Here is a 57671-nt window from a genome sequence, read left to right on the forward strand (position 1 = left end):
GCGCTCGTCTTCGCAGCCGGGGCGGACCGGCTGGAGGCCGACTGTCCGTTCGGCGTCGTCCGGCAGTTGTTCGAGGACGTCGACGGATCCCGGCCCGTGCCCGGCCTGGATGGCCTGAACGAGCTGTACGACAGGGCCATGGAGCTGGCGGCGGACCGGCCGGTGGTCATCGCGGTGGACGATCTCCGGTGGATCGACGACGCCTCGGCACGGTGGCTCGCGTATCTGCTGCGCAGGACCCGCCGTCGGCGTGTTCTCGTCATGGCGACCACGAGCCTGCCGACGGACGTCATCGACGCCGACCTCGTAAGCCGTTTCGACCACGTGATCGCCCTCGACGGGCTGCGCACCGAGGCTGTCGTCGACCTCGCGGGAGACATTCTGGGTACGCCGGTCGAGAAGGAGTTCGGCGCCTCGTGCCATCAGGCCACCGATGGCAGCCCGTTGCTGCTGCACGCGGTGCTGTGCGCCATGCGGGAATCGAAACGGCCGGTGAGCCCCGCGGTCCTGAGTGAGGTGCTGGCGAGCCCTCCGCCGGTCGTCATGACCTGGCTGCGACGAACCCTGGCGACCTGCGGTTCCGGCGCCGGCGAACTGGTCGAGGTGATCGCGGCGTTCGGCGAACCGGTCGAACTGGACCTGGCCGTCGCCACGGCCGAACTCGCTACCGCCCGCGTGGCACCGCTGGTCGACGCGCTGGTGGCAGCGCGGCTGCTGTACTGGTGCCGCGACCGGGTATCCCTGCGGCCGCCTGTGGTCCAGGCGGCCGTGCTGGTCGGCCTCGCGCCCGGCGCCGGCCGGGTACTGCGCGCCAGGGCCGCGCGGCTACTGCATTCCAGGGGAGCGCCGGCGGCCGACATCGCCGCACAGCTGCTCCGGTCCGGTCCGCTCGGTGAGCCGTGGGCAGCCGACGTGCTGTGCGCAGCGGCCGCGCAGGCCACGGCAGAGGGCGACTCCGACCGCGCCCTGGACCACCTGCGGTCGGCACTGCGCGAACCGATGAGCTCCCGGAGACGGTCGGAGCTGATGGTGCACATGGGGTCGGCCCAGCCACCGGCCGACGTCGGCTCGGCCGTCGGCTACCTGCGCCGGGCCCTGGACGTCACCTCGGACCACTCGGTCCAGGCCGGTGCTGCGCGGCGGCTGGCCGGACTGCTGTGCCTGAGCGAGCGTTACGGGGAGGGCATGCGGGTACTGCGGAACGTGGCCGGGTCGGCACGGGACCGCTCCCCCGAGGTCGCGTTGAGCCTGGAGGTCGAGGAGGCTCTGCTGGGCCTGTGTCATCTGCCCTCGCCGGATGCGGCGCCGGCCCGGCTCGCCGGCCGCATGGACCTCACCGAGGAGCCGGAGAACGACGCGCTGGGCATCCTGTGGTCGGTCCGCGCGATGATGTCCGGCCTGCAGCGGCAGCAGGCGGTGAAGCTGGCGTCGCGGGCACTGGATCGCGGTCTCCCACAAGTGAACGAGGCGTCCCTCCACCACCCGATGAGCGTGCTGACCCTGGCGGTGGCCGGTGAACTCGAACTCGCCGTTCACCACGCCGGCCAGGCGGTCGACCAAGCGCACCGCTCCCGCTCTGCGCTGGGTGGCGCCCGGGCACTCGCCGTGCGCAGCGAGGTGAACTACCGGCTGGGACGGCTGGAGGACTGCCAGAACGACGCGCGGGCCTGCCGGGACACACTCCTCCAGTTCGGCTCACGCCGGGCGGACGGCATGGCCATGGCCGCGACCGCACGGCTGGCGGACGCCCTGGTGGACAGCGGTGACCCGGACGCGGCCGAGCACGTGATCGCGGATGTGCTGGCGGGACAGACCGTGCCTGCGAACCTGCTGGGCACCTGGCTGCTCACCAGTCGGGGCCGCCTGCGCCTGGCCAAGGGAGAGATCCGGCAGGGCGTGGACGACCTGCTCGAGACGGGCCGGCGGCTGGACTCCTGGCAGGTGACCAATCCGGCCGTCATTCCCTGGCGTTCGCTGGCCGGGCTCGGATACGCGGCGATGGGGAAGAGCTCGGCAGCCCGCGAACTCATCGAGGAGGAACTGGCCCTGGCGCACCAGTGGGGAAGCTCGCGAGCGGTCGGCATGGCGTTGCGGGCGGCAGGCAGGGCGGCGAAGGGAAGCGCAGGCGTCGCTCTGTTGCGCGAAGCGGTCGCCGCGCTGAGCCGCTCCCACGCGTCGCTGGAGCATGCGCGGGCCCTTGCCGACCTCGGCACGGCGCTGCGTACGACCAACCAGCTCGCCGATGCCCGCCACCACCTGCGTCAGGCGGCGACCTCCGCACAGCAGTGCGGCGCCATCGCGCTGGTTCGCCTCGCTCGCGCCGAGCTCATCGCGGCTGGTGCCCGGCCCCGCCGCCAGGCTCACTGCGGGCTCGAGTCCCTCACCCCGACCGAGCGCCGGGTGGCTCACCTGGCGGCGCGGGGGTTGAGCAACCGGGAGATCTCCGAGCGCCTCTTCGTCGTACGACGCACCGTGGAGCTGCACTTGAGCAGCATCTACCGCAAGCTCGGGGTCCGCGGCCGGGTGGACCTGCCTGCGAGGATGCCGGGCGATCGGACGTAGCCCGGCCGTGGGGCGCGGGGCGCGGGGCGCGGTGACCATCCGACGATTCGCTCGTTCTGCTGCACGTGCGTTCACAGGACGCGATAGCCACCACGCACACGTCCGTCAGCGTCGAGCCCGTGGGGCTCGAGCAGGCCGAGGCCGCGCTCGTCGAGCACTACCCTCGGCTGGTCCGGATCGCCTATCCGTGCTGCCCCCCGGGGCTCGGCCGCAACCGCAGGGTGCTCACCGCGCACGCGCTCGCGCAGCGCGCCCTGCCGCGCGGCCGATCGGCACGGCGATCCGGATCGGCGAACGGTGCAGGCTCCATTCCGACCTGCCGAGCAGCCCGGACCATCACGGCATGCCGCTCAGTGGTGGGGAACCGGGGGGAGTCACCAAGTGCGGCCCGCCTCGAGGAGGAGGTCGCGGACCCGGGTGACGTCGGGGTTGTCGGGCCTGCCGGGGCGCTGGACGAGGTAGCCGGTGTTGATGGGCGGGTCGTCTGGTTCGTGCAGGGGCACGAGGGCGCCGGAGGCGAGTTCGCCCTGGCACAGGAAGCGGGGCAGGACGGTGAAGCCGGCTCCCGCGGCGACCGTGGCGAGTACGCCGCGCAGGTCGGGGACGGTGACGGCAGCGGGGCAGGACAGCCGCGTGCCGAAAACGTGGCGCCAGTAGCGGCGGGCGATGGGCAGGTCCTCGGCGTAGGTGACCAGGGGGACGGCGTGCAGCGCGGCCGGGCCGTCGGCGGCCAGCCGTTCCTTCAGGCGGCCGGCCAAGGCGGGCGCGGCGACCAGGACGAACTCCTCGTCCATCAGCGGCACGGCGGCCAGCGCCCTCCCGCGCGGCCGGACGGTGGCGATCACCAGGTCATAGCGTCCGGCGCGCAACTCCTCCAGGAGCGGGTCGGTCAGGCCCATGGTCACGCGCAGCCGTACTCCGTCGGCGGCCAGCGGGGCGAGGGTCGGCAGGACGCGGGTGCACAGCAGTTCGGCAGGCCCTGCCAGATGGACGGGGGCGGCCGCCTTGTCTGGTGCGGTGTCGTGCCCGGCGACGGCGGCGAGCGTGTCGAGGGGCACGGCCACGCGGGCCGCGAGGTCGTGGGCGACGGGTGTCGGGGCGACGCCGCGCGGCAGGCGCTGGAACAGCTCGCGGCCCGTCTGCCGTTCCAGGGCACGGATCTGGGTGGTCACCGTGGGCTGGGACAGGCCCAGCAGTCCGGCGGCGGCGGTGAAGGAACCGGAGCGGTACACAGCCAGGAAGGTGCGTAGCAGGTTCAGGTCCGGTTGGGATGCCGCAGCGGACTGCCGCACCCCGATCGGACCATCGGGATCCTTATGTCTCACGAAGGAATCCTATCCGCTCCCTATGGCACAGCGGGCTGTGGCGGCATCCGGAGCCTTACGCCCGGAACGCGGCCGGGCGCTTGGGGGACGCCTCGGCCAGGGCGTCCGTCACCGCGTCGACGCCGCCGCGCAAGCCGTAGACGGGGGTGCCGGGCTGCTGTCGCCAGGAGTCGTCGATGCCGCCGGCGTCCACGGTGTCGAAGCCGAGCTCGTCGATGAGGTCGCGGACGATCTTCTTGGCGGCCTCGTCGTCGCCGGCGACCGGCAGCGCCATCCGCTCGGGGTCGCCCTTCGGGTGCGGCTTGTCGAGGATGTCCTGGGCGTAGGTGCCGTTGAACGCCTTGATAACCGGCTGGCCGAGGTGCTGCTGCGTCCAACGGCTCTCGGTGAGCCCTTCGTCCTCGATGGCGGCGATCCGGCCGTCGCGCTCCTTGGGGTAGTAGTTGCCGGTGTCGATCACGGCGAAGCCGTCGGCGGCCCCGTCGAACAGGCCGGGCGGAAGGTCGGGGATGTTCTTGAGCGGGATGGTGACCACAACGACCTCGGCGCCGCGGGCCGCTTCGGTCACGGCTACCGGGGTGGCGCCGGTCTCCTCGGCCAGCGCGGTCAGGGTGTGCGGGCCGCGGGAGTTGGCGACGGACACGTCGTGCCCGAGGGCGGTCAGCCGCCGGGTGAGGTTGCCGCCGATGTTGCCGGCGCCGATGATGCCGATCTTCATGGGGAGTCTCCTTGGGTCGGGGTGGGTGCGGAGGGTGGGGTGCTGTTCCTGGCCGTGTCACACGGCGTCGCTGAGGGCCTCGAACTCGCCGTCGGTCAGGGTGAGGGTCGCGGCCTGGAGGTTCTCCTCGAGGTGGGCGACGCGGGAGGTGCCGGGGATGGGCAGCATGACCGGGGAGCGGCGCAGCAGCCAGGCAAGGGCGAGCTGGGAGGGGCTGGCGCCGTGCTGCTGGGCGGCGGCGTCGAGCGGGCCGCCGGGGCGGGCGAGTTCGCCGGTGGCCATGGGGAACCACGGGATGAAGGCGATGTTCTCGGCCTCGGCGTACTCCAGGACGTCCTCGGCGCTGCGGTTGGCGAGGTTGTACAGGTTCTGCACGGAGACGATCTCGGCGATGCCGCGGGCTTCCTTGAGCTGGTCGACGGTCACCTCGGAGACGCCGATGTGGCGGATCTTGCCCTCCTGCTGGAGGAGGACGAGCTCGCCGAGCTGGTCGGCGAGGGGCACCTGCGGGTCGATGCGGTGCAGCTGGTAGAGGTCGATCCGCTCGAGGCCGAGGTGGCGCAGGCTCAGTTCCAGCTGCTGGCGCAGGTACTCGGGGCGGCCCACCGGGCGCCAGTCGTCGGGGCCGGGCCGGGTCAGGCCGCCCTTGGTGGCGATGACGATGTCGTCGTTGTAGGGGTGGAGGGCCTTGCGGATGAGGCGTTCGCTGACGAAGGGGCCGTAGGAGTCGGCGGTGTCGATGAAGGTGACGCCGAGTTCGACGGCGCGGCGCAGGACGCGTACGGCCTGGTGGGCGTCCTTGGGCTCGCCCCAGACGCCGGGGCCGGTCAGCTGCATGGCACCGTAGCCGAGGCGGTTCACGGGCAGGTCGCCACCGAGGGCGAAGGTGCCGGAGGCCTGGGCGGGGCGCGGGGAGCTGGTGCTCATGGGAGCGTCCTTTCATGTGAGCTGGATGGGCTGAACCGGGGGCAGGGATGGGCCTGTTCAGCGAGAGGGATGTGCTGACCGTCAGGGTCAGTTGCCGGTGGTGTTCAGCGGAGCAGGTTGTGGCGGTGCCGACCGAGCCGGGAGGCTGTTGGCGGTGACCAGCAGGATGCCGATGAGGACGGGGCGCTTGCCGCGCATGTCCCCGAGCCGCCCCAACAGCGGGGTGGAGACGGCTGCGGACAGCAGGGTGGCGGTGGTCAGCCAGCCGGCGGTGGAGGCGGTCAGGGACAACTCGTCGCGGATAACGGCCAGGATGGGCACGACCAGGTCTGCATCATGGCCACGACAGTGACCGCAGAGCGAACAGACAGGGAACGGGAGAACGAACGCCCCGGGCCGCGCGGTCAGCGGGTCGCGACCGGGGCGCCCAGCAGGCCGGACAGGAGCGCGTCGCTCGCGGGCCCCAGCAGCAGGCTGCCGCTGCCCTCCGACTCCAGCCCGATCACCAGGGCGATCGCGATATCGGCTGCCTCGCCGGGCTCGATACCGCCCACGGTGCCGGCCTCGGTGAACAGGCCGATCAGCAGGCGCCGCAGGTCCGCGGTGAAGGCGGTGCAGATCCCGCCGAACACCCGGGCCTTTTCGTCCAGGAGTTCGGCGGCGTGCGGGGAGTCCCCGGCGAGCTGGAGGACCAGGTCGAGCTTGGCGGCCAGGACGCCCCGGATGCGGTCGGCGTACGGGGCGTCCTCGGCGGCCGCCGCCTGGGCGCGCTCCAGTGCCCGGGTGTGCAGGCGGTGGGCGAGCTGCCGGAAGGCGTCGTCCTTGCTGCGGACGTACTGGTAGACCGCTGACCGGGACACGCCCATGGTGGTGGCGATGTCGTCCATGGTGGTGCGCCGCACGCCGTACCGGGTCAGACAGTCGTAGGTGGCGTCCAGGACCTCACCCAGCCGGTCGGTGCCCATGGCTCAGGCCAGCTTCTTGAGCAGTTCCGCGGCGAGCGGGGCGGAGGAGGCCGGGTTCTGGCCGGTGACCAGGTTGCGGTCGACGACCACGTTCGGGACCCACGGCTCGCCCGCCTGCACCTGCAGGCCCGCATCCGTCAGGCGGGTCTCCAGCAGCCACTTCGCCTTGTCGGCGAAGCCGGCCTGCGTTTCCTCGGAGTTGGTGAACGCGGCCACCTGGTAGCCCGCGAAGGCGTTGGAGCCGTCGGTCTTCACGGCCGCGAGCAGGGCGGCCGGGGCGTGGCAGACCACACCCAGCGGCTTACCCGCCTCGAGGGTGTCGATCAGCAGCTTGCCGGAGGTGGCGTCGACGGCGAGGTCCTCCATGGGGCCGTGACCGCCGGGGTAGACAACGGCGGCGTAGGCGTCGAGGTTCACGTCCTCGAGCTTGATCGGGTTCTGCAGCTCGGTTATCGCGGCGAGCGCGCTCGCGATCTTGTCGGCGTTCTCCTGGCCGCCGTTGACCTCGGCGGCGAGGCTGGCCTTGTCCACGGTGGGGACGACGCTGCCCGGGGTGGCTACGACGATCTCGTGGCCGGCGGCCCTGAACGCCTTGTACGGGGCGACGGCCTCCTCGGCCCAGAAGCCGGTCGGGTGCTTGGTGCCATCAGCCAGCGTCCAGTAGTCGACGCCGGTCATCACGAAGAGGATCTTCGACATGGTGTTTCTCCGAGGGTAGGGGCCCGGCTGACCGGGGCCCGGTGGGGTGGGTGCGTATCGTGCGCTCTGACGTGCTGCGTCCGCTGACACTCTGCGATCGCTGACGCTTTGAGTGCAGATCGTCAGAGCGGCGATGTCCTCGACATTAGGCTGTAGTCCGATAGGTATCCAATGGGGAAAACAATGCCTGGCATTGGAACTCCAATGGCTCTTCGGGAATAGGGATCAGTCGGTGTACCCGACCCTCTCGTACGCTCCGCAGCCATCGCAGCCATCTGTCCACGTGTCCCGGGCCACCGTCCTCGACCAGCGCACGATCTTGGCAGGGCGGATCGGGTTGAGCCCTTTCCTGCCGGCATAGGGCTCCCTGACTGAGACGCATGGAGTTGCTGAGGACAGGACGGGCCGCCGTGCCCTGCTGACGTCGACCACCGGTCAGCGGCGTTTCACTGAGCCGCGGATGAAGGCGGCCTGGCCCGCATGCTGCAAACCGTCCGCGATGACACTCACCAGCCGCACCCCCAGGGTCACCGGTGGGTCCCAGGACTCGTCCACGATCCTGTTCAGCGCATGGGCGCTCAGCCCGGTGACGAAGCCCATGGTCTGCTCATGGACGGCGTCGAAGTAGCCCAACAGCGACTCGGACGACTCGACCTGCACCGCGGCGGCCTGCTTGCTGGAGTGACCGAAGCCGGTCGCCTCGGGAGGAAAGGGGAGACCGAAACGGCTGACCCAGTCCTGAGAGAGCCACACCTGTTCCTGGCCCGAGGCGTCGGCCACGTGATCGTCCTGAATCCGCGAGAGGTGCCACACGAGCCAGGCGATGGAGTTGGCCCGGGGATCGAGACGGGCATGGAGATCCTTCACCGTGAGCCCCTCGGCCGCCTCGTGCACCACCTCGTGGATGCGTCCGAAAGCGTCCGCGAGCACATCTGATGCCTTCATACTCCGAGTAAACGCGCGGGGTTCCGACAATTGTGAGCCGACACGGTTCCGGGGAGCGCGGTCACCCAAGCGCGCCGTCGGCGCGGAGCTCCGCGTGGGCGCTTCGACGATCCGCAGGATCCTCGAACGCCGGAAGATGCCCCCAGCACCCGTGGTTCTGACTCGACCGTCAGGCGCCCCGCGATGCCGTACACCGCTGTCGCCAAGTGCTATGAGCCCAAGGGAACCGGTAGTTGTTACGGTGCGCTGGGCTGGAGTCAGCATCGCGCTGCCGCGCACCGGACGTCGTCCAGCACCACTTCGCTGGTCACCGACGCGCTCAGGGAGAGCTTGTGCTTGATCCTGTGGGCGCTGAGTTGCGGTTCCACATGGTCCGCACCCAGCTACGTGAGGCTCGACGGGACGATCCCGTAACGGCGCATCTTGCGGTATATGGTGGCGCGGGAGATCCCGAGATCCTGTGCGGTGCGCTGGACATTGGAGTTGCGGTCCATCAGCCCACGCAGAATGGCATCGCGTTCCAGCGCTTCGATGGTGGTCAAGACCCTGTGCGAGGACACCCGGCATTCCGGCGGGAGATCCTCCACTCGGAGGATCCGGCCGGATGGTCGCCGTGCGAAGCCACGGATCACCGGCTCGAGTTGCCGGACATTCTCCGGCCAAGAACATCGCTGAAGCATGGCAAGCGCCTCCGAGGAACAACTGCTCTCTCCGCTCGGCCGATATTTGAGCAGGAAGAACCGGACCAGGTGCTCGATGTCTCCATAGCGATGACGGAGGGGCGGCACCTCCACCGAGGCGCCGCACAGACGGTCGAGCTGGTCGTCGGCACCGACCATGGACGGCTGGCTTGTCATGACCAGTTGCCCGGTGGCGGTCCGATCAAGCCGCGCCAGGAGGCTCCTCAGGTGCCTGCGCACGTGGTCGCCCAGCAGGTGGACATCGCACAGGACGACCACGTTCGACGGTTCGGCCAGCAGGTCGTTGATGTGGCTCAGCCAGTGCTCCGTGGCGTGCGGCGACTCCGACAGCGGCGCTTCGATCATCGCGAGCGGGCCACCGGCACCGTGGGCTCGGTGGATGGCTTCGATCAGCGTGCTCTTGCCGACACCGGCTTCGCCAACGAGATGAAGCCAGGACCCGGCGATGAACGCCGCTTCGCTTTCGGCGACCGCGCGCAGCCATGGCTGGGACGAGCCCACCAACCCCAGGCTCGATCGTGCACCTCCAACGGAATCGACCGGTCCGGGCTGGGGACGTCCGATCACCCGGACTCGGAAGATGGCGCCCGCGTCGCTGTCCTCGCGTCGGCTACGGCTGACCCGGAGTTTGGCGACGCGGCCAGAGGGGAGGGCGATGCTGCGAGTCCCTTCGAACCGCGGGTCGTCGGCGACCTCACGTGCGTGGTCGAGCAGCGCGTAGTGATCCGGCCCGGCCACGGCGGCACGCAGCTGCTCGTTCATCATGACCACATCACGATTGAGGGCCAGCACGGGTCCCGGGCGCACCGAGGAGCACGCGTCCATGTAGTCCTGGAACAGGGCCCGCTCTCGCCGCGAACTGATCGCGGCGAGCTCGCTTTCGATCTGGCCCGTAACAGAGCGGGCCAAGGCCATGAGCATTCCGGCAGAGCCCTGACGGCTCGTGGTCAGGTTGAAGGCGCCCAGTAGCGTGCGCCGGGTGGGATGCAGGATCGGCACGGCCGCGCAGTGGAAGTCCCGCAGCGCCTCGACGTAGTGCTCGCTTCCGGAGATCATGACCGGGCGGCCGCTGGCCAGCGCGGTCCCGATGCCGTTGGTGCCCACGTAGCGCTCGGAGAACACGTGACCCGGGGCCAGGTGCACTCGGTTGAGCCGCGTCGTCAGACCCTCGTGGGAGACCATTCGGGACAGCACCACGCCGTTCCGGTTTGTGATCATCATGGACACCGGGTCGTCGGCAAGCTGCTCGTGCAGCCTCTTCAGGATCGGTAGCGCCGCCCGGGTGAGCGGACTGTCCAGGTTGGGGTTCTGCAGGTACGGAGCGTCGAGGCGGCTCGACTTCACCTCGTGCTCGATCGAACGTTGCCACGAGGCGACCACGAGCGGGCGGGCGCTTGGATCCTTGGTGACATCCAGATACAGCTCTCTGGCTGCCGTCAGAGAGCTGCCAGGTTGACGTCGGGGCATTTAACACTCCCGTATGGCGCTCGTCACAATCTCTCGGTGGAGTGATTGGAGCAGCTCGATGGCGCCGCGCCTACGGCGTGTATCACATTGATACATCCGCGGACGGCTTCTGAGACATCGACCTGCGAGCGGCGGGCTGTGTAATCGGCGCACTATCCACCCGCCGACTCGCAGGGGAGCCGCGATGAAAGCCGTGCAAGTCACCGAATACGACGGGCCGCCAGTGCTCGTGGATGTGCCGGACCCGCAGATCACCGGTCCGCTGGATGTGATCGTGAAGGTCGGAGGAGCGGGAGTCTGCCGCACCGATCTGCACATCCTTGAAGGACAGTGGAGCGACAAGAGCGGGGTCGTCCTGCCCTACACCATCGGTCACGAGAACGCCGGTTGGGTGGAGGCAGTGGGGCAGGCCGTCACGCACGTCGAGGTCGGCGACCCGGTCATCCTGCACCCCCTGGTGACCTGCGGTCTGTGCCGCGCCTGCAGGGCCGGCGACGACGTGCACTGCATGAACTCGTCCTTCCCCGGGATCGACACCGACGGGGGCTACGCCGAGTACCTGAGGACGACCGCCCGCTCGGTCGTGACACTGGACCCGTCTCTTGAGCCGGCCTCGGTGGCGGCCCTGGCCGATGCCGGGCTCACCGCGTACCACGCCGTCGCCAAGGCGGCCCGGGTCCTGCGCCCCGGTGACCGGGCAGTGGTGATCGGCGCCGGTGGACTCGGGCACATCGGCATTCAGGTGCTCCGGGCCCTTTCACCGGTCGAGATGATCGTCATCGACCGGAGCCCGGGTGCCCTCGCCCTCGCCAAGGAGCTGGGGGCTGAACACACGCTTCTCGCGGACGGGAGTGAAGCCGAACGCGTCCTGGAGCTGACCGGAGGGCACGGGGCGGAAGCGGTTTTGGACTTCGTCGGCGAGGGCGGTGCCGTCGAGGTGGGCGTGGCCTGCCTGCGCCGTAACGGCGACTACTACGTCATCGGCTACGGCGGTCACCTCGACGTTCCGACGATCGACGTCATCTCCACCGAGATCAACTTCATCGGCAACCTCGTGGGGTCCTACAACGACCTCTCCGAGCTGATGGTCCTGGCAGCCCAGGGCAAGGTCAGCCTGCACACCCAGCGGTACCCCCTGGCGTCCTTCCGGGAAGCCCTCGACGACTTGACCGCCGGTGCCGTACGCGGCCGAGCGATCTTGATCCCCTGACGGCGAAGGAGCCGCGTCCATGCGCAAGAGATCGAAGGGCCTGGTCGCCACCGCGGCCGTCGCGGCCCTCACGGCCACCGGATGCACCGGTCAGAACCAGGTCGAGAACAAGCCCGACAAGCCCGCACTGTTCAAGCCCGGGTCGGAGATCGGCTACAGCAAGTACGGCAAGGACTACCCGAAGGCGAAGGTGAAGGACGTCCCGGGACCCTGCAGCTACGAGTCGATCAGCCGCAAGGACTACTCCGGTCAGACACTGAAGATCATCAGCCACGCCGTCCCGGTCATCGGCGAGCCGACCCAGCTGCATGCAAAACAGTTCGAGGACATCACCGGGGCGAAGGTGGAGGTGATCAACGTCCCCTTCGGGGAGCTGCACCAGAAGATCCTCACCCCCTTGCAGGCAAACCAGCCGGCGTACGACGTGATGTTCTACCCCTCCTTGTGGATCGGCGACATGGCCCCTTATCTGGCGCCGGTGCCGCGGAAGTATCTGGACACCCCCGGCATGAAGGACGTCACGCAGGCCTACATGGACGTGGCGACCTGGGACGGGAAGGTGGTGCAGTACCCCGTTGACGGTGACCGGCATTACCTCAAGGTCCGGACGGATGTCCTGAAGGACCCGAAGCGGCAGGCGGCGTACAAGGAGGCCACGGGTAAGGACCTGCGGGTCCCCAAGACGTGGACCGAATACCAGGAGGTCGCCGAGTTCTTCAGCGACAAGGATGTCGACGGCGACGGCAAGCGCAACTTCGGCAGCGCCGAGGTGACCAAGCGTGACGACCTGACGTTCTCCGCGTTCATCAGCCGTGCGGCGCCGTATGTGAAGCACCCGGACGTCAAAGGTGGCTTCTTCTTCGACGTCGAGACCATGAAGCCGCTGATCAACACGCCCGGCTTCGTACGCGCCCTGGGAGACATGGTGAAGGCCAAGTCGACCTGGGCGCCCGGGGGCGCCAACTTCGGCCTGGGTGACGAGATCTTCTCGTTCGGAGGCGGCCAGACGCTGATGTCCTATTCGTGGGACGACGCGTTCATCCAGGCCCAGCAGCCGGACAACAAGATCCGCAACAAGGTCGAGGCGGCGCCGCTGCCGGGGTCCAAGGAGGTCTACAACCGCAAGACGGAGACGTGGGACAAGACTCCGAACCAGGCTCCCTACTTCACCTGGGGATGGACCTCGGCAGTGGCCAAGGCCGCGCCCAACCAGGAGATGGCCTTCGACTACCTGTGCTTCTTCAGCAACGAGGCCAACGCCGCCCTGGACCTGACCATCGGCCGTTTCGGTGTCAACCCGTACCGCGACTCCCACTTCGATGCGGGCTTCTGGGAGAAGCAGGGCTGGGACAAGGACGTCGCGAAGTCGTATGTGCAGACCCTCTCCGGCATGGAGAAGAGCACCAACCGCGTCTTCGACCTGCGCGTACCCGGCGTCAACGCGTACATGTCCGCACTGGCCAACGGGGTCGCGGCTGCTCTGGCAGGGCAGAAGGCTCCGCAGCGGGCGCTCGACGACGTGGCCGAGGAATGGGCCAAGACCACTGAGCAGATCGGCAAGGACAAGGTCCGACGCGCCTATCGCAACGTGGTGGCACTCGAGGACTACGACTACTCCTGACTCGATCGCAGGACGCCCCCCGGGGGGAGCCGGCCCAGCCGGTGGCCCCCTGGGAGGCGCTCCCCCACTTCCGCAAGGAGAACCATGGACGTCCTGCGTCGGCACAAGAGCATGTTCCTGCTCCCCGGACTGCTCACGCTCGCGCTGATCATCATCTTCCCGCTCCTGTTCACCATTCGTGTCAGCTTCTCCGGCTGGAACGTCAGCAACCCATCGATGGACTTCGTGGGAGGGGCCAACTACGCCACGATGCTGCGCGACAGCCGTTTCTGGGCCTCGATCACGCGCCTGATCCTGCTGGCGGGCGGCACGGTCCTGATCCAGTACATCGTCGGGTTCGGGATGGCCCTGCTGGTCTGGCGTGAGGTACGCGGCCGACGTCTTTGGCGGGTGCTGTTCCTCGTCCCCATGATGACCACTCCCGTGGTGATGGCCGCCATCTGGCAGACGATCTTCCACGAGTCACTGGGGCCGGTGAACGATCTGCTCGGGAGGCTGGGCCTCACCGAGATTGCTTGGCTCACCGAGTCCGGGCCGGCACTGGCCGCGCTGATGACCGTCGAGGTCTGGCAGTGGACTCCGTTCATGTTCCTCCTGCTGTTGGCCGGCCTGCTGAGCCTCCCCAAGGAACCGTTCATGGCCGCCGCGATCGACGGCGCCGACACGTGGCGCACCTTCTGGAAAGTGACCTTCCCGCTCATGGCGCCGGTGTCGGTCGCGGCCATCATCATCCGGCTGATCGAGGCGTCCAAGCTCTCCGACAGCGTCTACGTGCTCACCTCCGGAGGGCCGGGCTCCTCCACGGAGACTCCGGGTTACTACCTCTACATCCAGGGGCTCAGGGATCAGCAGACCGGGTACAGCGGCGCGATGTCCCTGACCTACCTGGTCCTGATGATCGTCACGCTCACGGCCGTTGCCGCCTTGCTCACCAAGGGCCTCAAGCTGAAGGGGGACTCATGAGATCGCTCCTTTACCCCGCATTCAAGTACACCGTCATCGGACTCTGGGCATGCTTCGTCGCGGGACCGTTCTTCTGGGCCATGACGACCAGCTTCAAGGACGCCAACGGGGTCCAGGGGGGCGCCACCTACATCCCCTGGATGCAGTACGAACCCACCGCCACCGGCTGGCACAACATCTTCGGTGGTGCCGGTGGTATCGATGTGATCCATCCCTTCATCAACAGCACCATCATCACCATCGCGGCTTCTGCCATCAGCCTCGCCCTCGGCTCCCTGGCTGCCTACGCGTTGTCCCGCTACCGGTTCAAGCTCGGCTTCATCAAGAACAGCGACATCGTCTTCTTCTTCGTGTCACAGCGGATCATGCCGCCCGTCGTCCTGGTGATCCCCTTCTTCTACCTCCTGCAGCAGGTCAACCTCCTGGACAGCATCCTGGGCCTGGTCATCGTGACGGTCGCCCTGCTGCTGCCGATCGCGGTCTGGGTGATGGTGGACTTCTTCAACGGCATCCCGCGTGAGATCGACGAGATGGCCATGCTCGACGGATGCCCCCCGTTCCAGACCTTCGTCCGTGCGATCCTGCCGAACTCCCTGCCAGGGCTGACCGTGGCGGCCATGTTCTGCGCGGTGTTCGGCTGGAACGACTTCTTCTTCGCCTTCAGGCTGACCTTCACCGAGGTCCAGACCCTGCCCCAGGCGGTCGTCGCCCTCAACTCATCGATCCCGCCCTGGTGGACGCTGTCCGCCGCCGCGCTCTTCGGCGTGGCTCCGCTGATCCTGCTCGCGCTCTGGGTGGAGCGCTATCTGTCCAAAGGAAACCTGTCGGGAGCGGTCCGATGAACCTGAGCGCCAATGATCTGTGCCTGTCCGTCGACGGCGTCGACCATCTCAAGAACGTGACCGCGACCTTTCTACCGGGGCGGCTCCACACCGTCATCGGTCGGACGATGGCCGGAAAGACGACGCTGCTGCGGGTGCTGGCCGGTCTGCTGAGGGTGGACTCCGGCTCCCTGACCAGGGAGGGCGCCGACTTCCTGAAGACGCCGGTCTGGCGACGCGATACCGCCATGGTCTACCAGCAGTTCATCAACTACCCGCATCTCACCGTATTCGACAACGTCGCCTTCCCGCTCCGGCGGGCCGGACTGTCACGGGATGAGGTACGGCGACGGGTCCGGCAGAGTCTGGCGAGTGTCGGCCTGGCCGACTTCGAGCGGCGCAAACCATCTCAGCTCTCCGGCGGCCAGCAGCAGCGGGTCGCAGTGGCTCGGGCCCTTGCACGCAGCGCCGGCATTCTCCTGCTCGACGAGCCGCTGGCAAACCTGGACTACAAGTTGCGTGAACAGCTGCGCGACGAGTTCAAAACGCTCTTCTCGGACCAGGGCGACACGGTAGTGATCTACACGACCACCGAACCCACGGAGGCGATGATGCTCGGTGATGTGGTGCTGGTCATGCATGAGGGACAGATCCTCCAGACCGGCACTCCGCAGGAGGTCTTCGAGCGCCCGGCGACGACCACGGTGGCGTCCATCATCAACGACCCGCCCATGAACATCTTCGCGGGCCGGATTGAGGGCAGCCAGGTCACGGTGGCCGGCTTCCAGGCCACGCACGTGTCCGCGCATCTCGCCGACCTGCCCGATGGTGCCTACCAGTTCGGCCTGCGGGCAACGGACGTCAGCCTGGCCTCCGCCGGTGTCGAGGGCGAGGTCACCTTCGTTGAGATCTCCGGGTCCGAGACCTTCGTTCACGTGGCCGTCGGCGAGACACCGTTCGTCGTACAGATCGAGGGCATCCATGACGTCGATCTCGGTGATCCGGTAAAGCTGCGGCTCCGTCCCGAGCGGTTGTTCGCCTTCGACGAGCAGGGGGCGCTCGTGCGGACGCCTGCCTGCAATCTCGATCTCGCTTCAGTGGAAGGGCGTTGACATGGCGCAGCTGGACATCGTCGACGTCGGGCACAGCTACGCGCCGGGTGTCGAAGAGAAGCGGTGGGCTCTCAAGCCGCTGAGGCTGACCTTCGAGGCAGCCAGGACCTACGCCCTGGTCGGACCGTCGGGTTGCGGAAAGACCACACTCCTGAACATCCTGTCCGGGCTGGTCAGACCCTCACAGGGCCAGGTGCTGTTCGACGGCGTCGACGTCACGGCTCTGCCCACGAAGGCTCGCAACATAGCCCAGGTGTTCCAGTTTCCCGTCATCTACAACTCGATGACGGTGTACGAGAACCTCGCCTTCCCGCTGCAGTGCCGCCGGTGGGACAAGGCGAGGATCGACGCCAAGGTCCACCAGGTCGCCGAGGCACTGGACCTGGATGATCGGCTCCGTCAGCCCGCCCGGCGGCTCACCGCCGACGACAAGCAGCTGATCTCGCTCGGCCGTGGTCTTGTCCGCGATGACGTGGCGGCCCTGCTGATGGACGAGCCGTTGACCGTCATCGATCCACAGCTGAAGCACTCGCTGCGGCGCAAGATCCGTGAGATCACCGAGCAGTTCCGTCCCACCGTGATCTACGTTACCCACGACCAGTACGAAGCGATGAGCTTTGCCCAGGAAGTGCTGGTCATGAAGGAAGGCCGGGCCATGCAGCAGGGCACTCCGGAGCAGCTCTTCGAGGCGCCCTCATCGGCGTACGTCGGCTACTTCATCGGATCACCGGCAATGAATTTCCTGACCGTGGACCGGGTCAACGGGGACTTCGCTCTGGGCGGTCGGTCCCTGGCCGTGGCGTGGGACATCCCGGAAGGCACCAGCCAGGTCCAGGTGGGAGTCCGGCCCGAGTACGTCAGAGTCGTCACGGAACCTGGGCCCAATACGTTTCCTGCCAGGCTTCGGGGCGTCCGGGACCACGGCCCGCAGCGCGTGCTCGAGATCGAGGTGGCCAACCAGCTCATCAAGGCGAAGGTTCCGCGGGAGGACGGAGTTCCGGCGATCGAGGAGTTCCTGGTGCATCTGCCGCACGCCAAGGCCCTCCCGTATACGGACGGTCACTTGGTACTCCAGCCATAGATCGTGTTCTTGCCGACGGCGGGTCACTCGCACTCGGAGAAGGAGAATGCCCGGCCCTTCGACGGCTCCACGCCAGTGTGTATACACCGCGTTACCGCAGCGGGCCGCTCGCGGGCCGCTCGGCCTGCTGCAAGCGCAGTTACCCGCCGGGCTGGAGATATTCTCCAACTCGGCGGGCTCTGGGCACCGTCGGGACGACAGGATGAGAACCTGCGACCCCTTGACCCCCAGCCGCGCGCCAATTCTCCTGGTTTGCGACAGCCAGAAGGGCCTCGGAGGGTACCCGGGAAAGTTGCTGAGGCCTGCTCAGCCGGTGTCAGTCGCCTGCTGAGGATGCGGTGGCCACCCCCGAACGATGACGTCGGCCTGGCCGACCACCAGCGGCACATCGGCTTGACGGCGACGGCACGGCAGCAGCGCGCCCCGCGTGAAAGAGGCTTCCGCAGATGTCGTGATTGCGCCGCCTTACAACCGCCAGGCAACTACTGCGTGCATTCAGGCAATCGCTCTGGGTAGTCACCTGGTTGCTTCACTGTCTCCACCGAGGAGGAAATGACCCATGCGTCGCTTCATCACCGCCGTTGTCAGCCTCGTTTCGGCCATCGCGCTCACCGCGGGGCTCACCTCGACCGCCTCCGCCTCGCCCACCAGCGCTCCAACCGCACGGCCCGTCGGCGCCGGGCAAGGCATCGATGAGTGCCCGCAGAAGTTCTACTGCCTCTACGACCACCGCGGCTTCAACATCCGCCACGCCGACGGCCAGATCTGGATCTTCAAGTCCCCCGTCACCGACCTCGGGACGCAGGGCGCCGCCGACAGGGCCAGCTCCGTCGTCAACAACCTGGACGAACCCATCTACCTCTACCGGCACTTCCCGACATGGAGCGACCCGGGGACCTGCCTCGAAGTGCCTCCGCACAGGCACGTCTACGACCTCGGCCTGTACACCCTCGACAACGAGGTCTCCTCCGTGGCCCTGAGGGAATTCCCCTGCTACTGACCTAGCCGCGATGGTGAGCTCCACTGCGTACAGGTGCTACCGAGCACGTGATTCCACGGTCGCGATGACACCTGTGGCAGTGGGGAACACCAGAGGTCGCTGCGCGGGTTTGGGCGGTGGCCTGCCCGGTCTGGGGTCGAGCATGATCAGGGGGCCGTACGCTGGTTGGCAACTCGGGCAGGCTTTGGACCTGCCCGCAATGTGCACGAGTGACCCCCTGGTCTTGCTCGACGCGGGACCGGACCGGGGAGTGTGGGTAAAGCCGTGGAGCCGTCCGTCCCCACCCCCGGCCTGGTTCTTTCGCCCCCATGTGAGCGCGGGCGGGCGACGATGTGCGGCCCCGGTGGCGAAGACATGGAGGGGCGCGCGGCGGCGTCCGACCGTACCGGCTGGAACACGTCCGGTTACCGTGGGGGCCGTCCTGCGCGGCAGCCCCCACCGCCCGCTCATACGGGTGGCGCGTCGGCACCCGCCAGAATGCGCGGTTCTACGGCATCGAACTGCTGTCGCTCCCGTTGCCGGGTGCGGCGGTCGCTGAGTTGGGTGCCGAGCCAGCCGAGGAGGAAACCGGCAGGGATGGAGACCAGCCCGGTGGTGTGCAGCGGGAACCAGCTGAAGTCCTGGCCGGGGATGAGGGCGTTGGGGCCGCCGGATGTCACCGTGGAGAACGTCAGGAGCACCAGGACGCAGGCACTGCCGCCGATGAGCGTGGTGAGCAGGCCGGTACGGGTGTAGCGGCGCCAGAAGAGGCTGTAGACGAGTGCCGGAGAAATGACCGAGGCGCCGATGCAGAACGACAGGGTGATCAGCGCCTGAAGCGCCCAGTCCTGGACGACGATCGCGAGAGCCACGGCGGGCAGCCCAACGCCGAGTCCGGCCAGCCGGGCGGTGACCATTTCACGGCCCCGGGAGACCGTGCCGTCGCGCAGCCCCTGGGCGAACAAGTCGTGGGCAAGCGACGAGGCACAGGCCAGGGTCATCCCCGCCACGGACGAGAGCAGGGTGAGGAAGACCGCGGTGGCGACGGCGCTGAAGACGAGAGTGGAGAAGGTTCCCGAGTCTTCGACGACTGCCTGGCCGATCTGCAGGATTGCGAGGCTGCCCTGCGGGCTCCCGGCAGCGATATTACGGCTGCCGATGAGGGCCGTGGCGCCGATGCCGATGACGGCGATGAGCAGCACGACGTAGATCACCACGGCTGACGCCCAGGACATGGCGCGGCGTATGTCCGGTGCGCTCTTCGCGGTGTACATGCGCATGGTGACGTGAGGGAGGACGGCTGCTCCGATGACCACGGTGAGCATGCCGCTGATGGTGTCCAGGCGTCCTGTGATGTCGGTGCCGAACTGCAGGCCCGAGCTGAGGAAGGCCACTCCGGCTCCGCTGCCCCGCTTGGCGCGGTCGAGCAGCTCGACGGGGCTCCAGCCGACCCGGTCCATGACCAGGACCGCGACGATGGTGACCGCGCCGGCGAGGAAGACGATCTTGATGATCTGGATGAGGGCGGTGCCCTTCATGCCGCCGATGGTCGCGTAGGCGATCATCAGCAGGCCGAGCACGATGATGCACCCGGTGCGTACGCCTTCGCCGGAGAAGCCCAGGATGAGGGCGACGAGATGACCGGCTCCGGCGAGCTGGACGACAATCATCGGTACGAGGGCGAGCAGGGTAATGACGCTGGTGACGATGCGTACCTGCCGACTGGGGAAGCGCCGGGCGAGGGCGTCGCCCATGGTGAACTTGCCCGCGTTGCGGAGAGGTTCGGCCAGCAGGAACATCAGCAGGAGCAGGGACAGCGCGGTGCTGAGGGCGAGGGTGAGGCCGTCGTAGCCGGTGAGTGCGACGATGCCGATGGTGTTCAGGATGGTGGCGCCTGAGATGTAGTCACCGGCGATGGCGAGTCCGTTGCGAACGGGAGAGAGGCTGCGATAGCCGGTGTAGAAGTCGCCGAGGTCGTCACTTTCTGCGCTGGTCATCATGCACATCAGCAGACTGACGCTGACGACCGCGCTGAAGATGACCAGGGACAGGGTCTGGGCGGAGGAGTCGAAGGTGTTCACCAGCCGCGTCCCTCAACAGTGTCGTCCTGCTGCGCGGCGGCCGCCCGTACGCCGTGGGCGAGCGGGTCGACGTTGCGCTGGGCGAGTCGTTCGTAGGCGATGACCGCCAGTAAGGCGACGGGCAGTTGCAGCAGGCCCATGAGGAGACCGAGGTTGAGTCCCAGGAACAGCTCGGTGTCCATGACGTCCGGAGCGAACCCGGACAGGAGGAGGAAGAGGACTAAGTAGCCGAGCGCGGTCAGCGTCATGCTGCGGCGCAGCAGCCGGTAGGCGGAGCGCAGTCGGCGCAGGTCGCCGGTGGCGCTGCGGGTCTGCGGGGACTGCGGGGCCTGCGGCCGGGGCGGCAGGAACGAGTGGGGTTGGGATGGTGCGTTGGATGGCATGAGGTGCTCTTCTGGTGCTGGAGGGTCTGTGCGTCGTGGGGGCAGGTGCACGTTACTCACAAGTAGCAAGTGGAGGGAAGGGTCACCACGGAATGGTCACCACCGGAATCACCGCTGAACGCCCTTTGCCAGGGTCACAGACGTCACGGATCGTCTGGTCGCCTCTCCCGCCGGCCGGATCCTGGCGGAACAGGGCTCCGGGCCGCTGGTGCTGCTGGTGCTGCTGGTGCACGGATTCCCGGAGTCCCGCCCCCCTCGACGTCTCCTCCGCCCAGGAATTGACGCGGTAGTCACCACCGTGCGCGAGCGATTCGGCCGTCTCGACACTCTCGTCAACGTGGCCGGCATCCTGGACTGGCCGGGCATCGAGGACACACAGGAAAGCGCCTGGGACCGCGTCATCGACGTGAACCAGCAGGGAACTTGGCTCGGGACGAAGGCCGCCATGCCCCTGCTTCGCGCGAGCGGCAACGCATCAGCGATCGACACCTCCGGTTAACGCGCTCGTCACTGACCTCGCCGTACTCGGCCCCGCACAGGGCATCAGCCTCGGCGGACATCAGGGCATCGGCGAACGTCTTGACCCGGAGCAAACCACCGGATCAGGTAGAACCCGTACACCACTTCTCAGGACGCAACCGCCGCCTGACGCCCGACGCCGACCGCCGTCACCACATAACCGGACCCCGACGGCTGTCAGGAATGGCAGCCAGTTGCCGTGGCCAAGACGGGTGGAGGTCCGGTCGCAGCACCGCGGTCTATCTCAAGAACTCCCCGTTCTGGAGTCCGATAGCGGTGTCCGTTGGCCGCCCATTACCGAGGCGGCTGGGGCAGCTCATCCGTTTACAAGATGGGCATCCACCACTCCGCGCCCGGCGTGCACCGGCGCTCACTTCTTCAGCAGACCCACCTCCCGCAGCCCGTAGTGGCGGATGCCGTCGGTACGCAGCCCTTCCGCGCCACCGCGGAACACCCAGAAACCGCCGCTCTGGTAGGTCGGGCCGGTGAACGAAGCGCCGGTCAGCAGGTCGGCGCAGCCATCCCGATCTCCGTCGAGGAGTTGCAGAGTGCCGCCGAACTCGGTCCTGGCGGCCGCACCCGGGAGGTTCTTGTCGTTGTGCGAGATGCGCTGTACGGAGCGCATCCGGGCGCCGTCTTTCGTCGCCTTGATCTCCGACACCAAGATCTTGTCCGTGGTGCCGTACTTGCCGGTCCCGAGGGTGGACACGGCCTCGGCCCTTCCGTCACCGGTGATGTCGCCGGTGACCATGGAGGCGCCGAGGCGGTCGAGGTGCAGGGTCCGGATGCCGGGACGGAATCCGTTCGGGCCGCCGCGTAGCATGGGCCGGCCACCGCCCTTCGGGCTCGGCCCGGGGAGCAGGGTGTCCGGGTAGCCGTCCGCGTCGTAATCCGTGCCGGTCACGATGCCCGCGCTGTACTTCCCCGGAGGCGATTCGGCCTCCACCATGCCGTCCTGCGCGGTACCGCGGAACCAGCGCAAGGGGTGGTAGGCACCCCCCTCGTTGTCGTCCTCGGGGTCGTCCGTCTCGGTGGCGAGCAGCAGGTCGGTACGGCCGTCAGCGTCGATGTCCGCGGGCTGCAGCGAGGAGTAGTAGCTGAGATCGGGGGCGGCGCCCCGCACGGTGACGGTGCGGGTCGAGGCGGGGCGGCCGTCGGAGCCGAACGGGCCATAGAGGATTCGCCCGACCGAACCCCGTACCTTCTCTGGGATCGGGGCGAGCACATCGGCCTTGGCGTCGCCGTTGAAGTCGCCGATCGCGGTCGGCGCGGACTCGGTGTGCGCGGAGCCCGCCGGGTAGGGAACGGCAATCGGCTCGCCGCTCAGCCCGCTCGGGCCGCCCCGGAAGAGAACCATCGATCCGGTGTACTTGTCGACGTACTCGTTCCTCGGGATCCGCTGCTCGGCAAGCACGTCGGTATAGCCGTCGGCATCCAGGTCAGCGGTGTGGGTATAGGCGAACCCTTCCTTCCACTTGCTGCCCGAGCCCGGCGGGACCACACCGTCGGCCAGCGGGCGGCCGGTGGGACGCAGCCCGCCCGTGCCACCCATGAAGACCGCGAGCGGACCGATCCCACCTCGGCTCAGTACGGCGGGCGGGGTGCCCTCTTGGGTGCCCGGCTCACCGCGCACCACATCCACCGCATCGGGGTAGCCGTCGCTGTCGAAGTCCGGCGGGCGGTCCCAACTCTTCAAGAAATTCTGGGAGTCGGCGGCGCCCGAGGGGCATCCGGCGCGGACATTTTCGGGATTGCCGTCGGTACCGCCGGTACCGCCGCAGGAAACGTTGAGCACTAGCACAGAGCCCACGACGGCCACTCTGATCGATCTCATACGGGCCGATTATGCGCCACGTCCCGATCATCCGACGGGCCGTCTCCCCAACCGGTGGGCCCGTGGAAGTTGCCGCCGCCGCGGAGACCGTGCGCACCGCCCGGCCGATGGCCTCGGGGAACCGCCTGCAGCCCGGCAAGCAACCCTCGCCCGCTCCAGGGGGCGCTTGCTGTCGTGACGGCGCGTCTCCGTCTCGCCATAGCAGAAGTCCGAGCTGGACAAGGGTTGGAGAAGGATCTGAAAAGCGGCTGACGGGCCTTCCGTTCTGTTCTTCCGCTTCCTCCTCAACTTCCTCAACTCAACCTCCTCAACTTCCTCATGTTCCTCTTCAGTAGCCCTACCTCTGTGTATAGGGCCTCGTGCATAGTGAGTCCGCCTTACCCAACAGGCCCTCGGCCACAGATAAGGAGCTGAACAACCACCCATGGCGTGCCAGCAGTGTGGCGGCCTCGAGAGAACGTTGTCCGGGAGGCCCTGCGCATGCCGCATGGTCACACCGGAGTCGTCCGCCGGGAAGACCCAGACCCCAGAGCCGTGGATCATCAAGGAGACCCTGTACGGCCGGTGGACCACTCTCTCTCGCGCTCGGCAGGCAGGCATTGCGGCGGGCGCAGTGCTTGCACTGTCCGGCCTGGGAGTGCTTCTTGCCTCATCTCTCTTCTCCGGCTCGGACACTCGGTCGGACGAGGCGGCGGACATAGAGCCCCGTGATGCGCCGAAGCCGAGCCTGATCCTGCCGACGGGCGTCCCTGCCGAGCCCACCCCGACCCCCACCAGTTCCTCGCCTTCCTCCAGTCACTCGTCCAAGCCTTCCCGCCGAACGCACGCTCCTGACCCCAAGCCGACGAAGAAGCCTTCCGCACCGGCCGAACCCGTCACGTACACGGCCTGGGCCGGCCACGGCTGCCACTCCTCGGAGCATGGCAACTACGGCGAGGTGAACCACTATGAGAACGGCATCGAGGGCTGGTACATCGTCGACTCCGGCGGCTACGACGGCGGCTCGTGCAGTGGCACCTTCGGCGCGGTGCCGATGTCGGGCAGCAGGTCGGAAGATGGCGGCAACGTTGTGCTGTGGTGGTGGTCGGTGGGCCGCGACTCCGACAAGTGCGCGCTCTCGGTGTATGTGCCCAGCAGTGACAACAGCCGTGATGTGGCGGGCAACCCCACGATGTACCAGGTGTTCTCCCACCCGGACGACTGGGACGCCGTGTACTCGGCCTTCCAGATCGACCAGACCGCCAACCGCGGGCGGCTGGTGGACGTGGGCACGTACCGGGTGCAGGACGGTTACATCGGGGTGAAGATGCTCGACCGCGGCGAGGACTGGGAAGACGAAGGACCGACGTACGCCCACCACGCGGCGTCCCAGATGAAGGTCACCTGCCGGGGGACGTGACCCATCGGTCACTGCACCTGGGCTCTGAGCAGCTCCAGGATCTGCTGCCCGTACAACGGGACTCACCCCCCCGACAGGCTCCCGACCTGCCACATTCCGAGAGCATGACGCTCGTACGCCGATGCACCCGCCGCACGGTCTCCACCCGGCGCCAGCCCAGCAGGGGCAACCAGGCCGGTCTTTGCCTGGGTGCCTCGCACCCATCCGCCCCACCGAGGTCGACCAAAGGGGGTACGGCACACCCAGGTGAACGGCGGCCTGGCTGCCGCTGCCGATGCGCCGGAAACTGATGCCAGGACGCCCACCGGAGGTGCGCCTTATCCCGGCCCTTGTAAGGACGCAGCCATACATCACGACCACACCCCGCGCCGGTCCGTCCTCGACCAGCTGCGCCGCACCGCGGTCAACCCGGACGGCCACATCCTGTTCACCGGCGCCACCGTGGTCACCATGGACCCGGCTCTCGGCGTCCTGTCCTCGGGCGATGTGCTCGTCCAGGGTGCCACCATCGCCGCCGTCGGCCATGACCTGTGCGCCCAGGGGGCCGCTGAGGGCGCCGTCGTCGTCGACGCCGTCGGCACCATCCTCACCCCCGGCTTCGTGGCCACCCACCGTCACGCGTGGGAGTCCCAGCTGCGCCGCATCATGCCGGACGTGGACGACCTCGGTGCCTACGTCACCACGACCCTCCTCGGCTACGCTCCGGCCTACCGGCCCGAGGACATGTACATCGGGACGAAGCTGGCGGCGCTCACCGCTATCGACTCCGGCATCACCACCAGGTAGTGCCGCTGGCGCCGATCGCGCGCCAGGGTTCGATGGCCGGGTGTTGGACGTCGATCCGGCCGCGCTGCGCGCCGAGGTGACCGCCTCCCGCGACCACCTCCTCGCCCAGGCCGCCCCCGGAACGACCGCCTGATTTCATTTCCCTCACCGGACACCGGGCCGGGGCGGGAAGCCGGGGCGGGTCTACTTCTCCGTCGGTGCGAGGTTCTGTCGGGCCACGTCCTCGTCCGCCGGCGTGGGCTCTCCCGCCGACGAGCGCAGCAGTGTGAACGCCTCGGCGGTCGGGCTGGCCGGTTCCGCCTGGTAGACGACGAGCTGCTGGTGGGGGGCGCCGTTGACGGTGAAGGCGGAGAACTGGATCTCCAGGTCCCCCACCTGCGGATGCCTGAGGTTCTTGCCCTCCTGGGCCTTGCTCTTCACCTCGTGCCTGGCCCACAGCTCAGCGAACTCGCCGCTCTGCTCTGACAGGGTCTCCACGACCTCAACGATCCGGGGGGACTCGGGGTCATATCCGTACGCCGCGCGGAGTTCCGCGACGCAGGAGTGTGCGGCCCGGTCCCAGTCCTGGTAGAAATCGCGGCCCGCCGGGTCGACGAACACCGTGCGGGCGAGATTGTCGAATCGCTCGAAGCCGCTGTGCAGCGCGATGGCGAGGGCATTGCACGCCAGAACATCCAGGGCGGGGCCAAGGGCGAAGGCCGGGGTCTGGGACCAGCCGTCCATGAGGCGCAGAAGCTGGGGACTGACGTCCGCCTGGCCCTGGCGGCGCCGCCATGAACCGCTGAGGGGGAGTCTGCGCAGGTGGTCGGCGGCTTCGTCGCCCAGTTGCAGCGCCTGGGCAAGGGCGTCGAGGACCTGTGACGAGGGGCTGGCCTCCCGGCCCTGCTCAAGCCGCATGTAGTAGTCCGAACTCACGCCGGCCCGCAAGGCCACCTCCTCCCGTCGCAGCCCTCGCACACGGCGGCGACCGCCCGCGGGCAGCCCCACATCCTCCGGGCTGAGGGCTTCGCGTCGCGCTCTGAGGAACTGGCCCAATGGCGATGCGTCGCTCATGGCACCAGGCTAGGCGATCGGGACCGCGGCCAGGCGCCGCGATCAGCGAATAACGGCATCGTCGGTGCGCCTACTCCGGCCGCACCCTGATCCGGATGCTGATCTTCTCGGAGACGGTCACAGCGCGTCGAGCCGGCTTCGATTTTGGAGCTCCTGCTGGGCGGTGCTGCACCTCGCGTAGCCGACCCTGGTGGGCTTCGTCATGCAGTCCATGCTCTGACGAGGGTGGAGTGACGCGGGCCGCGTCGTCGAGCGCCTGGTGGGCCGCGATGCTCTGCGCGCCGCCGACACCGGCGCCTCCGCGATCTCCGTGTCCAACCACGGCGGCAACAACCTCGATTCCACCCACTCCCGCACCCCACGATCGGGCCGATAGGCGCCATCGGGAGGCCGCCGCCTTTGACGGGGCGGCGGCGGACGTGCCGCGTGGCGGCCGGGCCCCCTCCGGCCATGAGGAGAGGTGCGGCGCACCCAGGACCGCCGCACCTGGACGAACGGCGGCCTGGTTACCTCGCGCCAGTGAGCCGACCGTGGACGCAGGACGAGCCGTCCCGACGCGTCGCCGCTTCCGCTTCCGGTTCAAGGAGTCTCATTCATGGCCACATCAACCGCTCGGAAAATCGTTCTCATCACCGGCGCCAGCAGCGGCATCGGGGAGGCAACCGCCCGGCTGCTCGCCGGGCGAGGTCACCATGTCGTGTTGGGCGCCCGCCGCACCGAGCGGCTCAAGGAGCTCACCGAGGACCTCCATGCGGCCGGCCACAGTGCCGAGTACCACCCTCTGGATGTGACCGACGCCGAACAGGTACGGGCCTTCGCCGACGCCGCCTACAGCAAGCATGGCCGTATCGATGTGCTGATCAACAACGCCGGCGTGATGCCGCTGTCGAAGCTGGAGGCCCTCAAGCTCGATGAGTGGAACCGCATGATCGACGTGAACATCCGCGGTGTCCTGCACGGCATCGCCGCGGCCCTGCCGATCATGCAGACTCAGCACCACGGCCAGATCATCAATGTCGCTTCGATCGGCGCCCACGTCGTGTCCCCCACGGCCGCGGTCTACTGCGCCACCAAGTTCGCCGCCTGGGCCATCTCCGAAGGACTGCGCCAGGAGGTCGGCGGCGACATCCGGGTCACGACCATCTCTCCCGGAGTCACCGAGTCCGAACTCGCCGAGTCCATCTCGGACCCCGTGGGCCGCGAAGAGATGCGCACCTACCGTCGCGTGGCCATCCCGGCCTCGTCGGTCTCCGCGGCCATCGCGTTCGCCATCGACCAGCCCGCCGACGTCGACGTCAGCGAGATCATCGTCCGGCCCACCGCCGGCGCGGCCTGAGGCCGCGTACCGGCACCGGCCCCGGCCCGCCGTTCACGGCGAGGGTCGGGGCCGGCCGGTGCCCCCTGCGGCTTGTCCACCGAGGTGATCGGGATCGGGCAGGCCGCTTTCTCATCAGCGCGCCGGCCCGTCGGTGCCGTCGGTAGCCGCGCCGACGGCCGCGCCACCGACGTAGGCTTCAACGAAACGCACCGCGGTGTGGGACCAGGAGAACGGCTCGCCGGTGGTGAGGAGTTCCAGGCCCACGACCGAAAGGACCAGGGCCGTGCCGTCGTTGAGGAAGAGCCGTCACTAGGACGAGGCCGGTCGCCTGCAGTGCGATCGGCCGGAAGTTGTTCCTGATCTCGCGCAGCGAGGTGGTCAGCGACTCCCAGTACAGCAGCGCCAGCACGGCGGTCCGGGCGCCGTCGTCGGCGAGTGGTTTGCCCGACCAGGACGCAAGAAGCCTCAGGGCGGTCTCGGAGGGCGATCCGGGCTCGGCGGTGTAGACGAACAGGGTCTGGTCGGTCCCGCCGGGCAGGGCGAGGGCCTGGTAGGTGACGGTGAGGTCACCGACGACCGGGTGGTGGTAGCCCTTGGTCCCCTCGGTGCGCTCGTGCACCCGACGCTCGGCCCAGCACACGCGGAAGTGTTTGCTGTGGGCCGCGAGTTCCACGACCAGTTCGCTCAGCCGCACGTCGTCGGGGTGGCGCCCCGCGTCCATCCGCAGCATCGCGGCGGTGTCCGCACCTACAACGTCTTCCCGCGAGCGAGCCGCGGCAAGGTGCTTCGGTCCGTCGTCGTCACGAATGTAAGTCCCGCTGGACGGAAGGCCACTCAACGGCGGTCTCCTGCACGACGGGTGACCGCTACCTCGTGGGAGTCGTCGCGTGCCCGACGGCCCATCTCGTCCCAGAATCGACGCATGCGAGATACGTGCACTCCCCGCTGCCACCACGCTTCCCTCCGGAACCGCAGGTACAGCCATGCTCGAGGCTGCCATGGCTTGAGCAGATCGCGCTGGCGAAGGCAGAAGACCTCGCTGAACTCCATCCGCAGGTGCTGCGCTTTCGCCGGGTAGGGGCACATTCTCAGGTGGCAGTCGTTGGTGGTGCAGTGGGCTCCTGGCTGCGCGCGGTGTTCCACCGCGCGCGCGGGGTTCAGGCGCGTACGGTCCCTGCTGAGGCAGGAGGGCAGCTGGGACCACTCGTGCGGGTCGCGCTGCTCCAGGAGCCGGATCAAGTCTTTCGGCCGGTGATCCCGCTCTTCGAGTACCTGCAGCAGCGTCACGTCGGCCAACAGCTGCTGGGCGGTGGGGTCCAGGGTGCTCCACCCGGTCGCTGGTGGGATCCACAGGTCGTGGGCCCGCTGCTCGCCCGGGGTACTGACCTCGGTTCCGACGGTACACGAGGTGCTCTCCGCATCGATCCACAGGAAACGCTCCGGACGGCGGGTCTGCAGAGCACGCACTGCGAGCCTGCCGGCTGCCTCCACCAGCGGGTGCTCCCCGTGGCCGTCGCTTCGTGCGAGCCATTCGCAGACCTGGCCGCTGGGATCCGCGCCCGGTCCGCGGATCGGCCGGTCTTGCCGCACGTCGTCGGGCAGGGCCCACAGGGTCAAGGCTTGCAGGAGCGTGAGTCGGGTGTACCAATGGGTGCTGCGCCGTAGCAGTTCCTGCGCCTGCTTGATCAGGAACTCGCGCGACTCCTGATTGGTTCGGGGCCCCGGACGGCGGTTGGCCGCGTACTTGAAGCCTTGGGCCAGGGCCAGGCCAAGACCGATCCGGGTGCCAGAGCTGGCCGTCGAGCCCGCGGCCACCGTGCCATCGTCGGACCGGGCTCGGGCCGGGGCGGCCGCCTCCTCGTCCTCGTGCGGACAGCCGACGCCGGTCACCTCCCGTGTCAGTCGCTCCAACTCGGCGCGCGGAGTGCCGAGATGGCTGGTCATCGGGGAGGTATCCACCAGGCGGGGCAGGATCCAGACGCCCATGGTCCTCTGATGCCACTTCTCCCACTCGTCCTTGGCCTCTCGCTGGGCCATCCACCGTTCGTCACGTTGCTGCCAACGTGTCGCCACCCGTTGCCTGGCTCGGCGCTCCCGGTCGCTGAGACTGCCTTCTCGCCGTGGGGGCCACTGTGGCTGCCCGTCGCAGGTCGGCTTGGGCGGGCGTCGCGCACTCGCCGCATCGTACGAGTTGTCGAGCTGCTCGTAGATGGCACAGAACGCCTTGTCGCTGCCGTTTCCGATCTCGGCCACGATCTCAGCACGGACCAAGGGGTCACGATCGTGGCTTCCGACTTTGAACAGGTGTCGGTAGGACGCTTCGTGGCGCGCCACGCGGCGCGCGGCCGAGCCCCACTGCCTCACCAGGGTGAGTTTCGCCTCACGGAGGGCGGCCGGGTTCTCGCCTCGTTCGAAACGCCCCCATTCATTGCTAATGGCCTGCACGAGGTCGGCGTGTGCGGGGAGGGTGACGATGCTGTCGATGTCCACGGCCGTTGCATAGATGTCGAGTGCCCTGATACGGCTTCTGCCGCGGTTGTCCCGGCGCCCGGCTGCAGTCGCTGCCGCTCTGCGCCGCTCCTGTAGCTTCTCGGTCTCGTCCGCTTCTTCCAGCAGGCCCTCGGCGGCCCGCCACAGCAATGCGCGCAGGGTCGCTGCCGGGCACAGTGCCCGCTCTCCGTCATCTGGGCAAGTGCACCGGCCCTGGTGGGAGCGCGAGAACAGCATGAAGGCGATGAGGAGTTCTCGGCCTCCTCTGTTTATTGCCTGTGCGATGTGTGCTGTTGTCCTACGTGGCACTGGAAGGTTCTCCTGGACCGTTCCCGTCTTTTCCCGGAGCTGCCCCGCGGATGGGTGTGCAGTCCCCTTGCTGCCGACGGCTGAGGACGCCCGCTGCCACAGTCCCCGTTCAACCTGCAGCACCGAGGGCTCGGTGCCGAACATGCATGGGAAGAATCGGGACCCGAGGTAGGCTTGCATAACGCTGTGCTGGAAGTGGACGGTGCCACCCCACTCATGCACCAGCCCCATGCGCGTTCCCCAGGTAGCGGCGAGCTTTACGTCCATGCGGAGGCCGTTCGGCCTGGCGTCGTCGGCCATCCGGTGCTCGGTCGGCGTGGCACCGTCGCACGGAGGGGGAAGATAAGGCGTCAGGCGTTCGTCCAGTTCCTCGGCCACCCGCTCGTTCCATTCAGCAGCGTCTTCGTCATCGAGCTCCTGGCCTCGGACCGTATCGAATAGCCGCAGGCCCTCACTGGTATCACCGACCTCACCGTCGTCGTGTGGGCCAAGAAACGGGTCGAGCTCCCACAGCGGCACCTCTGACCGGTCCGACGCGAGCCCGATGCACGCTAGCGCGGAGATGTAGTCCACGACCGCCGCTCTGGCGTCCTTGCCGAGGGGCAACTCGGGGCGCACCTCTGCGTCGACCAGTGCGTCGAGCCACCTCTCCAAGAGATCGGCCCGCAACGCCCAGGTGTCTTTGAGCATCGGGTCCGAAGTCCCGTTCTCTGTCCACAACGACTCCAGTAGATCCTTCTGCTGCAGGTCCCTGGCAATCTGCAGGTACAGGGGGGAATCGACGACTTTCGCGACCTCCACGACCCGGTCCAGCAGCATCGGGTTCGAACGCCAGCTACCTCCGCTCCCGATATACCTCAACGCCGCTTCATGGCTCAGCGGTTCGAGTTCGGTGACGGCAGCCTGCATTCCGCCCAGCGGGTCGTGCGGTCTGGAAGCAATGACCAGCGGCAGCCTCTCCTCGCCGGCCCGGCGGATCGCTTCCCGGATGCGGTTGTCGCGCTGGTCCCGTACGTCCCCCTGATTGAGCGCTTCCTCAAGGCCGTCCGCGAGGACCACGATCCGGTCCGCGCGCTGCCGGAGCCACCGCCAGAGCCTGTCCGTCTCGGAACCGGACCGGACTCTGGGCTGTACGATCTCCTCGAAGCGGGCACGGGCCAGCTCGCAGAAGTCCAGCTTCGTGTCGGCGTCGCGCAGCCGGATGGGAATAGGCACGGCTCCCTTGGCGGCGAGTTGCTCAGTGAGGCGGACCAGCAAAGCTGTCTTACCCGACCCGACCTTGCCGACAACGACGTGCGGGCGCCGGGCCCGCCGGTCGCGCAGATTGTTCATGATCGCATTGCAGAGCTGGTCCCGCCCGACCACCTCGTCCATGAGGCTGCCAGCCGTCTGCACCAGGCGCTTGGGCTCCGTCCGCGCCCCGCGCGTGCAGTAGCGGCGCACCCGCCACAGCCGCCAGGCCAGGAACAGCACGGTCGAGGCGGCCAGTGCGAGCACCGGGAGCACCACGCCGGTAACCGCCCCGCACGAGGCACCGACTTTCTGGCACATGCCATCGGGTGCCTTCCACAACCACGACGGCGGATCCCTGGGCGGGGCCATGGCAGAGAGGATCACGACCCACAGCCCGCGGCCAGCCCACCACACCAGAACCAGTGCCAGCGCGAGAGTCACCGCGATGCCAACGGTCGTCCTGAAAGGGTTGCGCCAGCGTCCCGCCCGGGTTAGGCCCCGGTGCAGCAGCCACCGGTTGCGCACGCCCCAGAAGACGGCAACAACGGGGCGGCGACAGCGCGTCCACAACTCCCGGAGCGCGCCTCCCTCCGCGGGGCCTGTGACGATCTTGACCTTGGGCTGGAAGAGTTCGCGGGCCATAGGGACCAGCTCCGTATGGCACCCGCACCGGGCTTCCCGAGGTCAGGGCGCCGAGTGAGCAACCGATGGACATCCGGTCAACTCGCCGGCCACTCTGCCGACCGAGCTCCGGGTACTCCAGGGTCGCTACGTTCAAGAAGCGATGTGACTTCATCTCCACAGCTACCAGCCCCAGCCGGATATCGCCACTCGGCGGTGCCAGGGGCGGCCCGACCGGTCCGGCGGCGTCCGGTCGCTTTGATACGCAACGAAGACGTCTGATGCCCTCTCACCGAACGCACGTCGACATGTACCAGCTTCCCGGTGCCCCGCGCGTCTGGGCGCACTCGGCCCCGGCGGGTACATCCAGAGCATGAGGGAACGTCACCCGTTATCTCTCTGATGTCCGCTGGCAGTTGATCGAGCCGGTGCTGGCCGCCTGGCGGGCCCAGCGGCGGCGCGCCCTGGACTAAGCCGCCCGCCCGAGCACGACGGAACATGCTCACAGATCGAATAGGCCCTCTCCTGGGCCTGGGTCCGATTTCAGTGGCCCGCGGGCACATGCCGGGCACAGGCAGGATTCCCTCCGTAGTCAGGTCGGCTGCTGTGATCAGCGGGCCCGTACACACATCGTGGAGGAGTCTGGCCTGCGCTGTTTCCTCGCGGACGAGCATGCCGAGGATGTTGAGCAGGTCAAGGAGTTCGGTGGTCCACTCCGGGATCCAGCGGCGGGATACCCCTGGGCCTTGGCCGGGCCGACCAGGGCTGGTACCACTGCGTTGATCAGCTACTCCCTCCAGGCCCTACACGTGCGACTGCCTGCCCCTGAGCAGGCCGGTCAACTCCCGCGGCGATCGTCACCCCACCGCCACACCCGACCAGAAATTGCCCGCCCCCGCCGAACAGCGTGGGAACTCGGTCGTCGTCCGGAACGACTACCGGTTCGTGGGCCGTTCGCCGACCGTGTTTCGGTTCAGAGGGTCACCTACGGCAGCCGTGAACCGTGGGCATCGCCGAGCTGCTCCGGGACAGTCGCGACGACCACGCGCACACGACCGTGTGCCCACGGCAGATACGCGCTGGGCACGCACGCCACATCACTGCCCAGGCACAGCCGACCCAGGCAGACACAGGAGGCACACCGTTGGAACGCAGACACTTTCTTCGCCGGACGACAGCGGCGGGCGCAGCAACTTTCGCGGCCGGGACACTGACGGCCACAGCCATGAGCACCGGGGCAGCGGCTGCCGCGCCGCGACGGACGGGACCGCTGCGCGTTGACATCGTGATGTTCGACGGAGTCGAGGAGTTGGACTGCATCGCTCCTTACGAGGTCTTCTCAGCTTCTGCCATGCACAGCCCGGACGTGCTCAAGGTCCGGTACGTCACCACAGGACGGCCCAGACTGATACGCGCCGCGTACGGCACGGGGATTCAGGTGAAACACCGCTGGGCTCCGGAGGAAGCAGATGCGATCGTAGTGCCCGGCGGCGGCTACGCACGCCGCGACGGCCCCGGCATCTGGGCTGAGATCGACAGCGGCGTCCTCCCGCGAGCACTCGAACGTCGACAAGCCGTCGCCGGCCTCATCAACGAGTACCGGAGAGCCGACTGACGACCACCAAAACCCCAGCTCAGCGCCAGTGAAGCCATTCTGAAGCGCTACGGGCTCGTCGAGCCCTTTAGTCGACCAACTCAACGAGGTCAAGAGCCAGTTCACGCCAAACCAACCCACTTTTCGAGCCCTCCCCAGCTCGAAACGTTGAGTTAACCCCGCAAACAACTTCGCCGGGCTAACGTGTTTCTTGACCAGTCATTGACCAACACTTGGCACCCACAAGAGGTGCGAACTTCGTGGGAGCGGACGCATGTTCCGAGGTACGACGGCCCGGACCGCACTTGCGGCCCTCGCCGCCGTCCTGCTCGCCCTCCCGTTCTTGGGACCCGCCGCGCCGTTCGCACCCGCGCAGACGGCCCATCATGCTGAGACCAAAACCCAGTCCGGAATCACGTCCTCTGGGAAAGTGCTGAGCGACGAGGCCGTCAGCTGTCGCGACGCCGGCTATCTCGGAGGCTCGGCCGGTTTCCTGCGCACCCTCGACCGGCACTGCGCCGCCGACTCCGCCCCCCAAGCTGCCCAAGCTGCCCAAGCACACCCTGCTGACGCAGGATCCGGCGGCCGCGCGGACGCACCGGTCGCGCCCAGCGCCGGGCACCATCGCTCGTCGAGATCCTCAACAGCCCGTTTCCCGGCCGCACTCCAAGTCTTCCGCTGCTGACAGCGGAGCAGTGTCCACCCCCCACGTTGTCCTGCCCGTCCGACGCGCCGCCACGGCGCGCCAGGAGGAATCACCACACATGCAGCCCCTCATCGACAACGCCCGCACGTTCGGACAACGCCCTGAGGAGTTCGCCAGGCTCGCCGAGGGCCAGTCCCCGCAGGTCCTCTTCATCGCCTGCTCCGACTCCCGGGTCATACCAGCCCTGATCACGGGAGCCCGCCCCGGCGAGCTCTTCGAGCTGCGCACCGCGGGCAACATCGTCCCCCCGTACGCCTCCGAGCACCCCACCTCCGAGGCCGCCACCATCGAGTACGCCGTGGAGGTGCTCGGCATCCAGGACATCGTCGTCTGCGGCCACTCGCACTGCGGTGCCGTCGGCGCGCTGGTGCGCGGCGACGACCTTGACGCCGTCCCCGCCGTACGCGACTGGCTCGCGCACGCCGCGGACAAGCCCGCATCGGCCGACCCGGGCGACCCGGCGGTCACCGCGGCCGTGCAGCACCATGTGCTCGCCCAGCTGCTCCGCCTGCGCTCCTACCCCTGTGTGGAAAAGGGGTTGGCCCAGCGACGGCTGCGGGTGCGCGGCTGGTACTACGAAGTGCACACCGGGGCCGTACGCGAACACCGCGACGACACCGACACCTTCGCGGCCCTGTGAGCAGCGCCATGACTGCTATGACCAAGTTCCCTTACCTCAAGCAGGACTTCGCCGCCTCCCTCGTCGTCTTCCTGGTCGCGCTGCCGCTGTGCGTCGGCGTGGCCGTCGCCTCCGGCGTCCCGGCAGAGCTCGGCCTGGTCACCGGAATCGTGGGCGGCATCCTCACGGGGCTGATGCCCGGCAGCAGCCTCCAGGTGTCCGGGCCGGCCGCGGGTCTGACCGTGCTCGTCTTCGAGGCCGTCCGCGAGTTCGGGCTGCCCGCGCTCGGCGTGATCGTGCTGGCCGCCGGGCTGCTCCAACTCGTCACGGGCGCGCTGAAGCTGGGCCGCTGGTTCCGGGCCATCTCGGTCTCGGTGGTCGAGGGCATGCTGGCCGGCATCGGGCTCGTGATCATCGCGGGCCAGCTGTACGCGGCGGCGGGCCTGCAGCCCCCGGCGTCCGGCATCGACAAGATCGCGGGGCTGCCGGAGGCGCTCGCCCGCGCCCTCGGCAGCACCGAGGCCCTGGCCTCGCTCGGGCTCGGCGCGGGCACCATCGCCGTGATGGTCCTGTGGAAGCGGATGCCAAAGCGAGCCCAGGCGGTGCCGGGCGCGCTCGCGGCGGTGGCGCTGGCCACGCTCGCCTCGCTGTCGTTCAGCCTGCCGATCGCCACCGTCGAGGTGCAGGGACTGCTCGGCGCGATCCAGCCGCCCGGAGCCGACGCCTTCGGCGAGCTGGCCGACCCGGCCATCTTCGGCACGATCCTCGCGTTCGCACTGATCGCCTCCGCCGAGAGCCTGTTCAGCGCGGCGGCCGTGGACCGGCTGCACACCGGCCCGCGCACCGCTTACGACAAGGAGCTCATGGCGCAGGGCGCGGGCAATGCCGTGTGCGGGCTGCTCGGCGCGCTGCCCATGACCGCCGTGATCGTGCGCAGCTCGGCCAACGTCCACGCGGGCGCGAAGACCAAGGCCTCCCGCGTGCTGCACGGCGTCTGGCTACTGCTGATCGCGGCACTGCTTCCGTCCGCCCTGGCGCTGATCCCGCTGCCCGCCCTCGCCGGCATCCTCGTACACGCGGGCTGGAAGCTGATCCCGTTCCGGCAGATCGTGTCGCTGTGGCGGGAGCACCGCGGTGAGGCGCTGATCCTGGTGGTCACGGCCGTGGCGATCGTCGCAGTCAACATGTTCGAGGGCGTGCTGATCGGCCTGGCGCTGTCAGTCGCCAAGACCGCCTGGGAAGCCTCGCACGTCAAGCTCGAGGTCATCGACAAGGGCGCCGGCCCCATCCAGGCGTACCTGTCGGGCAACGCGACCTTCCTGCGGCTGCCGAAGATCCTCGACAGCCTCGAGACGCTGCCCCAAGACCGGCCGATCGAGCTGGACCTGTCCGGGCTGCACCACCTGGACCACGCCTGCCGCACGGCGCTGGAGAACTGGGCCGAGCGGCACAGCGCAGCCGACACCGAACCAGTGAGGGTCACGGCGCCGTAGGCGCCAGCCTCGTCTGGTCGGGGCCAGGTCCTGTTGTCACATTCCCGTCGTCCGCCCGAAGCGCGGGCCCGCGGCATCGTGGGGGCGCCCCCGTGCGAGCTGGTTCGCGGCGCAGGCGGGAATATGACGACAGGGCCTGGCGGGCAAGGCCGCCGCGGGCGCCGGTGACGTGGTCTCGGGTGCGACCGCTGCCCAGAGGTCTGCGCCGGCCCGGACCCTGTGGGTGCCGGAAATTATGTCACCGGGCTGACCGGCCGGTTCGAATCTGACAGACCCCAGGAGCAGCAAGCCGTTCTGAGGCAGCATGCCGGTCGTGGTGATACGGCTGATCTACCTGCTCGCCTGCCAGACCTTCCGATGGCTTGCCCTGCTCGCCCGCTCGGATGCCGCGGTCTTCCAGGCGATCGGCGTGCACGTCCTTCCGGCCTTCCGGCACTGCCCCGGGCACCCCGGATGAACGCCATCGCGGAACGCTGGATCGGATCATGCCGACGCGAGGCAACCGACCGCATCCTGATCACGGGAGAGCGCCACCTACGCCTCGTCGTCAGTGAGTACGCGGAGCACTACAACAGACACAGGCCGCACCGATCCCTCGGACAACGGGCGCCGGACCGACTCACCGAGCCCGGACCACTCACCGCCACCGACAACACTCGCATCCACCGACGCGATCGACTCGGCGGCCTCATCCACGAATACACCCAGGTCGCATAGGGGTGACATAGTTTCCGGCACCCACAGGCTGGGGCCGGTGGCGGTGCTCGGCTCGTCTGAGTCGGTAGTTGGACATTTCCCGCATGCCCAAAAGTGCTCTGGTCCGCCGGCTCCCGCTGGGTCATCCTGGAGCGGCTCCGGTATCTCACACTGCGACCACGTATGCCCCGGCCTGGCACTACAGGGCCTACTTACCGCCGCGACCTGCGGTGATCTCGCCCATGTGCGTTGATCTCCAAGACGGTCAACTGCGACTTCCGGCGGGGTGCAGCCGATCTGGCCCTGTAGTACGAGCGGACCACCTGGAGACCACCACGTGAACGCCACCCCTACGGAACCCCTCAGCCTGGTGATCGACCCCGACTACCTGAGGGATCCGCACACCGTCCACGCGCGGCTGCGCACAGCCGGCTCGGCCCACCCCTTGCTCCTGCCCAACGGGACCCGCGCGTGGGTCGTCACCCGCTACGGGGACGTCCGCGCGGCCCTGACCGATCCGCGTCTCGCCAAGGACGCCGTCCGGGTACGGGAGATCATCGCCCGTCAGCTTGCCGAAACTGGGCAGAGGGTGCAGATGTCTCACATATATCCGCGCCACATGCTCAATGGCGACCCGCCGGACCACTCCCGGCTGCGACGGCTGGTGGCCAAGCCGTTCACCCAGCGCCGCATCCAGCAGCTGCGGCCGCGGGTGCTCGAGATCACTGAGGATCTGCTCGATGCGATGCCCACGGACCGACCCGCGGACCTGATCGGATCCTTCGCCTTCCAGCTGCCGATCACCGTCATCTGCGAGTTGATGGGGGTTCCGCTTGAACGGCAGGCGGATTTCCGCCGTTGGACGGGCACGCTCCTCAGCGGTGGGCAGCTCGCGGCCGTCGAGAAGGCCGCTCGGGAGCTCAATGGCTACATGGCCGAGCTGATCGCCGCCAAGCGGGCCCGGCCCGCCGGAGACCTGCTCAGCTCGCTGGTGCACGTTGACGAGGACGGCGACCGGCTCACCGAGGAGGAGCTGCTCGGCACCGCCGTCCTTCTGCTCATCGCCGGACACGAGACGACGGTCAACCTCATCGGCAACGGCGTCCTGGCCCTGCTGTGCGCCCCGGACCAGTGGGAGCTGCTGCGCGGCGACATGGCGCTGCTGCCGCGCGCGGTGGAGGAGCTGCTGCGCTACGGCAGCCCGGTCCGGCTGGCCACGTACCGGTACACCACCGAGCCGGTCCGGATCGGGGACACAGTGATTCCCGAAGGGGAACTGGTGCTGCTGGGACTCGGCTCGGCGAATCGGGACCCCGATCAGTTCGACGAACCCCGCCTCCTGGACGTGAGCCGGTCCGCCGGCGGGCATCTCGCCCTCGGCCACGGCATCCACTACTGTCTGGGCGCCCCGCTGGCGCGCCTGGAGGGCGAGGTGGCGATCGGCCGCCTGATAGAGCGCTTTCCCCGTACCCGGCTGGCGGTGTCGCCGGAGCAGCTGCGGTGGCGGGAGAGCGTGATCATGCAGGGCATGGAGGAGCTGCCGGTGTACCTGGGGCGGTGACCGCAGCCTTCCCGTGCGGACTGACGAAACGCCCCAGGACCGGGCCGCAGAGCGTCTACCGCTCGTGCTCGGACAACACCGACTCGGCCGGCTTCGCCCCCGGACGACCCATGCCTGAACCAACGACGGATCAAGGACTCGCATGACCACCGTCAACTCCCCTCCCCCGGAGAGGATTGCCTCCATGGCCCGCGCCCCGCTGGCCCTGACCCTGGTCAACCTCTCCCTCAGACCAGGCTTCGGCTCCCGCCACACACCGGACCGAGTGTTCGACAGGCTCCTCGCCAAGGCCGGACAGGCGGACGGGGACGAGGAATTCGCAGAGGACTTCCGTTTCCTGCTCCACCACTGGTCCCGGGCCGAGAACCTCACCCCGCTCGGCTGGCGCTCGGCAAAGGACCACGTGAGCCGGCACCTGACCACCCGGGCCAGAATCCGACGCCTGATCGCCGAACACCCCGAGATCGAACAAGAGCCGATCGACAGGCCGGTGTTCGTCGTGGGGCTGCCGCGCACGGCCACCACCCTCACCCACAACGTCCTGTCCCTCTCAGCCGACCACCGCTGCCCACTGCTGTGGGAACTGCTCACCCCCCACCTGGAACTGCCCCCGCGCCACCGCCGCAAGGCGATCGCGGCGGCCCGCCGCATGGAGAACGGCTCCAACCGCCTTGTCCCGCGTTTCCGGGACATCCATTCCCTGATCGCGGAGGGCCCCGAGGAGTGCACCTTCGCCCTCCCGCACGCCCTGATGCCGCTGTCCCAGGCCCGCATACCCGCGTACCAGGCCTGGCACCTCCAGCGGGACTTCCTCCCCGACTACCGCTACCTCAAGCAGGTCTTCCAGGTACTCCAGTACGGCCGCCCGCGCCGCCGCTGGATCCTGAAGTCCCCCATGCACCTGGAGCACCTCGACGTCCTGCGCACCGTCTTCCCCGACGCCACCCTCGTATGGACCCACCGCGACCCGGTCACCGCCGTAGCGTCTCTCTGCAGCCTGGTGGAGACAGGCATGGGAATCAGCGTCAACTCTGTCGACCTTCACGCCATCGGCGCCACCTGGCTGGAACTGATGAGCCGAAGCATGACCCGCGGGCTGGAGGCCCGCAGCGCCATCTCCCCGGACACGTTGGTGGATGTTCCCTACTCCTGGCTCGGCACCGCCCCCCACATTGGGGCCCCGAAGCTCTACGAGGCCATCGGTGCACACTGGACCGGCTACGAAGCATCCCGGCTGGCCGGCGTGGTGGCCCGTCCAGCCGACACCCGCCCCCACACCTACGACCTGACCCGCTACGGCCTCACACGAACAGACGTCGAGACCGCCTTCGCGGACTACAACGCGCTCCGCGCGGACGTCGACGGCCCGTGAGACACCCGGCGCCCACGACGCGGCAGCCACTGCAACTACGCCCCGCCCTGACGCAACGGCATGACTCTGTTGGTGATGTTCCGGGGGTGCTGACGGTGGGTCGGGTTGGTGCTTCGCTGGAGGAGTGCGGGGTGGCCCCGGGTTCTGGGGTGTGGATGCGGTTGTCGTTGCGGGCGAGGGGTTTCCAGCGGATTCCGGTGAGGACTGTGCGCACGGCGTGGGCGGCATGCCCGAAGGGGACGCCGGCGATGCTGGTGCGGGACCGGCCGGATGTGCTGTTCGAGGACGAGGAGTTCGCGGACCTGTATCCGTGCGATGGCCGTCCGGGGTTCTCGCCGGGGCAGTTGGCGCTGGTGTCGGTGCTGCAGTTCGCGGAGAACCTGTCGGACCGCGCTGCGGCGGATGATGTGCGCACAACCCGCCACGGTGCACGACCTCGGCACCCGCAAAGTCCTATGCAACCGGATCCTCGGTGGCGGCGTCATCAACGAGTGCAGATACGCGGCATGACGTGCAGCGATGACTTTTCGAGCGGCACAGGATCTGGCAGGACACAAGATGGCCGACAACATGCACTTCAACGCCGGCTATCCTTCCGCCCCGTCAACGGACCGGACTCCGGCAGAGGGTCTCTGGCGCATCGGCTTCCGGCGCACCAGCCCCCCATCAGTTCCACGACCACAGCGGAGTGACGGGGCGCCCTGCTCGTCGCTCCCACGCTGAGCAGTCTCACCGCGCGCTGCGTACTAGGACATCAGTAGGTGTCGGCGGACTCGCGTCCTGCCGACGCCAAAGCCCGGCGCTGCTGGCTGCGTTGCGTCTCAAGCTGAGGTGCGACATCCAGCGGCTTCGGGGATCGACGAGGCAGACGGACTGGGTGTGCCCGCGGTGCGAGCCGACCCGTGGTCGACGCGGTACGCATCCCCGCCCAGTCGGAGCGAAGGGTGGCAAAATGTCGGGTCTGGTGCTGGGCTGGTCGCTGGCTGTGATAGCCACCGTGGTGGCTGTCGGGAGCCTGGTCCGGATGGCCCTGGTCGACGGTTCGGCGCGGCATGCGGCCGCGGCCGAGACGGTGATGGCCGGCGGCATGGCAGGCATGTCCGCCCCGCCCACGGCCGGCGCGTTCGGGGATCAGGCGGTGTTGTGGGCCGCAGTGTTCGCCGCCGTCGGCCTGGGCGCTCTGATGATGTCCGTGCGCGATGCGATCCGGCGCGGCTGGCGGCACTTCCATCACTGGGCTCACCATGTGGTGGGCGGCGGCGCCATGGTGCTGATGACGCTGGCCATGCCCGGGGCGTCCTCGGGGCCCGTCCTCGCCTTGGGCGCCTCCCACGGAGGAGCTCATGGCATGCAGGGCATGGAGTCGATGCCCGGCATGGATTCCATGCACGGCATGGCGGGGCTGGAAGGCATGCACGTCCACTCCATAGCGGGAGCCGCGGCATCCTCAGGTTCCACCACCGTATGGCGCCTCGCTTTCGGCGCACTGGCCCTGTACTTCCTGATATCCGTGGCCCTGTCCGTACGGGCCCGGCTGCGAGACGCCCGGCAGCCGACGCCCGCGGTGACCAGTTCAGCCGCTCGGCACAGCCGACCCCGCCGGAGCCGCGGACTCTCCGCGCCGAACGCGGCCCTCGTCGGCCAGGTGGGCATGGGCGGGTGCATGGCCACCATGCTGATCATGATGGCGGCATGACAGCACTGGCCGACGTCCGAGGCCGGGTTGGCTCCGCCGACGCGCGGATGAACTGGCGTCGCCAGCGTTTCCCCGTGGCCTGCGCCGCTTCTTGCTGATCGTCCAGCCGGACACGATCCTGCGCTGGCACCGCGACCTGATCAAGCACCGCCATGCCGCCATCTGCGTTCCCAAGCGCCGCGGACGGCCACCCACCATCCGCTCGATCCGCGCTGTGATCCTGCGCCTGGGCCGCGAGAACCCGTCCTGGGGGTACCGCAGGATCCAGGGCGAACTCGCAGTCCTGGGCATCAAGATCGCCGCGTCTACCGTCTGGGAGATCCTCCGCGAGGACGGCATCCCGCCCTGCCCGGCACAGCACGACCTGGACTGACTTCCTGCGAAGCCAGGCCAAAGCACTGCTCGCATGTGACTTCTTCGAAGTCCGTACCCTGACGGGCGCGCGGCTGAGACGGTGTCCCATGTGGTGATCGGTCGTTGGGCTGTTCATGGGGCGGGATACGTGGAGTTGGATTGTTCCGGACGGCTTGTGGGAGCTCGCCAGGCCTTTGATTCCGGAGGACCGGGTGCGGCCGCAGGGCGGCGGGACCCAGAACACGCCTGATGAGACGGTGCTCGCCGCGATCATCTATGTGCTGGTCAGCGGCTGCGCCTGGCGTGCCCTGCCGCCGTGCTTCGGCATATCAAAATCGACGGCCCACCGCCGGTTCATGATCTGGTCGCGGGCCGGTGTCTGGGCCCGGCTCCACGAAGCGGTCCTGCAGCAACTCGACGACGCAGGTCTCATCGATGTCTCCCGCGTCGTCCTCGACTCCGCTCACGTGCGCGCTAAAAAGGGGGCGAACACACAGGTCCGAGCCCCGTGGACCGAGGTAAGCCGGGTTCCAAGATGCACGTCCTGTCGGACGCGAACGGACTGCCCCTGGTCGTCGGCGTCTCCGCCGCCAACCTCCACGACAGCGAAGGCCTGAAGCCCATGGTGGAGGGTCACCAAACGAGACACGACCCCACAACGGCCGCCACTTCAAGCCGCAGCGCATGCAGACAAGGCCTACGACATCCCCCACCTGCGGAAATGGTTACGGGGCAAGCGCATCGGTGTGCGCATCGCCCGCAAAGGCATCGAGTCCAGCGAACGGCTGGGCCGTCACAGATGGGTGATCGAGCGGACCATCTCGTGGCTGTCCTGATACCGCAGGATCAGCCCGCGCTACGAACGCCATCCCCGAAACTACCTGGCCTTTCTCGGTCTCGCGGCGGCCCTGTGCTGCTACAAGCGGCTTCTCCGCCTCACGGCTCATAGCGGAGTTCACCCGGCAACGCCGTACCAGGCTACCGACGGGGCATGTAAGCGAATTGACGGCTCGTGAGGCGGAAGTGCTGGTACTCATCGCGCAGGGGCTGTCCAATGCCGATATCGCCGAGCAGCTGACCATCACCGATCACACCGTGAAGACGCACATCAACCGGCTGTTCGCCAAGATGAACCTGCGGGATCGCGCCCAGGCCGTCATCCTGGCCTACGAGTTGGGACTAGTGGTGCCCGGCGGCTCGAGCTGATTGCTCGACAGGCAACGAGCCACCGCAACTTGGCACATTCATCCGGGGGACAGTGGATTCGAGGCGATGCATAGCTGGCCCGAGGACGGGCGGGAAAAGGGGCCGGGCGAGGGCCTGCTCGCCTGGCTGCTCCTCCGACCGCCGCTCCGATGGGTAAAGGTGCAGCACGCTCGTCTGTCCCGGCCTCCGGGGAACTGCGGCTCGCCCAAGCATTCCCGATGATCTTCGCAGCCGGTGAGACGCGCTACACGTGGGCATAGTGCACACTTGATCATCATCAAGTGCGCAGAACGGTGAGAAGTTGTGAGAAGCAGGCTCGAAAACACGCAGAAGGCCGTCTTCCCTCGAATCGAAAAACGGCCTCTGACCCGCGACTATGGAGCTAGCTCCCAGTCGGGACGACAGGATTTGAACCTGCGACCCCTTGACCCCCACGTGCCCGCGACTACGAAACCCTCCCAGCACGCTCCGAAGCCATGATCCACCTGGCCATGACCGGCCTCATGGCCCGCTGCCTCACCGGCGAGGCAACTGTGCCCTGGCGCGATCCGACACCCGTGAACAAAGGGAAAATCCCGGGATGAAACAACGGGAGAAAACGACCTCTGAGCAATCCGCCCCCGGCAGACATCCCCTGGTGCTGGGGTCTACTGTCCGTCTTCGCCAAGCGAGGTGAGCCAGTCCAAGAAGCCGCCCTCGTCCACCTCCGGTTTGCCTTCGTCCTTCGGGACCTCACCGCTGTCGTTCTGTCCGCTGTCCTCGCTCCCGGTTTCGTTCCCCGGCTCGGAGCTGTCGCTGTCTCCACCGAACCAGTCCTTGATCTGTTCGTCCAAGGGTTTGTCCTCGCCCTTGGGAACGTCCGGGACGTCGACAGAGGGCTTCTCGCTGGGAAGATCGGGGAGTCCGGGCTCCTGCGAGGCGCTGCTCGTGGGGGTCTGTGTCGGCTCGGATTCCGACTTCTCCTCGCCGTCAGCGAGGGCTGTCCATACGAGGACCGCGAGAATCGCCGCCGCTCCGCCGAGTGCCCAGTTGCGCAGCGTCTTTGATTCCCGCTGCGGCGGGCGTTGGAAGGCAGGCCCGGCTTCAGGACGTTGGGGAACCTCATCGGGGTGAAGCATCGCCGCGCACCGCGCGGCCGTGGGTCGGGCGGCCGGGTCGGAGACGGTCATCGCGGTCAGCACTCGGCGTAGCCGCGCAGGCAGCTCCGCCGGTATGTAAGGCGGCCGCGACAACCGGGCCGTCGCCGCTTCATGCCCGTCGCCGGGGTACTCCACCCGCCCAGTCACGCACTGCAGCAACACGAGACCGAGCGCATAGATATCGGCCGCAGGTCCGGCGTTCCACCCTTGGACCTGTTCCGGCGCCATATAGGCGGCCGTGCCCGGCACGCCACCTTCAGCGATGTGCCGGGGCGCGCTCAACAACTCGGAGATCCCGAAGTCGGCAAGGCGGGCATTGCCGTTGTGGTCCAACAGGATGTTGGCGGGCTTGATGTCGCGGTGCACGACGCCGCGCTGGTGTACGTAAGCCAACACCTCGGCGAGCTGGCCGCCGAGGGCGGCTACCTTGTCCAGACCCAGCGGCCCGCCCAGGAGCAGTTCACTGAGCGACCTCCCGCTGACCAGCTCCATGACCAGGAACGGCTGGTACGCCTCGACGCCGAAGTCGTACACGGTCACCAGACCCGGATGGTTCAGCCCGGCCAGCAGGCGCGCCTCCTCATGGAACCGGCGCTCATCTGTTCCACCCGCGTTGGGCTGGAACACCTTGATCGCGACAGATCTACCCAGCTGCGTGTCGAAGGCGCTGTAGACGTCGGCCACGCCACCGCTGCCGAGGTGGGTCTCCAACCTGTACCGGCCGCCGGCCAACGCCGCTCCATGAAACCGGCGGGTGCCGTGGGCGTGCTGCACGCGTCCTCCCGATGTTGTTGCTCCTGGCCTCTGGCGACGGCCCGCCAACCGTCACCGGTGATTGACGGCTCGGCCACGAACGAAAGCCGGAGCGACAGACTTGCCGTGACCGGCGACGCTATCGGCGCTGTCAAGAGGCATAGCATCCCGCGAGTACACATTCCAAAGTTCGGCACATAGGTGCTTTTAGCAACGCGTAAGTGGAAGGATTCGGCGGTGTAACCGGAGTTGCGTGCGGCGACGCACAGGGCCCTAAGATGCCCCACATGAAATCGATCCACAGTGAAGGCACGCGCGCCCGCAGTAGCCAGGGCTCCCACGCGGCAGGCACGGCCGTCAGCGTCATTACCGGGCTGATCGCGTCCGTGCTCGCGCTGCATATCTTTTTCGTGATTTTCGCGGCGAACCAGGGCAATGATTTCGTCCTGTTTATCAACGATTTGGCGGGAAGCCTGGCGTTGGGCATGGACCCTCTGTTCACGCCGGAAAGCGCCAAGACGGGCGTCTTCCTCAACTACGGTTTCGCCGCAGTCCTCTACATGGGTATCGGCCAGCTCGTCTCCCGGCTTCTCCGTCGGTACTGAAGGGCCCGTCGCCGAGCTTGTCGTTCAACCTCAGCCTGTGGTCGGCGGATTGAGCTCACCACAGGCTTTGTCGTCTTCGATTCTCCAGCGGGGATCACCCGCTGATCGGCTCGACGGTTCACCCGTAATGATTGTCGTCCTTCACGTTGCTGGTCCTTTGCTGGCGTACCAGATGGAAACTTGGTTCTGCCCGTGCGCACAGCACAGATCAACTTCACCGATCCGGCAGCACGAAAGGACGAGCCATTGACGGCGGTTCGGTCACTGGCGGCTCGTCCTTGGCGGCGTCAACCGCCCCGGGAGAGCCACCCGGCGAGTTGGCTCAGCAGGCTCTCAGCACGCGTATCACCGGTCCACTTTCTCTGCTGCGGAGACAGGAGCGTCGGGCCCGGCGACGAGCCGGGGGCCGCGCGCGGCCAGTGGAGCGAGCCCGCCCTGAATGCCCGAGTACAGGAGGACAGGCTGCACGCCGCCGAAAGACAGTCGGGCACGGGAGACGACGAGGAGACAGACACCGCCTGATCGGGCACGCGGCGGGTACGATGCCCCTCCCCTCCCTCCGGGCCGTGCGTCTTACCGTCCCCGCTGTACACCTGGGTGCCCGTGCCCGGGCCGCAGCTACCTGCGAGGCCGCGCTGCAAGCATCCCCCTGGTTGACCGCTCAGGCGGCGATTACCCTGCAAGGCCCTGTGTGATCTATGGCATACGCATTTATTTTCCCGTTTCGGTAGCTTGATGACTTCTCCATGCACTCAGCGTTGTGTCATCGGGTGCGCCGTCGATCGTCCAGGAGGGCCATGCGCCGTCGAATAGCCTCCGTACGGCCCGTCGCCCTGGCAGGTGGTGCGCTGACTGTCGGCGTCGGCGGCCTCTATCTCGCCGGACTGCTGCTTACGGGCGGTGAAGTCGTCTCGGGTACGACGGTGCACGGTTTGGACATCGGGGGTCTGAGCCGTGCCGAGGCCACGCAGAAGCTGGAGAAGCACCTGTCGGCGGCCGCCTCACAGGATCTGGCCGTGAGGGTCGGCGACCGCAGCGGCAAGATCGACCCGCAGCAGGCCGGACTCACCTTCGACACTCAGCAGATCGTCGACCGGGCAGCGCGTACCGGCGCCGATCCGTTCACCGTGATCGGCGGGCTCTTCCACTCGGGCGGTGACGTCGACCCGGTGGTCCGTATCGACGAGGAGAAGGCCCGCGGCGCCCTGGGGAAACTGGCGAAGAGACTCGACCAGAAGGCAGGCGACGGCGCTGTGACATTCGACAACGGCAAGGTCAACGAAGTCGCGCCGCGCAGCGGGTACGCCCTGGACGTGGACGCCGCGGTCGACACTCTGCGTGCCTCCTTCCTCAGCGGCACGTCCCACTCGGCCGCGGCCCTGCCCACGCGCGAGATCAAGCCGAAGGTCACCGCCGCACAGACGCAGCGGGCGGTGCGCGAGTTCGCAGGCCCGGCCATGTCGGCGCCGGTCACGCTCACCCTGGGTGGCGAGCGACTCACGATCAGCCAGGCGGTCCTGGGTGAGCACCTGAAGATGCGGCCGGACAAGACCGGAAAGCTGACGCCGAAGCTCGACGGCAAGGGCCTGCTCGCAGCCCGCCCCCTGGCGGATGTCACGGGCCCAGCCGAAGACGCCAAGCTGCGGCTCGACGGCGACAAAGTCGTGGTGGACAGCGACGGCAAGCCCGGCCAGGAAGTCACGGACAAGGCGCTGAGCAAGGCCGTCCTGCCGCTGCTCACCAAGTCGGGTGCGGCTGCCCGCACCGGCGAGGTGGCTACGGAGAAGGCCCAGCCGAAGGTGACCCGCGAGAACGCCGCGCAGCTGGGTCTGAAGGAGAAGATGTCCTCCTTCACCGTCAACTTCGAGCCGGCCGAGTACCGCAAGAAGAACATCGGCCGGGCGGCGGAACTGATCAACGGCTCCCTGGTGCTGCCGAACGAGACTTGGAGTTTCAACGAGACGGTCGGCGAGCGCACCAAGGCGAACGGCTTCGTCGACGGCACCATGATCCTCAACGACCAGTACACCAAGGCGCCCGGCGGCGGTGTCTCCGCCGTGGCCACCACCGTCTTCAACGCGATGTTCTTCGCCGGGGTGAAGCCGGTGGAGTACGGCGCCCACTCCTTCTACATAGAGCGTTATCCGGAGGGCCGTGACGCAACGGTCGCCTGGGGCAGCCTGGACCTGAAGTTCAACAACGACTCGGGCAAGGCCATCTACATCCAGACCCAGGCCACCGACAGCTCCGTGACCGTCACCTTCCTCGGCACCAAGAAGTACGACGATGTGAAGGCGACCAAGGGGTCGCGTACGAATGTGAAGCAGCCGGGGGAGAAGGCGGGCGCCAAGGAGAAGTGCGAGCCGCAGACCCCGCTCGTGGGCTTCGACGTCACCGTGGAGCGGGTCTTCTACGAGGACGGCCAGGAAGTGGCGCGGGAACCGTTCCGCACGCACTACATCCCGCGTGACCGGGTGACCTGCGACTGACCCCATGCTCCGACAGCGGCGGCTTGTGACGGCCAGCCACAGGGTACGGCGGTGGTGCCGGCTCGGCCTGCCCTATCTGGTCTTAGTCACGTCCTCGAAGGCCGGACCGCTGGCGCATTTGTCGCCTCGACACGGGTGAATCCCAGGTCAGAGGGTGTCATGATCGGTGGTGGTCGCATGGTGTGCTCGCGCCTCGAGACTGGTGGTGTCGGCACCTTGCTCCACCACAGGAGGCGATCACCATGCGCTCCTCCGCCGACCGCGGACGCGTCTACCGTCGCTGCGGCTGCCGCGACCAGCACCGCCGCCGGCTAGGCACACACTGTCCCAAGCTCGTCGCCGACCGTGACCAGGCAGCTGGACCTTCGCCGTCGACCTGCCCGCACCCAAAGGGACACGCACCACCATCCGACGCGGCGGATTCGCTCACGAAGACGCCGCCCGGGCGGCCCTGCGCCGCCTGCTCGACGGCGAGGCCGGAGGCTTCAACGCCGACCCGAACCAGACCGTAGCGGACTACCTCACCACCTGGCTCGACACCAAGGCCCTCGTGCTCAAGCCCACCACCCTCGTCCGCTACCGCGGCTACCGCGCCCGTGAGGTCCAGCTCGAAGTTGTGCACCCCCCGGTAAGAGGGAAGGCTCAGTCGGAGCAGCCGCATGTGGTCCCCCCAGTCGTGGCAGGCGTGGTCGCGCTCACTTGGCCGAGCCCCGATCCGGACGGTCAGCGTGCACGCCGTAGGGTCGGAGCGCTTCGGCGAGGGCGCTGAACTCGGCCAGCGCCGAGCGGAGTTCCCCGGTGATCTCCTCGGCCATGCGGTACAGGTCGGCCTCGGGCTCGACGAGTGCAACGGGCTCGTCCTGTGGTTCTCCGACCCGGAGCTCGAGGTTGACGCGGTCCTTGGCGAGCAGTTCCTCCACGTTGAAGGACTGGAAGAGGCGTGACTCGACCCGTTCGTTCCGGGGCCGCCCGGGCCGGTAGGCGGACACGAAGTCCTCGAAGTCGGCGCCGACCAGCGGCGTTGACTTGGTCGGCGCGGGGCGGTGGGAGCGCATGTCGTGAACCCAGAGATGCTTGGTTGACGGCCTGCCGTCCGGCCGTGGACCGGGCTTCTCGAAGAACAGGACGTTGGTCTTTACACCGGTTGCGTAGAAGCTTCCTGCCGGGAGCCGGAGCAGGGTGTGCAGGTCACAAGCGGTCAGGAGTCGTCGTCGGATCAGCTCGCCGGCTCCGCCTTCGAACAGCGAGTCCGGCGGGGACCGCCTTGTCGATGGTGACCAGGAACTTCTTGAACTCGATGGCCCGGTGGCGGCGGTGGAGTTCACCGATGACGGTCCCGTCGGCGATATTGAAGGCGGCGAACAGGCTGGTGATGCCGTGCCGCAGATAGTCGTGGGTGCGCCGCTCTGGTATGCCCGGCATCATCGGCAGCACCGGCTGAGACCGGTCCAGGGCCTGGATCTGGGCTTTCTCGTCCACGCATAACACCACTGCCTTCTCGGGCGGGTTGTGGTAGGGGCCGACGACATCGACGACCTTCGCGACGAACTGCGGGTCGGTGGAAAGCTTGAAGGAGTCCTGCAGGTGCGGCTTGAGGTCGAACTTCTTCCAGATCCGGCTGATGGTGGACTTCGACAGTCCGGTGCGGGCGGCCATGGAGGCACGCGACCAGTGGGTGTCCTCGCCCGGCGTGGACTCCAAGGTCGCCACGATCACGTCCTCGACCTGGTCGAGCAGGACCGACGGTGGCCTGCCCACCCGGGGCTCGTCGGCCAGCCCGTCCAGCCGGCCGGCGATGAACCTCGCCGCCAGCGGTTCACCGTCGCGACGGCGACGCCGAGTTCGGCCGCGACCTGGGTGTTCGTCCCGCCCTCCGCGCAGCGCAGCACGATCTTCGCGCGCAGAGCCAGGTACTGCGCGGTCTTCGCCCGTCTTCTCTGTCGATCCGCAAGGGGCCGCCCTGGCCCGGCAACGCATCCGCCGGACCCCGGCGCTGCTCGCAGCAGGGGAGGAAGAAGCCAATGCTGAGCTTGAGGATAGGGGATTACCCGTTCCCCGGCCGATCGGCCGTATCTGGTTCCTGCGGCCGTTCGCCGACTTTGCCACGGTCGAGGACATGCTTCGTCATCTGAACCACAGCTGAGTCCCAGGGGGGAACACGGATACTCATGGCTGAGTTCGTTTCTCCGGTCGCCGAAGAACTGCACAGGCTGGCCGGTTAGTCGGCCCGGGTCCTCCACGCCAAGGATCCAGGTCATGCCTCCCATGGCACCTGGTAGTACCGGCACCTGTCGTTGATTTTGCACTCATGCCAACGGCCGGTGTGCAGGACCCCCGATGCGGAACACTCCGTCCCACCCATAGACGCAGAACTCGCCCTTCTCATCGTCGTGGTACCTGCGGCCGTCGCGCAGCGGGCCCTCGTTGTAGGTATAGCTCCTGCTCGAGGGCCACCAGGTGCGCTGGTAGCCGAGGTCGGTGGAGGAGAAGTGGGCAGGGTTGTTGCCGCAGTAGTCGTCCGAGCCCCAGCTGATGTTGATGCGGCAATCGATGGTCCACTCACCGGGTTGGACCTGCGGGCCGCTGTCCCAGTCCAGCGCGGTCCGCCACTGGGGCCACGGACCATTGAATGCCAAGTCGAAGGATGAGGTCGAAGGTCCCGATGACGCCGTCCTGAGGCCGGTGCGCGGCGACCTGATGGACGGACGGCACCAGCTGTTCTCCGTGCCGGACCGGTGGGCGAAGCAGCGGAACATCACGGGGCACCGCGCGGACGCGATGCGGCAGCTGCTTGAGACGCGTATGTCCGCGCACTGGGCTGATCTGATGCCGAGGCCAAGCCCCTCGGCATCAGAAGGACAACCGCCGGCCGGAGCCGTCCGCCGGCGCACCTGGCTGCGCGAACTCCTTGAGGCCCGCTGCTTCACGGCCTCGCCGAACCCGGAATGTCATCGGACGTGCCGAGCGCAAAGTTGGCGGCACCCGCGCCAAGTTGAAACGCCTGGTCAAGCTCGGCATGCTCACCGAGATCGACACCGGCGGCTTCGCCAGGAAGCAGTAACCGACCGAGCCCCTCGACCAGCAGCCCTGCCCCAGCTCCACCCGGAAACAGACATCAACCCACGAACCGTCCTCTGAGGGATGGCTGAGGGAGGACGATGCGTCGACCACGTCCTGCTGGCCCGCCGCACATCGGCACGCCGCTCGCCCGGTGGCACGGATGGCCCGGCCAGCGCGAGCCCGCGGATCACGCCTTGCGTGCGCACCCGAGGTAGGTGACCAGGGGGCGGGCGCCGGGCGAGAGGCTGAAGCCGACGATCGGCGGGATCTGCTCGTCGGTGATCCTGCCCCGGCGGCGCCCGACCACGGCCTTGACGAGGCCGACCGGGCTCCTCGGCTTGAAGTCACAGACGTCCTCGCCGCGCAGCCCGTGCCGGGACATCGCCTCCGCAATCTCCGTGGGCGTCCGCAGCCGCTCGGCGGCATAGCGTCCGGCGGGCATGATGCTGGTCAGGGGAAAGCTCTGGAAGGCGCCGAGGTAGACCAGCCGGGACAGCAGCGTGCGGTTGACCGTGTCGTAGACCAGTGCTCCGCCCGGGCTGAGCACCCGGGCAGCGTGCCCGATCACCGTGTCGAGGTGCGGGGTGATCTCGAACGTGTCGCAGTAGTAGGCGACGTCGAAGGCCGCGTCCGGCAGGCCAGGCTCCTCAGCGGGCGCGGTCCGGTGGTCGATGGCCAACCCCTCGCGCTCGGCCGCCTCCCGCGCCATCGCCGTCGCGGTGGCCGACGGGTCGACGGCAACAACATCGAACCCGAGACGCGCAAGGCCCTCCGGCAGCGGTCCCCGGCCGCCTCCCACGACCACGGCGCGGCTTCCCGCCGCCGTCAGGCCCAGCCTCTCGAGCGCCCCCCGCACGTAGGCCAGGCGTACGTCGTGAAAGGCGACGGCTCTGATCTGACGGCCGTCAACCGCTTTGGGATTCCGTGAGTCGAGCTCGATGAGTGGGGCAGCTGCCATCGTCGTCTCCCTCGGTATGGGTTCCCTGAAGGAAACTATCAGCCTGGGTTCCCTGAAGGAACTCAGGTACGGTCGTGGCATGACCCGAACCCCGCTCGCCGGAGTGGCCTGCTCGATCGCCCGTGCCGCCGACGTGTTCGGCGATGCCTGGACGGCGCTGATCATGCGTGATGTCCTGGCCGGGATCACCCGATTCGACGACCTCGCACACGACCTCGGGATCTCCCGGAAGGTCCTGGCTGCCCGGCTGACCCGGCTGGTCGGCGAGGGTGTCCTCGTGCGCGAGCGCTATCAGGACCGACCGCCCCGCGAGCACTACCTGGCCACCGACAAGGGAAAAGAACTGTACGCCGTGCTGCTCGCCCTGATGTGCTGGGGCGACCGCTGGTACGCGGGGTCCGACGGCCCACCAGCGGTTATCCACCACCTCGGCTGCGGTCAGCACACCACCCTGGTGCCCGCCTGTGCGCACTGCGGCGAGCCACTCACACCGGACAACACCACCCAGCTGCCCGGCCCGGGCGGACGGACGGATCCCGGGACACGCGTCCTGGGACCCCTGCTCGCCTCCCGCTCGCCCCGCGCGGACGCACCGCCACCATCACGTCCTGCAACGGACGCAGGCTGATGACCGGCGCCCCGTATCCCAGCGAACTGCCGGGAACGCGGCTGAGTTGGAAGCGTGGAAGCGCTGAGTGATCATCGCGACGATCACGCGCAGTTCAAGCAGCGCCATGACGTTGCCGACGCACTGCCTCGGCCCGGCGCCCGAAGGGGAAGGAGGCCATGCGGCAGTTCCCGGACGGCCTGCGGTGTGAAGCGGTTCGGGTCGACGAAGGCACTCGTTCTCAAGCAGACCACCCTGACCCGCTACCGCGACTACGTAACCCACGATCTTGTTCCAGCGCTCGGCACCCTCAAGCTCGAGAACTCGGCCACCGCCACATCGCCGGCTTCGCCGCGTTCTCACCGCGCCCGCCCTCGCCCTGCCCGTCGCCCGAGGGATCGTCACGGCCTTCGACATGGGCTAGAAGGCTCGTGAAGATCTTGGGGTTCTGGCCCTGCGACGTGAGTGGCAGAGCCAGACTTGTCTTGTGGCGATGGGCGAGTGGGTCGGCGAGACCGTCGGGCCGGACGTGTGGGAGACGTGTCGGGATCTGATTCCGGCTGGGAGTGTGTTCGCGTTCCTGGCCGAGCATCGGGGGCGGCTGTTTCCGGCTCAGATGTTCGCGGACATGTATCCGTCGGCGAACGGGCGGCCCAGTATGCCGCCGCAGATCCTGGCCGCCCCGATCACGCTGCAGGCTCTGCACGGGCTGTCGGACTTCGAGACGGTCCAGGAACTGCGGTGCGACCTGCGGTTGAAGGCCGCGTGCGGGCTGGGCCTGCACGACATGGCGTTCGATCCGTCGCTGCTGGCCTACTTCCGCCGCCGACTGGCCCGTTCCGCCCGCCCGAACCGGGTGTTCGAGGCCGTGCGTGAGGTGGTGAAGGCAACCGGGTGTTGAAGGGCAAGCACCGCCGGGCGCTGGACTCCACCGTGCTGGACGACGCGGTCGCCACCCAGGACACCGTCACCCAGATCATCGCCGCCATCCGGGCCGTCATTCGCGAAGTCCCCCGAGCGGCCGAGGTGGCAGCGGTGCAGTGCACCGCCCACGACTACACCGATCCGGGCAAACCGAAGATTGCCTGGAACGACGAGCAGGCCCGCGCCGACTTGGTCGACGCCTTGGTCGCGGATGCACTGCGGCTGCTGGGCCACCTGCCCGAGCAGGAACTCGGCGAGAAAGCCGCGAACGCGGTCGGCATCCTGGCTCTGGTCGTCGGCCAGGACGTCGAGCCGGCCGAAGACTCCGACGGCCGCGACGGACGCTGGCGCATCACCCGTGGCACCGCCCCAAACCGGATGGTCTCCACCGTCGACCCGGAAGCCCGGCACATCCACAAAACCCGCAGCCACCAGCAGGACGGCTTCAAGGCCCACCTGGCCATCGAGCCCGAGACCGGGTTATACACCGCTGTCGCCCTGCGGCCCGGCGCCGGGCCCGAGCATCACGAGGCCGCCGTGGGTCTGGATCTGCTCGCCGACGAGGACCATCCGGTGGATGCCTTCGGCGACACCGCCTACTCCACCGGCCAGGCCCGCCAGGCACTCCACGAGGCCGGGCACTACCGGCTGTTCCTCAAGCCCGCCCCACTACGGCCCGCCGTCCCCGGCGGCTTCACCCTCGACGACTTCACCATCGACACCACCGCAGCCACCGTGACCTGCCCCGCCGGACACACCGTCGGCCTGTGCCTGCGCTTGGAAGAACGCGCGCTTCCACGACTCCACGCTCTCGTGCCGATCGCCGTCCTGCTGAGTCTCGCCGGATCGCATCCACGGTCCGTGAGCGATCTCGCCCTGGTCTCGGCGGCCGGGGCGGTGCGAGCAGTTCCACCGACAACAGCAGGGCGACCGGCGGCCAGCCCGCCACCAGCATCGGCTTCCACTCCAGCGCAGGAGCGGCCGCCACATTCGCCGCCAACGAGACAGCGATCCCGAGGAAGAAAGCCAGCCACACCACGCCCCGAGCCCGTCGCCCCGCACTCCGTGGCGAATTCAGCAACCCGACGGTCGCCAGCAGCAGCAAGCCGTCGACCGACAGCGGCCATAGCGTCGCGCTCACCGCATCCGCCCCACCCTGCAGGGCAAACGCCGGCTGATGTACATACGAGGCGTACCCGGCCACCGACGCCACCACCAGCGCACAGCTACGCCGCACCCACGCCTCGAAGCCCACACCATTACCGGCAGGACTCGACGGAGCGTCACGGACGCCTGGTGACTCGTCGCGCACCTCCGTGCCGCGGCCGCTCACCGGGAACCACCCCCACGACGACGACGCTGCCGCAGCACCGCCACCGTCCCAGAAACGACCATCTCACGGCCAATCCGGGGCCGTACAGATGCTGTCGGTGCCACCCCGGGGGCGCTCCGTTACTTTGCGTGTTTCCGCAGGTCAGGTCCCACAACCGGTCTACCGATGACCCTTCCGACGGTGTCACCCGCCAGGGGCGGGTCCGGCCCGGTTCCGTATCTCCGCAGGTGGACGTCGATGTCGCGCCCTCGCTCGCGCCACAGAGCCGCCGCAGGTTCGCGTCATAGGGGGTGAACTCCAGCAAGCACATCCTCACGCACAGTGACGCGGCGTGGCCAACACCCACCAGCTCGGCAGTGCATCGGTCAAGTGCCGCGCTCTCGCGAAGGGGCGACTGCCTGCGTGCGGGGATCAGCATGGGAATGGGCGGTGAGCCCCTCGGACCTCAACTCCCGGCGGGAGCCAAGGAGGAAGCAGGAGCGAGCGGTACGGACGAGGGAACGCATACTCGCGGCTGCGGCCCGGGCATTCGCCGCCAAGGGCTATCCCGCGGTCACGATCCTGGACGTGGCCGAAGCGGCCGGGATGACGAAGAGTGCCGTGTACTTCCACTACGAGAACAAGGACGCCCTCGCGCTCGCGGTGACCGACCTGTTCTCCCGCCGGATCGGCGAGATCGCCGACTCCGTGGAGCAGTTGAACCTCCCCCCGGTCGGCTCCGTCGCCGAACTCCTGCTCCGGACGGCAACGGCGTTCCGGGACGATACGGTCATCCAAGCCGGAGCACGACTCCAGCTCGAACGACAGCTGATCGGTGTCCGGCTCCCGCTGCCGTACGAGGCGTACACCGACCTGATCAGCTCATGGCTGGCCAGGAAACGTGAGACCGGCGCACGGGACGACCTCCCGCCGCCCGACATGCTCGCCACCGTCCTGGTCTCCGCCTTCTTCGGCGCCCAGCACATCGCGTGGGTGCTCAACGACCGTGCCGACCTGGTGGAGCGCACCATTGCCCTGGTGCGGACGATCATTCCCTCGGCCGAGGGGGACATCAAGTTGTGTCCCTCCGCTCCACGACGATGTTGAACCTCAGGGCACCGAACACGGGGTAATCCTCAACCAATCCTGCTTTCTGGCCAGTTGAGCGTCACACGCGCATGGCGCACCGCTTCCTCCGGGGTCAGCCGCGCACCGTACGCGAACGCCTCCGTGAAGGCGGGCCCGCCCAGAGCCGCCCGTGCCGCCGCCGTGACGCGGTCGACGTCGCCGCGCTCGGCAGGCGGCAGCGGGGCGCCCACGCCACGGCGTGCCGCGTCCGCCGCCCCAAGCAGCAACGGGGCGCACTCGGCCGCCGGCCCCCGCCCGCGCAGAGCCGCCGCGCCCGCGAGCCCTTCCAGGGACAGGGCGAGCGCGCGCGGCTCACCGAGAGAGCGGGCGACGTCCAGGCCGTGCAGGTGATGGCGGACGGACTGGTCGGTGTCGCCCCGGAGTTCGGCGATGAAGCCGAGCTCGGCGAGGAGCAGGTGGTCGCCCGCCTCCGAGGAGACGTCGGCGTAGCCGTCGCGGATGTGCAGCAGGTGTGCCTCGGCCGCGTCGAGGTCGCCGGAGCGGCGCGCGCCGAGTGCGAGACCCATCTCGGAGTGGATCTCGCCGTACTTGTAGCCCTGTTCGGCGGCGATGCGGCGCGCCTGCTCGTGCATGCTGCGCCCCTGCTCCCAGTCGCGGGCGAGCAGCGCGAGCCGACCGAGCCCGGACAACCGCGCCGACACCTCCGCCTCCAGGCCCAGCTCCCGTGCCATGCGCAGCCCCTCCCGCTGCAGGCGGGCCGCCTCGTCGTACTCACCCTTGATCTCGGCGAGAGCGGCGAGCGGCGATACGGTCTGCAACTCTCCCCATCGGTCGCCCAGTTCCCCGAAGAGCTCGGCGCTGCGCAGCCCGTCCCGGCTGAGCGCGTCGAGGTCGCCGCGGACCAGGGCGAGCGTGGCCCGCAGACCGAGTGCGGCGGCGGTGCCCCACTGCTCGTCGGCGGCGCTAAAGAGGTCGAGTGCCCGGGTGTTCAGCTCCGCGCCGGCGGCGGCCTCGCCCGCGCTGAACAGGCCGTACGCGCACAGCCAGAGCGCACGGGCACGACGTACGGGGTCGGGGACGGCGTCTGCTGCCGCGGTGGCCGCCGCCTCTGTGTGGTCGCCGGTGAGGAGTGCGAACGCGGCGTGCAGCAGGGTGAGTTCAGGGGCGGCGGTGTCGGGGACGGCGGCGAGGAGGGCGGACAGGCTTCGGCGCGCCTCGGTGAGGCGGCCGCGCAGCAGCCACCACCAGGACAGGGCAGTGGCCAGTCGTACGGCCTCGTCGGCCTGCCCGGCGGCGGCGCGGCGCACCGCCTCGTC

At 68.3% G+C, this 57671-nt stretch carries 44 protein-coding genes and 9 pseudogenes (2 of these 53 cut by a window edge); 31 read left to right on the forward strand and 22 right to left on the reverse strand.

What is annotated here, in order from left to right:
- A protein-coding gene (locus ABZW18_RS06145) for an AAA family ATPase (RefSeq protein ID WP_356182767.1) crosses the window boundary here: on the forward strand, positions 1 to 2562 show its 3' portion. Its footprint begins 159 nt before the window's first position; the window shows 2562 of its 2721 coding nt (coding positions 160-2721); its start codon lies off the left edge, out of view; its stop codon occupies positions 2560 to 2562.
- Positions 2563 to 2627: 65 nt separating this feature from the next.
- A pseudogene (locus tag ABZW18_RS06150) lies at positions 2628 to 2837 on the forward strand (hypothetical protein); the annotation flags it as partial.
- A 99-nt stretch (positions 2838 to 2936) separates the two neighbouring features.
- Here ABZW18_RS06150 and ABZW18_RS06155 read toward each other — a convergent pair.
- The 8 genes and pseudogenes from ABZW18_RS06155 to ABZW18_RS06190 all read right to left on the reverse strand — a co-directional run bounded on the left by ABZW18_RS06155 (position 2937) and on the right by ABZW18_RS06190 (position 10309).
- On the reverse strand, positions 2937 to 3860 hold the full coding sequence (locus tag ABZW18_RS06155; protein WP_356182904.1) for a LysR family transcriptional regulator: 924 nt from the start codon (positions 3858 to 3860) through the stop codon (positions 2937 to 2939).
- An 82-nt stretch (positions 3861 to 3942) separates the two neighbouring features.
- Positions 3943 to 4620, reverse strand: a pseudogene (locus ABZW18_RS06160) (NAD(P)-binding domain-containing protein); the annotation flags it as partial.
- Between the two features lie 42 nt (positions 4621 to 4662).
- The gene (locus tag ABZW18_RS06165) at positions 4663 to 5532 is read right to left on the reverse strand and encodes an aldo/keto reductase (protein WP_356182770.1); all 870 of its coding nucleotides are present in this window, start codon (positions 5530 to 5532) and stop codon (positions 4663 to 4665) included.
- An 87-nt stretch (positions 5533 to 5619) separates the two neighbouring features.
- Entirely contained in the window at positions 5620 to 5853 is a 234-nt protein-coding gene (locus tag ABZW18_RS06170) for an MFS transporter (protein WP_356182772.1), read from the reverse strand.
- Between the two features lie 83 nt (positions 5854 to 5936).
- Positions 5937 to 6497, reverse strand: coding sequence for a TetR/AcrR family transcriptional regulator (locus ABZW18_RS06175; RefSeq protein WP_356182775.1), 561 nt, complete (start codon positions 6495 to 6497; stop codon positions 5937 to 5939).
- A 3-nt stretch (positions 6498 to 6500) separates the two neighbouring features.
- Entirely contained in the window at positions 6501 to 7196 is a 696-nt protein-coding gene (locus ABZW18_RS06180; RefSeq protein ID WP_356182778.1) for a type 1 glutamine amidotransferase domain-containing protein, read from the reverse strand.
- A gap of 435 nt (positions 7197 to 7631) precedes the next feature.
- Positions 7632 to 8141 carry a DUF664 domain-containing protein gene (locus ABZW18_RS06185; protein ID WP_356182781.1) on the reverse strand — a complete coding sequence of 170 codons (510 nt, stop codon included), beginning with the start codon at positions 8139 to 8141 and terminating at the stop codon, positions 7632 to 7634.
- A 383-nt stretch (positions 8142 to 8524) separates the two neighbouring features.
- The gene (locus ABZW18_RS06190) at positions 8525 to 10309 is read right to left on the reverse strand and encodes a GAF domain-containing protein (RefSeq protein ID WP_356182784.1); all 1785 of its coding nucleotides are present in this window, start codon (positions 10307 to 10309) and stop codon (positions 8525 to 8527) included.
- A gap of 184 nt (positions 10310 to 10493) precedes the next feature.
- Between ABZW18_RS06190 and ABZW18_RS06195 the strand changes: the two genes are divergently transcribed.
- From ABZW18_RS06195 to ABZW18_RS06225, 7 genes are all read left to right on the forward strand, one after another.
- Positions 10494 to 11519: an NAD(P)-dependent alcohol dehydrogenase gene (locus tag ABZW18_RS06195; protein WP_356182786.1), complete on the forward strand. Its 1026-nt coding sequence runs from the start codon at positions 10494 to 10496 to the stop codon at positions 11517 to 11519.
- A gap of 19 nt (positions 11520 to 11538) precedes the next feature.
- A complete protein-coding gene (locus ABZW18_RS06200) occupies positions 11539 to 13140 on the forward strand; it encodes an extracellular solute-binding protein (RefSeq protein WP_356182789.1) in 1602 nt (533 codons plus the stop codon).
- An 84-nt stretch (positions 13141 to 13224) separates the two neighbouring features.
- A complete protein-coding gene (locus ABZW18_RS06205) occupies positions 13225 to 14103 on the forward strand; it encodes a sugar ABC transporter permease (RefSeq protein ID WP_356182792.1) in 879 nt (292 codons plus the stop codon).
- Positions 14100 to 14945 (forward strand): carbohydrate ABC transporter permease, encoded by an 846-nt coding sequence (locus ABZW18_RS06210; protein ID WP_356182795.1) that lies wholly within the window; start codon positions 14100 to 14102, stop codon positions 14943 to 14945. The genes ABZW18_RS06205 and ABZW18_RS06210 overlap by 4 nt, the downstream gene beginning before the upstream one ends.
- Positions 14942 to 16036, forward strand: a complete 1095-nt coding sequence (locus tag ABZW18_RS06215) for an ABC transporter ATP-binding protein (RefSeq protein ID WP_356182798.1) — start codon at positions 14942 to 14944, stop codon at positions 16034 to 16036. Before ABZW18_RS06210 ends, ABZW18_RS06215 begins: the two co-directional genes overlap by 4 nt.
- Position 16037: 1 nt before the next feature.
- Positions 16038 to 17117 carry an ABC transporter ATP-binding protein gene (locus ABZW18_RS06220; RefSeq protein WP_356182801.1) on the forward strand — a complete coding sequence of 360 codons (1080 nt, stop codon included), beginning with the start codon at positions 16038 to 16040 and terminating at the stop codon, positions 17115 to 17117.
- A 559-nt stretch (positions 17118 to 17676) separates the two neighbouring features.
- The gene (locus tag ABZW18_RS06225; RefSeq protein ID WP_356182804.1) at positions 17677 to 18117 is read left to right on the forward strand and encodes a peptidase inhibitor family I36 protein; all 441 of its coding nucleotides are present in this window, start codon (positions 17677 to 17679) and stop codon (positions 18115 to 18117) included.
- Between the two features lie 446 nt (positions 18118 to 18563).
- On the opposite strand, the gene ABZW18_RS06230 is transcribed toward ABZW18_RS06225, so the two are convergent.
- Positions 18564 to 20177: a cation acetate symporter gene (locus ABZW18_RS06230; RefSeq protein ID WP_356182806.1), complete on the reverse strand. Its 1614-nt coding sequence runs from the start codon at positions 20175 to 20177 to the stop codon at positions 18564 to 18566.
- A complete protein-coding gene (locus tag ABZW18_RS06235) occupies positions 20174 to 20560 on the reverse strand; it encodes a DUF485 domain-containing protein (protein ID WP_356182809.1) in 387 nt (128 codons plus the stop codon). The genes ABZW18_RS06230 and ABZW18_RS06235 overlap by 4 nt, the downstream gene beginning before the upstream one ends.
- Before the next feature lie 337 nt (positions 20561 to 20897).
- Here ABZW18_RS06235 and ABZW18_RS06240 point away from each other — a divergent pair, with 337 nt between their 5' ends.
- On the forward strand, positions 20898 to 21059 hold the full coding sequence (locus tag ABZW18_RS06240) for a hypothetical protein (protein ID WP_356182907.1): 162 nt from the start codon (positions 20898 to 20900) through the stop codon (positions 21057 to 21059).
- 390 nt (positions 21060 to 21449) lie between these two features.
- Here ABZW18_RS06240 and ABZW18_RS06245 read toward each other — a convergent pair whose 3' ends face one another.
- A complete protein-coding gene (locus ABZW18_RS06245) occupies positions 21450 to 22913 on the reverse strand; it encodes a hypothetical protein (protein ID WP_356182812.1) in 1464 nt (487 codons plus the stop codon).
- 487 nt (positions 22914 to 23400) lie between these two features.
- Here ABZW18_RS06245 and ABZW18_RS06250 point away from each other — a divergent pair, with 487 nt between their 5' ends.
- Entirely contained in the window at positions 23401 to 24312 is a 912-nt protein-coding gene (locus tag ABZW18_RS06250) for an adhesin (RefSeq protein WP_356182814.1), read from the forward strand.
- Positions 24313 to 24558: 246 nt separating this feature from the next.
- Positions 24559 to 25098, forward strand: a complete 540-nt coding sequence (locus ABZW18_RS06255; protein ID WP_356182817.1) for a hypothetical protein — start codon at positions 24559 to 24561, stop codon at positions 25096 to 25098.
- A 183-nt stretch (positions 25099 to 25281) separates the two neighbouring features.
- Here ABZW18_RS06255 and ABZW18_RS06260 read toward each other — a convergent pair whose 3' ends face one another.
- Entirely contained in the window at positions 25282 to 26151 is an 870-nt protein-coding gene (locus ABZW18_RS06260; RefSeq protein ID WP_356182820.1) for a helix-turn-helix transcriptional regulator, read from the reverse strand.
- Positions 26152 to 26410: 259 nt separating this feature from the next.
- Here ABZW18_RS06260 and ABZW18_RS06265 point away from each other — a divergent pair, with 259 nt between their 5' ends.
- Entirely contained in the window at positions 26411 to 26527 is a 117-nt protein-coding gene (locus ABZW18_RS06265) for an alpha-hydroxy-acid oxidizing protein (RefSeq protein WP_356182822.1), read from the forward strand.
- A 219-nt stretch (positions 26528 to 26746) separates the two neighbouring features.
- On the forward strand, positions 26747 to 27487 hold the full coding sequence (locus ABZW18_RS06270; RefSeq protein WP_356182825.1) for an SDR family oxidoreductase: 741 nt from the start codon (positions 26747 to 26749) through the stop codon (positions 27485 to 27487).
- A 178-nt stretch (positions 27488 to 27665) separates the two neighbouring features.
- Here ABZW18_RS06270 and ABZW18_RS06275 read toward each other — a convergent pair whose 3' ends face one another.
- Complete coding sequence (locus ABZW18_RS06275) at positions 27666 to 28307, reverse strand: hypothetical protein (RefSeq protein WP_356182828.1); 642 nt, start codon at positions 28305 to 28307, stop codon at positions 27666 to 27668.
- On the reverse strand, positions 28304 to 32143 hold the full coding sequence (locus ABZW18_RS06280; RefSeq protein WP_356182831.1) for an NACHT domain-containing protein: 3840 nt from the start codon (positions 32141 to 32143) through the stop codon (positions 28304 to 28306). Before ABZW18_RS06280 ends, ABZW18_RS06275 begins: the two co-directional genes overlap by 4 nt.
- A 1204-nt stretch (positions 32144 to 33347) precedes the next feature.
- Here ABZW18_RS06280 and ABZW18_RS06285 point away from each other — a divergent pair.
- From ABZW18_RS06285 to ABZW18_RS06340, 12 genes and pseudogenes are all read left to right on the forward strand, one after another.
- Complete coding sequence (locus tag ABZW18_RS06285) at positions 33348 to 33737, forward strand: DJ-1/PfpI family protein (RefSeq protein ID WP_356182833.1); 390 nt, start codon at positions 33348 to 33350, stop codon at positions 33735 to 33737.
- A 743-nt stretch (positions 33738 to 34480) separates the two neighbouring features.
- Positions 34481 to 35062 carry a carbonic anhydrase gene (locus ABZW18_RS06290; RefSeq protein ID WP_356182836.1) on the forward strand — a complete coding sequence of 194 codons (582 nt, stop codon included), beginning with the start codon at positions 34481 to 34483 and terminating at the stop codon, positions 35060 to 35062.
- 17 nt (positions 35063 to 35079) lie between these two features.
- Positions 35080 to 36534, forward strand: a complete 1455-nt coding sequence (locus ABZW18_RS06295; RefSeq protein WP_356182839.1) for a SulP family inorganic anion transporter — start codon at positions 35080 to 35082, stop codon at positions 36532 to 36534.
- Positions 36535 to 36847: 313 nt separating this feature from the next.
- Complete coding sequence (locus ABZW18_RS06300; RefSeq protein WP_356182841.1) at positions 36848 to 36991, forward strand: hypothetical protein; 144 nt, start codon at positions 36848 to 36850, stop codon at positions 36989 to 36991.
- Positions 36988 to 37251, forward strand: coding sequence for an integrase core domain-containing protein (locus ABZW18_RS06305; RefSeq protein WP_356182843.1), 264 nt, complete (start codon positions 36988 to 36990; stop codon positions 37249 to 37251). The genes ABZW18_RS06300 and ABZW18_RS06305 overlap by 4 nt, the downstream gene beginning before the upstream one ends.
- Before the next feature lie 316 nt (positions 37252 to 37567).
- Entirely contained in the window at positions 37568 to 38791 is a 1224-nt protein-coding gene (locus tag ABZW18_RS06310; protein ID WP_356182845.1) for a cytochrome P450, read from the forward strand.
- A gap of 184 nt (positions 38792 to 38975) precedes the next feature.
- Positions 38976 to 40163 (forward strand): sulfotransferase, encoded by a 1188-nt coding sequence (locus ABZW18_RS06315; RefSeq protein ID WP_356182909.1) that lies wholly within the window; start codon positions 38976 to 38978, stop codon positions 40161 to 40163.
- Positions 40164 to 41115: 952 nt separating this feature from the next.
- A complete protein-coding gene (locus ABZW18_RS06320; RefSeq protein WP_356182848.1) occupies positions 41116 to 41859 on the forward strand; it encodes a DUF5134 domain-containing protein in 744 nt (247 codons plus the stop codon).
- Positions 41860 to 41911: 52 nt separating this feature from the next.
- A pseudogene (locus tag ABZW18_RS06325) lies at positions 41912 to 42308 on the forward strand (helix-turn-helix domain-containing protein); the annotation flags it as partial.
- A 39-nt stretch (positions 42309 to 42347) separates the two neighbouring features.
- Positions 42348 to 43154: pseudogene (locus tag ABZW18_RS06330) on the forward strand (IS5 family transposase); the annotation flags it as partial.
- A pseudogene (locus tag ABZW18_RS06335) lies at positions 43153 to 43419 on the forward strand (LuxR C-terminal-related transcriptional regulator); the annotation flags it as partial. The pseudogenes ABZW18_RS06330 and ABZW18_RS06335, both read left to right, overlap by 2 nt.
- Before the next feature lie 437 nt (positions 43420 to 43856).
- A pseudogene (locus ABZW18_RS06340) lies at positions 43857 to 44003 on the forward strand (IS5/IS1182 family transposase); the annotation flags it as partial.
- A 63-nt stretch (positions 44004 to 44066) separates the two neighbouring features.
- On the opposite strand, the gene ABZW18_RS06345 reads toward ABZW18_RS06340, so the two are convergent.
- Entirely contained in the window at positions 44067 to 45332 is a 1266-nt protein-coding gene (locus tag ABZW18_RS06345) for a serine/threonine-protein kinase (protein WP_356182851.1), read from the reverse strand.
- 266 nt (positions 45333 to 45598) lie between these two features.
- Between ABZW18_RS06345 and ABZW18_RS06350 the strand changes: the two genes are divergently transcribed.
- Together ABZW18_RS06350 and ABZW18_RS06355 are read left to right on the forward strand one after the other, a co-directional pair.
- Complete coding sequence (locus ABZW18_RS06350; protein ID WP_356182853.1) at positions 45599 to 45916, forward strand: hypothetical protein; 318 nt, start codon at positions 45599 to 45601, stop codon at positions 45914 to 45916.
- Positions 45917 to 46713: 797 nt separating this feature from the next.
- The gene (locus ABZW18_RS06355; RefSeq protein WP_356182856.1) at positions 46714 to 48405 is read left to right on the forward strand and encodes a VanW family protein; all 1692 of its coding nucleotides are present in this window, start codon (positions 46714 to 46716) and stop codon (positions 48403 to 48405) included.
- A gap of 695 nt (positions 48406 to 49100) precedes the next feature.
- On the opposite strand, the gene ABZW18_RS06360 is transcribed toward ABZW18_RS06355, so the two are convergent.
- The 4 genes and pseudogenes from ABZW18_RS06360 to ABZW18_RS06375 form a co-directional block, all read right to left on the reverse strand.
- Positions 49101 to 49730 carry an N-6 DNA methylase gene (locus tag ABZW18_RS06360; protein ID WP_356182859.1) on the reverse strand — a complete coding sequence of 210 codons (630 nt, stop codon included), beginning with the start codon at positions 49728 to 49730 and terminating at the stop codon, positions 49101 to 49103.
- A pseudogene (locus ABZW18_RS06365) lies at positions 49660 to 50339 on the reverse strand (IS630 family transposase); the annotation flags it as partial. The gene ABZW18_RS06360 and the pseudogene ABZW18_RS06365, both read right to left, overlap by 71 nt.
- A gap of 372 nt (positions 50340 to 50711) precedes the next feature.
- Entirely contained in the window at positions 50712 to 51041 is a 330-nt protein-coding gene (locus tag ABZW18_RS06370; RefSeq protein ID WP_356182862.1) for a hypothetical protein, read from the reverse strand.
- A 611-nt stretch (positions 51042 to 51652) separates the two neighbouring features.
- Positions 51653 to 52423 (reverse strand): methyltransferase domain-containing protein, encoded by a 771-nt coding sequence (locus ABZW18_RS06375; RefSeq protein ID WP_356182864.1) that lies wholly within the window; start codon positions 52421 to 52423, stop codon positions 51653 to 51655.
- A gap of 79 nt (positions 52424 to 52502) precedes the next feature.
- Here ABZW18_RS06375 and ABZW18_RS06380 point away from each other — a divergent pair, with 79 nt between their 5' ends.
- Positions 52503 to 53051 (forward strand): helix-turn-helix domain-containing protein, encoded by a 549-nt coding sequence (locus ABZW18_RS06380; RefSeq protein ID WP_356182867.1) that lies wholly within the window; start codon positions 52503 to 52505, stop codon positions 53049 to 53051.
- Here ABZW18_RS06380 and ABZW18_RS06385 read toward each other — a convergent pair.
- Positions 53025 to 53447: a cytochrome P450 gene (locus tag ABZW18_RS06385; RefSeq protein ID WP_356182870.1), complete on the reverse strand. Its 423-nt coding sequence runs from the start codon at positions 53445 to 53447 to the stop codon at positions 53025 to 53027. The two genes, ABZW18_RS06380 and ABZW18_RS06385, sit on opposite strands and share 27 nt — an antisense overlap.
- Positions 53448 to 53523: 76 nt before the next feature.
- Between ABZW18_RS06385 and ABZW18_RS06390 the strand changes: the two are divergent.
- A pseudogene (locus ABZW18_RS06390) lies at positions 53524 to 54736 on the forward strand (transposase); the annotation flags it as partial.
- A gap of 182 nt (positions 54737 to 54918) precedes the next feature.
- On the opposite strand, the pseudogene ABZW18_RS06395 reads toward ABZW18_RS06390, so the two are convergent.
- Positions 54919 to 55287: pseudogene (locus tag ABZW18_RS06395) on the reverse strand (DUF2637 domain-containing protein); the annotation flags it as partial.
- 429 nt (positions 55288 to 55716) lie between these two features.
- Here ABZW18_RS06395 and ABZW18_RS06400 point away from each other — a divergent pair.
- Positions 55717 to 56373, forward strand: a complete 657-nt coding sequence (locus tag ABZW18_RS06400) for a ScbR family autoregulator-binding transcription factor (RefSeq protein WP_356182873.1) — start codon at positions 55717 to 55719, stop codon at positions 56371 to 56373.
- A gap of 29 nt (positions 56374 to 56402) precedes the next feature.
- Here the strand turns inward: ABZW18_RS06400 and ABZW18_RS06405 are convergent, their stop codons facing one another.
- On the reverse strand, positions 56403 to 57671 hold the 3' portion of the coding sequence (locus ABZW18_RS06405; protein ID WP_356182875.1) for a BTAD domain-containing putative transcriptional regulator. Its footprint extends 2082 nt past the window's final position; 1269 of the gene's 3351 nt are visible here — the last part of the coding sequence; its start codon lies beyond the right edge, outside the window; the stop codon is at positions 56403 to 56405.

This window comes from Streptomyces sp. NPDC004647, assembly GCF_040609575.1.
Taxonomy (GTDB): Bacteria; Actinomycetota; Actinomycetes; order Streptomycetales; family Streptomycetaceae; genus Streptomyces.

What these genes read in the sequence shown, in the direction of transcription:
- ABZW18_RS06185 (WP_356182781.1), bottom strand. Translation starts at nt 8,141, where the DNA reads ATGAAGGCATCAGATGTGCTCGCGGACGCTTTCGGACGCATCCACGAG.
- ABZW18_RS06165 (WP_356182770.1), bottom strand. Translation starts at nt 5,532, where the DNA reads ATGAGCACCAGCTCCCCGCGCCCCGCCCAGGCCTCCGGCACCTTCGCC.
- ABZW18_RS06270 (WP_356182825.1), top strand. Translation starts at nt 26,747, where the DNA reads ATGGCCACATCAACCGCTCGGAAAATCGTTCTCATCACCGGCGCCAGC.
- ABZW18_RS06190 (WP_356182784.1), bottom strand. Translation starts at nt 10,309, where the DNA reads ATGCCCCGACGTCAACCTGGCAGCTCTCTGACGGCAGCCAGAGAGCTG.
- ABZW18_RS06285 (WP_356182833.1), top strand. Translation starts at nt 33,348, where the DNA reads ATGAGCACCGGGGCAGCGGCTGCCGCGCCGCGACGGACGGGACCGCTG.
- ABZW18_RS06205 (WP_356182792.1), top strand. Translation starts at nt 13,225, where the DNA reads ATGGACGTCCTGCGTCGGCACAAGAGCATGTTCCTGCTCCCCGGACTG.
- ABZW18_RS06385 (WP_356182870.1), bottom strand. Translation starts at nt 53,447, where the DNA reads ATGTCGAAGGCCGTGACGATCCCTCGGGCGACGGGCAGGGCGAGGGCG.
- ABZW18_RS06350 (WP_356182853.1), top strand. Translation starts at nt 45,599, where the DNA reads ATGAAATCGATCCACAGTGAAGGCACGCGCGCCCGCAGTAGCCAGGGC.
- ABZW18_RS06315 (WP_356182909.1), top strand. Translation starts at nt 38,976, where the DNA reads ATGGCCCGCGCCCCGCTGGCCCTGACCCTGGTCAACCTCTCCCTCAGA.
- ABZW18_RS06175 (WP_356182775.1), bottom strand. Translation starts at nt 6,497, where the DNA reads ATGGGCACCGACCGGCTGGGTGAGGTCCTGGACGCCACCTACGACTGT.
- ABZW18_RS06180 (WP_356182778.1), bottom strand. Translation starts at nt 7,196, where the DNA reads ATGTCGAAGATCCTCTTCGTGATGACCGGCGTCGACTACTGGACGCTG.
- ABZW18_RS06220 (WP_356182801.1), top strand. Translation starts at nt 16,038, where the DNA reads ATGGCGCAGCTGGACATCGTCGACGTCGGGCACAGCTACGCGCCGGGT.
- ABZW18_RS06375 (WP_356182864.1), bottom strand. Translation starts at nt 52,423, where the DNA reads ATGGCAGCTGCCCCACTCATCGAGCTCGACTCACGGAATCCCAAAGCG.
- ABZW18_RS06355 (WP_356182856.1), top strand. Translation starts at nt 46,714, where the DNA reads ATGCGCCGTCGAATAGCCTCCGTACGGCCCGTCGCCCTGGCAGGTGGT.
- ABZW18_RS06200 (WP_356182789.1), top strand. Translation starts at nt 11,539, where the DNA reads ATGCGCAAGAGATCGAAGGGCCTGGTCGCCACCGCGGCCGTCGCGGCC.
- ABZW18_RS06215 (WP_356182798.1), top strand. Translation starts at nt 14,942, where the DNA reads ATGAACCTGAGCGCCAATGATCTGTGCCTGTCCGTCGACGGCGTCGAC.
- ABZW18_RS06260 (WP_356182820.1), bottom strand. Translation starts at nt 26,151, where the DNA reads ATGAGCGACGCATCGCCATTGGGCCAGTTCCTCAGAGCGCGACGCGAA.
- ABZW18_RS06280 (WP_356182831.1), bottom strand. Translation starts at nt 32,143, where the DNA reads ATGGCCCGCGAACTCTTCCAGCCCAAGGTCAAGATCGTCACAGGCCCC.
- ABZW18_RS06305 (WP_356182843.1), top strand. Translation starts at nt 36,988, where the DNA reads ATGAACGCCATCGCGGAACGCTGGATCGGATCATGCCGACGCGAGGCA.
- ABZW18_RS06245 (WP_356182812.1), bottom strand. Translation starts at nt 22,913, where the DNA reads ATGAGATCGATCAGAGTGGCCGTCGTGGGCTCTGTGCTAGTGCTCAAC.
- ABZW18_RS06195 (WP_356182786.1), top strand. Translation starts at nt 10,494, where the DNA reads ATGAAAGCCGTGCAAGTCACCGAATACGACGGGCCGCCAGTGCTCGTG.
- ABZW18_RS06290 (WP_356182836.1), top strand. Translation starts at nt 34,481, where the DNA reads ATGCAGCCCCTCATCGACAACGCCCGCACGTTCGGACAACGCCCTGAG.
- ABZW18_RS06210 (WP_356182795.1), top strand. Translation starts at nt 14,100, where the DNA reads ATGAGATCGCTCCTTTACCCCGCATTCAAGTACACCGTCATCGGACTC.
- ABZW18_RS06235 (WP_356182809.1), bottom strand. Translation starts at nt 20,560, where the DNA reads ATGCCATCCAACGCACCATCCCAACCCCACTCGTTCCTGCCGCCCCGG.
- ABZW18_RS06295 (WP_356182839.1), top strand. Translation starts at nt 35,080, where the DNA reads ATGACCAAGTTCCCTTACCTCAAGCAGGACTTCGCCGCCTCCCTCGTC.
- ABZW18_RS06250 (WP_356182814.1), top strand. Translation starts at nt 23,401, where the DNA reads ATGGTCACACCGGAGTCGTCCGCCGGGAAGACCCAGACCCCAGAGCCG.
- ABZW18_RS06320 (WP_356182848.1), top strand. Translation starts at nt 41,116, where the DNA reads ATGTCGGGTCTGGTGCTGGGCTGGTCGCTGGCTGTGATAGCCACCGTG.
- ABZW18_RS06380 (WP_356182867.1), top strand. Translation starts at nt 52,503, where the DNA reads ATGACCCGAACCCCGCTCGCCGGAGTGGCCTGCTCGATCGCCCGTGCC.
- ABZW18_RS06225 (WP_356182804.1), top strand. Translation starts at nt 17,677, where the DNA reads ATGCGTCGCTTCATCACCGCCGTTGTCAGCCTCGTTTCGGCCATCGCG.